Annotated in this window: 57 protein-coding genes and 1 tRNA gene (1 of these 58 cut by a window edge); 24 read left to right on the top strand and 34 right to left on the bottom strand. The window is 68.9% G+C overall.

The window, feature by feature from the left end; genetic code table 11:
• The 5 genes in view from O9344_RS08210 to O9344_RS08190 are tightly spaced (at most 42 nt apart) and all read right to left on the bottom strand, a layout consistent with a single transcriptional unit that may run on beyond the window.
• Positions 1-443: the 5' portion of a glutathione S-transferase family protein gene (locus tag O9344_RS08210; RefSeq protein ID WP_298475057.1), read on the bottom strand. It extends 196 nt beyond the left edge of the window; only the first 443 of its 639 coding nucleotides appear in the window; its start codon is at positions 441-443; its stop codon lies off the left edge, out of view.
• On the bottom strand, positions 440-883 hold the full coding sequence (locus O9344_RS08205) for an SRPBCC domain-containing protein (protein WP_298475172.1): 444 nt from the start codon (positions 881-883) through the stop codon (positions 440-442). The genes O9344_RS08210 and O9344_RS08205 overlap by 4 nt, the downstream gene beginning before the upstream one ends.
• Entirely contained in the window at positions 793-1,257 is a 465-nt protein-coding gene (locus O9344_RS08200) for a metalloregulator ArsR/SmtB family transcription factor (RefSeq protein ID WP_298475055.1), read from the bottom strand. The genes O9344_RS08205 and O9344_RS08200 overlap by 91 nt, the downstream gene beginning before the upstream one ends.
• Positions 1,258-1,299: 42 nt before the next feature.
• Positions 1,300-1,902: a hypothetical protein gene (locus tag O9344_RS08195; RefSeq protein ID WP_298475053.1), complete on the bottom strand. Its 603-nt coding sequence runs from the start codon at positions 1,900-1,902 to the stop codon at positions 1,300-1,302.
• A gap of 3 nt (positions 1,903-1,905) precedes the next feature.
• The gene (locus O9344_RS08190) at positions 1,906-2,196 is read right to left on the bottom strand and encodes a DUF2917 domain-containing protein (protein ID WP_298475051.1); all 291 of its coding nucleotides are present in this window, start codon (positions 2,194-2,196) and stop codon (positions 1,906-1,908) included.
• A 139-nt stretch (positions 2,197-2,335) separates the two neighbouring features.
• Here O9344_RS08190 and gcvA point away from each other — a divergent pair, with 139 nt between their 5' ends.
• Together gcvA and O9344_RS08180 are read left to right on the top strand one after the other, a co-directional pair.
• Entirely contained in the window at positions 2,336-3,304 is a 969-nt protein-coding gene (gene gcvA, locus O9344_RS08185) for a transcriptional regulator GcvA (protein ID WP_298475048.1), read from the top strand.
• A gap of 58 nt (positions 3,305-3,362) precedes the next feature.
• Positions 3,363-3,453 (top strand) — tRNA-Ser (locus tag O9344_RS08180).
• Between the two features lie 25 nt (positions 3,454-3,478).
• On the opposite strand, the gene O9344_RS08175 is transcribed toward O9344_RS08180, so the two are convergent.
• On the bottom strand, positions 3,479-4,348 hold the full coding sequence (locus tag O9344_RS08175) for a CPBP family intramembrane glutamic endopeptidase (protein ID WP_298475046.1): 870 nt from the start codon (positions 4,346-4,348) through the stop codon (positions 3,479-3,481).
• A 322-nt stretch (positions 4,349-4,670) separates the two neighbouring features.
• On the opposite strand from O9344_RS08175, the gene O9344_RS08170 reads away from it, so the two are divergent.
• Complete coding sequence (locus tag O9344_RS08170; RefSeq protein WP_298475044.1) at positions 4,671-4,925, top strand: hypothetical protein; 255 nt, start codon at positions 4,671-4,673, stop codon at positions 4,923-4,925.
• 26 nt (positions 4,926-4,951) lie between these two features.
• On the opposite strand, the gene O9344_RS08165 is transcribed toward O9344_RS08170, so the two are convergent.
• Positions 4,952-6,472 carry an ATP-binding protein gene (locus O9344_RS08165; RefSeq protein WP_298475041.1) on the bottom strand — a complete coding sequence of 507 codons (1,521 nt, stop codon included), beginning with the start codon at positions 6,470-6,472 and terminating at the stop codon, positions 4,952-4,954.
• Between the two features lie 159 nt (positions 6,473-6,631).
• Between O9344_RS08165 and O9344_RS08160 the strand changes: the two genes are divergently transcribed.
• From O9344_RS08160 to O9344_RS08125, 8 genes are all read left to right on the top strand, one after another.
• Positions 6,632-7,936 (top strand): Hsp70 family protein, encoded by a 1,305-nt coding sequence (locus O9344_RS08160; protein ID WP_298475039.1) that lies wholly within the window; start codon positions 6,632-6,634, stop codon positions 7,934-7,936.
• 92 nt (positions 7,937-8,028) lie between these two features.
• Positions 8,029-8,994: an NAD(P)-dependent oxidoreductase gene (locus O9344_RS08155; protein ID WP_298475037.1), complete on the top strand. Its 966-nt coding sequence runs from the start codon at positions 8,029-8,031 to the stop codon at positions 8,992-8,994.
• Positions 8,995-9,088: 94 nt separating this feature from the next.
• Entirely contained in the window at positions 9,089-10,444 is a 1,356-nt protein-coding gene (locus O9344_RS08150) for an aspartate aminotransferase family protein (RefSeq protein ID WP_298475035.1), read from the top strand.
• Positions 10,444-11,205 (top strand): SDR family oxidoreductase, encoded by a 762-nt coding sequence (locus O9344_RS08145; protein WP_298475033.1) that lies wholly within the window; start codon positions 10,444-10,446, stop codon positions 11,203-11,205. The genes O9344_RS08150 and O9344_RS08145 overlap by 1 nt, the downstream gene beginning before the upstream one ends.
• A 199-nt stretch (positions 11,206-11,404) precedes the next feature.
• A complete protein-coding gene (locus O9344_RS08140; protein WP_298475031.1) occupies positions 11,405-13,018 on the top strand; it encodes an ABC transporter substrate-binding protein in 1,614 nt (537 codons plus the stop codon).
• A 6-nt stretch (positions 13,019-13,024) separates the two neighbouring features.
• Complete coding sequence (locus O9344_RS08135) at positions 13,025-14,056, top strand: ABC transporter permease (protein ID WP_298475029.1); 1,032 nt, start codon at positions 13,025-13,027, stop codon at positions 14,054-14,056.
• Positions 14,053-14,898 (top strand): ABC transporter permease, encoded by an 846-nt coding sequence (locus O9344_RS08130; protein WP_298475027.1) that lies wholly within the window; start codon positions 14,053-14,055, stop codon positions 14,896-14,898. Before O9344_RS08135 ends, O9344_RS08130 begins: the two co-directional genes overlap by 4 nt.
• Positions 14,895-16,571 carry an ABC transporter ATP-binding protein gene (locus O9344_RS08125; protein ID WP_298475025.1) on the top strand — a complete coding sequence of 559 codons (1,677 nt, stop codon included), beginning with the start codon at positions 14,895-14,897 and terminating at the stop codon, positions 16,569-16,571. The genes O9344_RS08130 and O9344_RS08125 overlap by 4 nt, the downstream gene beginning before the upstream one ends.
• 45 nt (positions 16,572-16,616) lie before the next feature.
• Here the strand turns inward: O9344_RS08125 and O9344_RS08120 are convergent, their stop codons facing one another.
• The 3 genes from O9344_RS08120 to O9344_RS08110 form a co-directional block, all read right to left on the bottom strand.
• Positions 16,617-18,053, bottom strand: coding sequence for an NAD(P)/FAD-dependent oxidoreductase (locus tag O9344_RS08120; protein WP_298475023.1), 1,437 nt, complete (start codon positions 18,051-18,053; stop codon positions 16,617-16,619).
• Between the two features lie 80 nt (positions 18,054-18,133).
• Positions 18,134-19,720 carry a hydantoinase B/oxoprolinase family protein gene (locus O9344_RS08115; protein WP_298475020.1) on the bottom strand — a complete coding sequence of 529 codons (1,587 nt, stop codon included), beginning with the start codon at positions 19,718-19,720 and terminating at the stop codon, positions 18,134-18,136.
• Positions 19,717-21,726: a hydantoinase/oxoprolinase family protein gene (locus O9344_RS08110; protein ID WP_298475018.1), complete on the bottom strand. Its 2,010-nt coding sequence runs from the start codon at positions 21,724-21,726 to the stop codon at positions 19,717-19,719. Before O9344_RS08110 ends, O9344_RS08115 begins: the two co-directional genes overlap by 4 nt.
• 225 nt (positions 21,727-21,951) lie before the next feature.
• Between O9344_RS08110 and ilvD the strand changes: the two genes are divergently transcribed.
• Both ilvD and O9344_RS08100 read left to right on the top strand, forming a co-directional pair.
• On the top strand, positions 21,952-23,793 hold the full coding sequence (ilvD, locus tag O9344_RS08105; RefSeq protein WP_298475016.1) for a dihydroxy-acid dehydratase: 1,842 nt from the start codon (positions 21,952-21,954) through the stop codon (positions 23,791-23,793).
• A 138-nt stretch (positions 23,794-23,931) separates the two neighbouring features.
• Entirely contained in the window at positions 23,932-25,155 is a 1,224-nt protein-coding gene (locus O9344_RS08100; protein ID WP_298475014.1) for an MFS transporter, read from the top strand.
• Here O9344_RS08100 and O9344_RS08095 read toward each other — a convergent pair whose 3' ends face one another.
• Complete coding sequence (locus tag O9344_RS08095; protein WP_298475012.1) at positions 25,156-25,440, bottom strand: SEL1-like repeat protein; 285 nt, start codon at positions 25,438-25,440, stop codon at positions 25,156-25,158.
• A 206-nt stretch (positions 25,441-25,646) separates the two neighbouring features.
• On the opposite strand from O9344_RS08095, the gene O9344_RS08090 reads away from it, so the two are divergent.
• Positions 25,647-26,048 carry a DUF2147 domain-containing protein gene (locus O9344_RS08090; protein ID WP_298475010.1) on the top strand — a complete coding sequence of 134 codons (402 nt, stop codon included), beginning with the start codon at positions 25,647-25,649 and terminating at the stop codon, positions 26,046-26,048.
• A gap of 21 nt (positions 26,049-26,069) precedes the next feature.
• Here O9344_RS08090 and O9344_RS08085 read toward each other — a convergent pair whose 3' ends face one another.
• Entirely contained in the window at positions 26,070-26,768 is a 699-nt protein-coding gene (locus tag O9344_RS08085) for a glutathione S-transferase N-terminal domain-containing protein (RefSeq protein WP_298475008.1), read from the bottom strand.
• Between the two features lie 209 nt (positions 26,769-26,977).
• On the opposite strand from O9344_RS08085, the gene O9344_RS08080 reads away from it, so the two are divergent.
• Positions 26,978-27,271, top strand: coding sequence for a hypothetical protein (locus O9344_RS08080; protein ID WP_298475007.1), 294 nt, complete (start codon positions 26,978-26,980; stop codon positions 27,269-27,271).
• Positions 27,272-27,277: 6 nt separating this feature from the next.
• Here the strand turns inward: O9344_RS08080 and O9344_RS08075 are convergent, their stop codons facing one another.
• From O9344_RS08075 to gatB, 4 genes are all read right to left on the bottom strand, one after another.
• Positions 27,278-27,769, bottom strand: a complete 492-nt coding sequence (locus O9344_RS08075; RefSeq protein ID WP_298475006.1) for a GNAT family N-acetyltransferase — start codon at positions 27,767-27,769, stop codon at positions 27,278-27,280.
• Positions 27,766-28,398: a glutathione S-transferase family protein gene (locus O9344_RS08070; RefSeq protein ID WP_298475005.1), complete on the bottom strand. Its 633-nt coding sequence runs from the start codon at positions 28,396-28,398 to the stop codon at positions 27,766-27,768. The genes O9344_RS08075 and O9344_RS08070 overlap by 4 nt, the downstream gene beginning before the upstream one ends.
• A gap of 99 nt (positions 28,399-28,497) precedes the next feature.
• On the bottom strand, positions 28,498-29,079 hold the full coding sequence (locus O9344_RS08065; protein ID WP_298475002.1) for a hypothetical protein: 582 nt from the start codon (positions 29,077-29,079) through the stop codon (positions 28,498-28,500).
• A gap of 46 nt (positions 29,080-29,125) precedes the next feature.
• Complete coding sequence (gene gatB, locus O9344_RS08060; RefSeq protein ID WP_298475000.1) at positions 29,126-30,598, bottom strand: Asp-tRNA(Asn)/Glu-tRNA(Gln) amidotransferase subunit GatB; 1,473 nt, start codon at positions 30,596-30,598, stop codon at positions 29,126-29,128.
• A 269-nt stretch (positions 30,599-30,867) separates the two neighbouring features.
• Here gatB and O9344_RS08055 point away from each other — a divergent pair, with 269 nt between their 5' ends.
• Complete coding sequence (locus O9344_RS08055) at positions 30,868-31,620, top strand: outer membrane beta-barrel protein (protein WP_298474999.1); 753 nt, start codon at positions 30,868-30,870, stop codon at positions 31,618-31,620.
• 24 nt (positions 31,621-31,644) lie between these two features.
• Here O9344_RS08055 and O9344_RS08050 read toward each other — a convergent pair whose 3' ends face one another.
• From O9344_RS08050 to O9344_RS08020, 7 genes are all read right to left on the bottom strand, one after another.
• Entirely contained in the window at positions 31,645-32,349 is a 705-nt protein-coding gene (locus O9344_RS08050) for an anti-sigma factor (protein WP_298474997.1), read from the bottom strand.
• The gene (locus tag O9344_RS08045) at positions 32,346-32,912 is read right to left on the bottom strand and encodes a sigma-70 family RNA polymerase sigma factor (RefSeq protein ID WP_298474995.1); all 567 of its coding nucleotides are present in this window, start codon (positions 32,910-32,912) and stop codon (positions 32,346-32,348) included. Before O9344_RS08045 ends, O9344_RS08050 begins: the two co-directional genes overlap by 4 nt.
• 228 nt (positions 32,913-33,140) lie before the next feature.
• Complete coding sequence (locus O9344_RS08040; protein ID WP_298474993.1) at positions 33,141-35,414, bottom strand: fused MFS/spermidine synthase; 2,274 nt, start codon at positions 35,412-35,414, stop codon at positions 33,141-33,143.
• 105 nt (positions 35,415-35,519) lie between these two features.
• A complete protein-coding gene (locus O9344_RS08035; RefSeq protein WP_298474991.1) occupies positions 35,520-35,729 on the bottom strand; it encodes a hypothetical protein in 210 nt (69 codons plus the stop codon).
• Between the two features lie 4 nt (positions 35,730-35,733).
• On the bottom strand, positions 35,734-37,221 hold the full coding sequence (gatA, locus tag O9344_RS08030; protein WP_298474989.1) for an Asp-tRNA(Asn)/Glu-tRNA(Gln) amidotransferase subunit GatA: 1,488 nt from the start codon (positions 37,219-37,221) through the stop codon (positions 35,734-35,736).
• A gap of 3 nt (positions 37,222-37,224) precedes the next feature.
• Positions 37,225-37,512: an Asp-tRNA(Asn)/Glu-tRNA(Gln) amidotransferase subunit GatC gene (gatC, locus tag O9344_RS08025; protein ID WP_298474987.1), complete on the bottom strand. Its 288-nt coding sequence runs from the start codon at positions 37,510-37,512 to the stop codon at positions 37,225-37,227.
• Between the two features lie 90 nt (positions 37,513-37,602).
• A complete protein-coding gene (locus O9344_RS08020; protein ID WP_298474985.1) occupies positions 37,603-37,944 on the bottom strand; it encodes a hypothetical protein in 342 nt (113 codons plus the stop codon).
• A 182-nt stretch (positions 37,945-38,126) separates the two neighbouring features.
• Here O9344_RS08020 and hisI point away from each other — a divergent pair, with 182 nt between their 5' ends.
• Positions 38,127-38,576, top strand: a complete 450-nt coding sequence (hisI, locus tag O9344_RS08015) for a phosphoribosyl-AMP cyclohydrolase (protein ID WP_298474983.1) — start codon at positions 38,127-38,129, stop codon at positions 38,574-38,576.
• 3 nt (positions 38,577-38,579) lie between these two features.
• Positions 38,580-39,650, top strand: a complete 1,071-nt coding sequence (locus tag O9344_RS08010) for a patatin-like phospholipase family protein (RefSeq protein WP_298474981.1) — start codon at positions 38,580-38,582, stop codon at positions 39,648-39,650.
• 9 nt (positions 39,651-39,659) lie between these two features.
• Here O9344_RS08010 and O9344_RS08005 read toward each other — a convergent pair whose 3' ends face one another.
• Together O9344_RS08005 and O9344_RS08000 are read right to left on the bottom strand one after the other, a co-directional pair.
• The gene (locus O9344_RS08005; RefSeq protein ID WP_298474979.1) at positions 39,660-40,091 is read right to left on the bottom strand and encodes a CBS domain-containing protein; all 432 of its coding nucleotides are present in this window, start codon (positions 40,089-40,091) and stop codon (positions 39,660-39,662) included.
• A gap of 142 nt (positions 40,092-40,233) precedes the next feature.
• Entirely contained in the window at positions 40,234-40,962 is a 729-nt protein-coding gene (locus O9344_RS08000) for a rhomboid family intramembrane serine protease (protein WP_298474977.1), read from the bottom strand.
• Between the two features lie 426 nt (positions 40,963-41,388).
• On the opposite strand from O9344_RS08000, the gene O9344_RS07995 reads away from it, so the two are divergent.
• The 3 genes from O9344_RS07995 (at position 41,389) to O9344_RS07985 (ending at position 43,860) form a co-directional block, all read left to right on the top strand.
• Positions 41,389-41,988 (top strand): PAS domain-containing protein, encoded by a 600-nt coding sequence (locus O9344_RS07995; protein WP_298474975.1) that lies wholly within the window; start codon positions 41,389-41,391, stop codon positions 41,986-41,988.
• A 74-nt stretch (positions 41,989-42,062) separates the two neighbouring features.
• Entirely contained in the window at positions 42,063-42,722 is a 660-nt protein-coding gene (locus O9344_RS07990) for a PilZ domain-containing protein (RefSeq protein WP_298474974.1), read from the top strand.
• 577 nt (positions 42,723-43,299) lie between these two features.
• Positions 43,300-43,860 carry a transglutaminase-like cysteine peptidase gene (locus O9344_RS07985; protein ID WP_298475171.1) on the top strand — a complete coding sequence of 187 codons (561 nt, stop codon included), beginning with the start codon at positions 43,300-43,302 and terminating at the stop codon, positions 43,858-43,860.
• Positions 43,861-44,004: 144 nt separating this feature from the next.
• Here the strand turns inward: O9344_RS07985 and O9344_RS07980 are convergent, their stop codons facing one another.
• The 7 genes from O9344_RS07980 to O9344_RS07950 form a co-directional block, all read right to left on the bottom strand.
• Complete coding sequence (locus O9344_RS07980; protein ID WP_298474972.1) at positions 44,005-44,607, bottom strand: 2-hydroxychromene-2-carboxylate isomerase; 603 nt, start codon at positions 44,605-44,607, stop codon at positions 44,005-44,007.
• Positions 44,608-44,615: 8 nt separating this feature from the next.
• Positions 44,616-45,146 carry a gamma carbonic anhydrase family protein gene (locus tag O9344_RS07975; protein WP_298474971.1) on the bottom strand — a complete coding sequence of 177 codons (531 nt, stop codon included), beginning with the start codon at positions 45,144-45,146 and terminating at the stop codon, positions 44,616-44,618.
• A gap of 88 nt (positions 45,147-45,234) precedes the next feature.
• On the bottom strand, positions 45,235-45,555 hold the full coding sequence (locus tag O9344_RS07970) for a hypothetical protein (protein ID WP_298474969.1): 321 nt from the start codon (positions 45,553-45,555) through the stop codon (positions 45,235-45,237).
• Between the two features lie 122 nt (positions 45,556-45,677).
• On the bottom strand, positions 45,678-45,893 hold the full coding sequence (locus tag O9344_RS07965; protein WP_298474967.1) for a DUF3126 family protein: 216 nt from the start codon (positions 45,891-45,893) through the stop codon (positions 45,678-45,680).
• Positions 45,894-45,988: 95 nt separating this feature from the next.
• On the bottom strand, positions 45,989-46,798 hold the full coding sequence (locus O9344_RS07960) for a hypothetical protein (protein WP_298474966.1): 810 nt from the start codon (positions 46,796-46,798) through the stop codon (positions 45,989-45,991).
• A gap of 265 nt (positions 46,799-47,063) precedes the next feature.
• The gene (locus tag O9344_RS07955) at positions 47,064-47,918 is read right to left on the bottom strand and encodes an alpha/beta hydrolase (protein WP_298474965.1); all 855 of its coding nucleotides are present in this window, start codon (positions 47,916-47,918) and stop codon (positions 47,064-47,066) included.
• A 31-nt stretch (positions 47,919-47,949) separates the two neighbouring features.
• Entirely contained in the window at positions 47,950-48,705 is a 756-nt protein-coding gene (locus O9344_RS07950; RefSeq protein ID WP_298475169.1) for an alpha/beta hydrolase, read from the bottom strand.
• A gap of 198 nt (positions 48,706-48,903) precedes the next feature.
• On the opposite strand from O9344_RS07950, the gene O9344_RS07945 reads away from it, so the two are divergent.
• The 3 genes from O9344_RS07945 to O9344_RS07935 all read left to right on the top strand — a co-directional run bounded on the left by O9344_RS07945 (position 48,904) and on the right by O9344_RS07935 (position 53,532).
• Complete coding sequence (locus O9344_RS07945; protein WP_298474964.1) at positions 48,904-51,138, top strand: glycoside hydrolase family 3 N-terminal domain-containing protein; 2,235 nt, start codon at positions 48,904-48,906, stop codon at positions 51,136-51,138.
• 69 nt (positions 51,139-51,207) lie between these two features.
• Complete coding sequence (locus O9344_RS07940) at positions 51,208-52,350, top strand: DUF1176 domain-containing protein (RefSeq protein ID WP_298474963.1); 1,143 nt, start codon at positions 51,208-51,210, stop codon at positions 52,348-52,350.
• A 57-nt stretch (positions 52,351-52,407) separates the two neighbouring features.
• Positions 52,408-53,532, top strand: a complete 1,125-nt coding sequence (locus O9344_RS07935) for a DUF1176 domain-containing protein (RefSeq protein ID WP_298474962.1) — start codon at positions 52,408-52,410, stop codon at positions 53,530-53,532.
• Between the two features lie 6 nt (positions 53,533-53,538).
• On the opposite strand, the gene O9344_RS07930 is transcribed toward O9344_RS07935, so the two are convergent.
• Entirely contained in the window at positions 53,539-54,294 is a 756-nt protein-coding gene (locus O9344_RS07930; RefSeq protein WP_298474961.1) for a proteasome-type protease, read from the bottom strand.
• Between the two features lie 169 nt (positions 54,295-54,463).
• Positions 54,464-54,859: a CPBP family intramembrane glutamic endopeptidase gene (locus tag O9344_RS07925; RefSeq protein ID WP_298474960.1), complete on the bottom strand. Its 396-nt coding sequence runs from the start codon at positions 54,857-54,859 to the stop codon at positions 54,464-54,466.
• Between the last annotated feature and the right edge of the window lie 249 nt (positions 54,860-55,108).

The raw sequence follows: 55,108 nt of genomic DNA, 5'->3' as shown, positions 1-55,108 counted from the left end.
CGTTCGAGCACGGCGAGCCCTGCCCGCGTCCGCTTGCGGGCCGCCGCATCGGCGGCAGCATCCACCTCGCCCATGCCGAAATGCGGCCGGATGACGTGCTCGAAATAGAGCGTGCCGGCCTGCGGATTGAACTCATGCGCCGCCCAGCTCAGCCAGCGCTGCACCTCGACGGCGCCGCGCCCATCGGCCGGCCAGAGATCAGACCCGGCGGCGAGCGCGAGATGCATCATGATCGCGTCGGATTCCCACAGGACGCGGTCACCATCGACCAGCACCGGCACCTTGCCGTTGGGATTGAGCCCGCGGAATGCCGGTGCCTTGTGTTCGCCACGGCCAAGATCGACCGCGCGATAGTCCACGGGCGAGCGGAGATGCCGCGCGACGAAGCAGGCCTTCCGCGGCATCAGCGTCTCGGCATAGTGCAGCACCATACGGTCGGTCATGCCCGTTCCTCCCGCGCGAACAGCGCTTCAAGGCGGTTGAGGGACGCGGTCCAGCCGCGGGTGTGGCCGAGGCGCGCGGCCTCGTCGAAGAACTGCTCGTGGATGAGGGTCAGCATGCAGCCCTCCCCGTCCGACCGGCAGCGCACCGTCACCAGCGAGACGCGCTCCGGCGTCGAGCCCCAGTGCCAGGAAAAGACCAGCCGCTCGCCCGGCACCACCTCCTGATAGACGCCGTAGACGTCATGGCGTTCGCCGGCATAGCTGAAACCGACATGGAAGCGGCCACCGACGCGCACGTCGAGATCGACCACATGCATGTCCTCCGGCGTGCCGGGGCCCCACCAGCGCGCTAGCTGCCGCGGGTCCGTCCACGCCGCGTAGACGCGGGTGGGGGCGGCGTTGAGCCATCGCCGGAGCGTGAGGCTGGGCCTGGCGTCGATGCGGCGGCCGGGATCGGCGTCGAGGGGGCGGGCTTGGGCGGACATGTTTCGTCCTCGAGGAAGGCCTGCAGGCGGTCGAGCTGGCGCGTCCAGAAGACCTGGTAGCGGGTGAGCCAGGTCATCGCGTCCTCCATCGGGCCGGCGTTCAACTGGCAGAAGACGGTGCGCCCGGTCTTGGTCCGGGTGACCAGGCCAGCCTCGCTCAGGACGTCGAGATGCTTCATGACCGCGGGCAGCGACATGGAGAAAGGGCGCGCCAGATCGCTGATCGACAGCGCATCGGCCTCGCCGAGACGGGCGAGCAACGCCCGCCGCGTCGGGTCGGCAAGGGCCTGGAAGGTGCGGTCGAGAGGAACGGTCTGTTGCTTAACCATATTGTTTAGTTATGGCCAGAGAACCGCCCGTGTCAAGCGGCCTCACGCCGCAAGGCCCAGCGCCTCCCAGCCGGGGCAAAGGCTCAGCGGCCGCGCGATGGCGATGAGCCGGGCATCCCCGGGATGCGTCGCGACCGAGAAGCCGGCGGCGCGGGCGAGCCCCTGCATGCGATGGTTGCTGCGGAGTACCTCGCCGGTGAGCTGCGCGGCACCGGCCGCGGCGGCACGCAGTCCGATGCTCGCAAGGATGCTGCGGCCGATCCCCCTGCCCTGCCAGGGATCGGCGACTGACAAGGCGAGCTCGGCCGTCATGGTACTGGCATCGAGCGCGAGCACGCCTTCGCCGACCAGAAGGGGCGCGCCTTCACCGAGGCGTTCCACCGCAAGGCCGGTGACCGGCCCGCCCGGCTCACCGATAAGACGCCGCGCCGCAGCGGGCGTCAGCTGGACGAGGCCGCCGAGGAAGCGGTCGCGCCGGGACGCGGGCGAAAGGGCCGCCACATGGCCGCCGAGCCGATCTGCTTCCTCGGGCGCGAAGGGCCGGATGCGGAGAAGGTCGCCGGCGAGGCTGCGGAAATGCTGCACCGGCGCCGCCGCGATCGCCGGCAGCCGCGGACGGGCGGGCTCCAGGGGAGCGGCTGCCATCGCTCAGGCCGCCCGGCGGTCGGTGGCGGAGGCTGGCTCCGCCACGGGCGCCTCGGCCGCCACCTCCGGCCAGTCGATCTCCACCGCAGCGGGTCCGGCGATGGCGCAGACGAGGGTGAGGCCCTCGCGGTCGACGACGAAGGCCTCGCCGACCTCCAGCAGCACGTCGCGCGGATCGTCGGCGAAGGTCAGCCACAGCACGCCGCTGTGGCAGGTGACGCGCGTCCCGACCTGCTCCAGGCGGACGATGCCGCCCCGCTGCAGATAGACGCGATCGGTCATGCGGTCGGCCATGGCCGCCCCCTTTGCAATGAGGTGTGGGAATGTCAGACTATGGGTGGCAGGCGCTGCGCCATGCCGTATGTCGCAAGATTGCCGGCCTCTTCGCACCTGCACAAACGATCAATTCTCAGGCCATGCATGAGATGAGGGAATGGCAAGGAAACGCTACGATCTGCCGCCGCTCGGCTTTGTCCAGGGCTTCGAGGCGGCCGCCCGCACCCTCTCCTTCACCCGCGCGGCCGATGAGCTGGCGCTGACCCAGTCCGCGGTGAGCCGCCAGATCAAGACGCTGGAGGACCATCTCGGCGTGACGCTCTTCGAGCGCCGCCACCGGGCCCTCGCCCTCACCGAGGACGGCCGCGCCTTCCAGCGCATCGCCATCGACGTGCTCGATCGCCTCCAGGGCGGCATCAACCAGATGCGCGCCCGCCATGCCGACAACCAGCTGGCGGTGACCACCGTCTCCGGCTTCGCCTCGCTCTGGCTCATCCCGCGGCTGAAGCGCTTCACGCGGCTCCATCCCCATGTCGATGTGCGCATCGTCGCCAATGACCGCATCCTCGACCTCGAGCGCAGCCAGATCGATCTCGCCATCCGCTACACCAAGACGGTGCGTGCGCCGCTTGGGGCCGAGCGGCTCTTCGCCGAGGACATCCTCCCCGTCTGCCACCCCTCGCTGGTGGCGGATGCGGCAGCGCCGCTGCGCCAGCCGCAGGACCTCGCCCGCCATACGCTGCTGCACCTCGACTACCACGGCGCCAGCCGCACCTGGTTCGACTGGGACACCTGGATGACGGCGCTGGGCATCGAGGACCTGAAGCCCGCGGGCACGCTGCGCTTCTCGCGCTACGACCAGATGATCCAGGCGGCGATGGATGGGCAGGGCGTGGCGCTGGGCGTCTCGCCGCTGATCAACGAGGCCATCCGCTCCGGGACCCTCGTCGCGCCCTTCGACCGGCAGGTCGACGGCCCGCACGGCTATTATCTCATCCGCTCCATGGCGGGCGCCGCCAAGCCCCAGGTGGCCGCCTTCGTCGCCTGGCTGCACGAGGAAGCCGCCGATGACCTCATCGCCGAGCCCCTTGCCGAGCTCGCGATCCTGCAGGGCGCGATGGTGTGAGCAGCGCTTGCGCCCGCCTTGCAAATCAGCGACGGGACGGGCATAGAAGCGCCCCAACGGAGACGTGGCCGAGCGGCTGAAGGCACTCGTTTGCTAAATGAGCATACCCCAAAAGGGTATCGAGGGTTCGAATCCCTCCGTCTCCGCCATTCATCAGAACCCGACGATCCTTTCTCACCCGCCCCGCGCCCATGGCGGCGGGACGATCTTGCCCCGGCGAACCGCCATCACCAGCAGGACGATGCCGGTGGCGGTGCAGAGCGCAAAGGCGATGACCGAGGATTCCAGGCCGAAATTGCCGCCGGTCAGCAGGTCCGGCCCACGAATGATGGGCCGGATCAGGCCCGGATCCGAGACGCCGCCTGACACGATGCCGGAAAAGACCGCCGACTGGGTGTAGTTCCAGGCCATGTGGAAGCCGATGCTCAGCCAGAGCCGCCGCGTCAGAATATAGGCCGCGGCCAGCAGCAGGCCGGCCTCGATGCTGATGAAGATGGCGCCCGTCAGGGTCGCGGTGGGGTTGATGAGGTGCATCAGGCCGAACACCGCCGACGAGACGACCAGCGAAATCCAGCTCCCGAACATGTCCTCGACCGACCGGAACAGCACGCCGCGGAACAGCAGTTCCTCGAAGAAACCGGAATGCAGGGCGAGGACGAGGGCCGGGATCAGGAAGGTCCAGGGATTGAACCCCTCGATCCGATAGATCCCGAGGGTCATCAGGATCAGGACAGAGGCGGTGTAGAGCCCGGCCCCGACGAGCAGTCCGAGCGCCAACTCCCTGCCCGCACCGGACAGGGACAACTCGTCGGCGGACCGCCCTTCGACCAGGCGCGCATAGGCCACATAGACCGCGATGGCGGCCGCCACCATGCCCGTCACGACCGCAATCGAGGTGAGCGTGTTCCCCTTGAACCGCTCCATGAACCCGCCGCTGATCGCCATCATGAAGAACAGAGCCGCCCCCAGCACGACGAGGCGGGTGAGCGGATGGCGCAGGATGCGCAGCCACAGCGCCGGGGTCGGGGTCGCATGCGCCGTCATGGCCTGCCCGCCCTCGCCGCATGTCTGCTGCACAGCGAAGATGAAGGCCGACTGCGGCGGCGCAGCGCGCCAACTGAGCTAGGTCTCGCGGCCAAAAGGCTGAACGGTGATCGCCTTGCTGGGTCGGTCACGGCCGGGTCTCCGATGGACAAGCGCGCGCTTATCCGACCCGCTACCTCGGTACCTGTCAACCGCGATGGCCGGCCCGCCATGCAACGTGCACCACACCGCACAGTCGCAACCTGCCCAACAGCGTTAACCACCCCTTAGCCAGGACGAATTTACGCTCCGCCCTGTCTATCCGACATGACAGGACTCCCCCATGGCGACCCTCCAGCCCGACAACGTGGTCGCCTTGCGCCGCGTCGCCGCCACCACCGCCGAAACAGCCCCGCTCCTCGTCGCCACCGCGGCCATGACCCAGGCGCTCGAACGCTTCGCCGCCGTCGCCCAGGCCATCGGCGCGACCACCATCGACGAGGATGCCCGCGCCAGGCTGATGGTCAAGCTCGGCCAGGTCGCCAGCCAGGCGGCCGAGCTGCAGATCGCCATGGTGAGCCTGCATTTCGGTCCCTGACGCGGCCCCTGCCGCCTCGACCGAACCTATTCCGCTGCCGACGGCATCTCCTGGCTGAGATCGGCCGGCCCTGCCGGATCGCCCGGCGCGGTCTCGCAATTGAGGTCCGGCGCCGCCACGACCCGCCGCCCGCGGAAATCGGTGCGGGTCACGAACAGCCCGCGCTCCTCGAAATAGGCGAGCAGCCGCCGCGCCCGGCTCGGCGAATGGCTGCCATAGACCCGCGCGATGGTGGCGTCCGACGGGCATGGCGCGCCTGACAGCGCCGCCCTCGCGATGACGAGGAACACGCCCTGGAGGTCATCGGGCAACCCCGCCGACAGCGTCACCGCCTGCGACCAGCCCTCCTCGCCCTCGCGGCTCATGTCGACGCCGGCGCGCGCCACGGCGAAGCGGCGGCGGAAATCGGCGAGCGTCAGCGGCTCGCCCGGCACGCGGCGGATGCGGCAACGCACGAGGAAGTCCTGGTAGAGCACCGCCACGGTGCGGAAGGCAGCGTCCGGGTCGGCAAGGATCTCGCGCAGCACCTCGTCGATCATCGCGGCATGCTCGGCCTCGGCGATGACGGGGAGCATGGGCTCGGCCGGCTCCTCCGCCTTCGGCCGGGCATTGGCGAGCTGGGTGAGGATGTCGGCGGTGGAGACCGGGGGGGGCGGCGGCGGCCGGCGGACCGCCATGGGCCGCGCCTCCTCCGGCGAGGGCGTGAAGATGAGGTCGCGCGCATCCTCCGGCGTCGGCGCATCGGGCAGCGGCGTCAGCTTCGGGCTGGTCGAGCGGGCGGAGGTCTCCACCGGGCCGATGGTGACCGGCAGCGGCCTTCGCGACAGGGCCGGGCCCAGCGCGACGAAATGGCCACGGGCAAGGTCGCGGAAGGCCTCGGACTGGCGGCGATCCATGCCGAGAAGGTCGGCGGCACGCGCCATGTCGATGTCGAGGAAGGTACGGCCCATCAGGAAGTTGGAGGCTTCCGCGGCGACGTTCTTGGCAAGCTTGGCGAGACGCTGCGTGGCGATGACGCCGGCAAGGCCGCGCTTGCGGCCGCGGCACATCAGGTTGGTCATGGCGCCAAGCGAGAGCTTGCGCGCCTCGTCCGAAACCTCGCCGGCGACGGCGGGGGCGAAGAGCTGCGCCTCGTCCACCACGACGAGGACCGGATACCAGTGGTCGCGGTCGGCATCGAAGAGCCCGCCAAGGAAGGCCGCGGCGCAGCGCATCTGCTGCTCGACATCAAGCCCTTCGAGATTGAGCACGACGGAGACGCGGTGCTGGCGGATGCGCCCAGCGATGCGGGTGAGTTCAGCCTCGGTGCGCTCGGCATCGACGACCACATGGCCGTATTTGTCGGCCAGCGTGACGAAATCGCCCTCCGGATCGATGACGCATTGCTGCACCCAGGGCGCGCTCTGCTCCAGCAACCGGCGCAACAGATGCGATTTGCCGGAGCCGGAATTGCCCTGCACGAGCAGGCGCGTGGCCAGAAGCTCCTCGAGATCGAGCGTGGCCGCCTTGCCCCCGGGCTGCGACCCCATGTCGATATCGACCTTCATCGGGACTCAAGCATCCTCATCCACGGAACGGGCCTTCCTAGCACCGCCCGAGCGCCCGCGTCTCCCCGTGTCCGAGAAACCCACAGGCAAGCGCCGGGCTGGCCTCCGGCGCCCGGATGGTCTATCCCCCGCCGCTTTCCCGCGAAGGATCCCAAGCCCGTGGCCGAGCCTGCCCCGCTGTCGATCGGCATCGATTTCGGCACGACCAACACCGTCATCGCGGTAGCGGGCGATGACGGCCGCGCCGAGGCGGTCACATTCCGCCATGGCGAGGCCGAGCTGAAGGGCTTCGTCACCGCGCTCTGCTACTGGCAGGAGCGGGCCGGCGGCCGGGTCACCACCCGTGTCGAGGGCGGCCCCTTCGCCATGGACCAGTTGATGGCCGGCGGCGGGCCGCAGCGCTTCATCCAGTCGTTCAAGACCTTCGCGGCCAGCGCCAGCTTTCAGGAAACGCGCATCTTCGGCCGCACCACCCGGTTCGAGGACCTGGTCGTGGACTTCATCGGCACCGCCTCGCGCCGCGCCGGCCGCCCGCTCGACCTTTCCGCGGCGCGGGTGCAGATCGGCCGCCCTGTCCGCTTCGCCGGCACCCATCCGGACGAAGCTCTGGCGATGACACGCTACCGCGCAGCCTTCGGCCGGCTCGGCCTCCCTGACGCCCACTATGTCTATGAGCCCGTCGGCGCCGCCTTCTTCTACGCCCGCGCCCTCGACCACGACGCGACGGTGCTGGTCGCCGATTTCGGCGGCGGCACCTCCGACTTCTCGGTCATGCGCTTCGAGCGGAAGGACGGCCGCCTCGCCGCGACGCCGCTCTCCCATGCCGGCATCGGCATTGCCGGCGACAGTTTCGACTACCGCATCGTCGACGCCATGGTCTCGCCGGCCCTCGGCAAGGGCTCGTCCTATCGCTCGCTCGACAAGGTTCTGACCGTCCCGAACCGCTACTACGCCAATCTCGCCCGCTGGCATCAGCTCGCCATGATGAAGTCGAACGGCGACCTCGCCGGCCTCCGCGACCTGGAGAAAGTCGCACTGGAGCCAGAGGCACTGCGCCGCTTCATCGACGTGGTGGACTACGATCTTGGCCTCGCGCTCTACCGCGCGGTGTCGGAGGCGAAGGTGGCGCTGTCATCGGCCGACGAAGCGCAATTCCGCTTCGTCGCCGACGACGTGTCCATCACCGGCACCATCGCCCGCGCCGATTTCGAGGGCTGGATCGCCGAGGACGTGGCACGGATCGGTGCGACCGTGGACGAGGCGCTCGCCCGCGCCGGCGTCAGCGAGAAGGCCATCGACCGCGTCTTCCTCACCGGCGGCACGTCCTTCGTCCCCGCCATCCGCCGCCTCTTCACCGACCGCTTCGACGCCGAGCGCCTCACCCAGGCCGACCAGTTCGAATCGATCGCCTATGGCCTCGCCCTGATCGGCCGCGAACCGGACGCGGCGCGTTGGGCGGCCTGAGGCCCGCCTCCCGCGAATGCCCGCCCCGCCTTGCGGTCCGTGGTGACCGACGCCACGCCAACCCATGATGGTGGGGTAACGGGGGGTGCGACGTGACCATTCTCATCACCGGGGGAACCGGCTTCGTCGGCGCGGCGACTGTCGATCATTGCGCCCGGGCGGGCGAGAAGGTCGTGGTGCTCGCCGCCCATGCGGCGGAGCCAGGCTGGCTGCCGAAGGGCGCGGAGGTGCGCATCGCCGATATCCGCGACGCCGAAGCCCTCGCCGCCGTCATGCGCGAGCGCCGGCCGCGCGCCGTGATCCATGGCGCAGCCATCACTGCCGGCCCCGAGATGGAGCGGGCAAACCCTGAGCGCATCGTCTCGGTCAATGTCGGCGGCACCGCAGCGGTGCTGAAAGCCGCCGCCGAGGCCGGCTGCGGTCGGGTGGTCATCTGCTCCTCGGCGAGCGTCTATCCCCTCGCCAAGGGCGACGCCGAGCGCTTCCGCGTCGACCGCGACCCGCCCGCCCCCGCCGCCCTCTACGGCCTCACCAAGAAGATGGCCGAGGAGGTCGCGACACGGCTCGGCGCGGTCTATGGCATCACCACCCCCATCCTTCGCATCGCGGGCGTCTATGGCCCCTTCGAGCGCGACACCGGCGTGCGCGAGATCCTCTCCGCCCCGGCACAGGTCGTGGCGGACGCACTCGCCGGCCGGCCGACACGGCTGACCCGGCCCGGCTTCGGCGCCTGGCTCCATTCACGCGACGCGGCGGCGGCGCTTTCGACGCTGGCCGTGGCCGGTTTCGCCGAGGCCGCGCCGATCTTCGATCTCGGCGGCCCGGAGGTGTTTTCCATCGAGGCCTTCTGCCGGGAGATCGCGCCGGCCTTCCCCGGCTGGAGCCATGCCATCGATCCGGACCATGCGACGGTGCGCTACCAGATCCCGGCGGACCGGCCGGGCAGCGATTTCGCCCGCCTGGCGGCGGCCACCGGCTTCACGCCGCGCTTTGGCCTTGCCAATGGCGCCGCCGACTACCTCGCATGGCTCAAGCGGACATCGGCTACCGCCGGTTGACGCTTGGGCATGGCTGCCAGGGCAGCCATGCGCCGGGCGGGGTTTGACCCCGGTCGAACCTCTCCCCTAGCCTCCATGCCGTGGGGAGCGTCACATGGACGATGTCGGCCACCGCTGGCTCAACCAGCATCGTGCGGGTCAAAGACTGCCGCGGGCGGTCGGCGGCGAAGGCATCTTCGTCCATGATGAGCATGGTCGCCGCTTCCTCGACGGTTCCTCGGGCCCTGCCCTCTTCTGCCTCGGTCACGGCCATCGCGAGGTGATCGAGGCGATCAAGGCGCAATACGACCGCCTCTCCTTCGGCTACACCGCCGACTTCACCTCCGATCCCATCGACGCGCTCGCCGAGACCATCGTCGAGCAGGCGGGCGGCGGCCTCTCCCGCGTCTCCTTCGTCTCCGGCGGCTCCGAGGCGACCGAGACCGCCATCAAGATCGCGCTCCAGTATCACCTCGCCCGCGGCCATGCGGGGCGCACCCATTTCTTCGCCCGCCGCCAGTCCTGGCACGGCTACACGATGGGCGCCCTGTCGCTCTCGGGCCATCCCGCCCGCCGCAGGCCCTATGTCGGCGCCCTCATGCCGGTGACGCATCTGTCGCCCGCCAATGACTACCGACCGCCGGCAGGTGTTAGCCGCGAGGGCCTCGTCGACCACCTCGCCGCCGAATTCGAGCGCGAGATCCACCGCGTCGGCGCCGAACGCATCGCCGCCTTCTTCTTCGAGCCGGTGGTGGGCGCCGCGGGCGGCGCCGTGCCCGCGCCCGAGGGCTATGCCCGGCGGATGCGCGAGATCTGCAGCCGCTACGGCATTCTCATGGTCGCCGACGAGGTCATGTGCGGTGTTGGCCGCTGCGGCACCTGGCGCACCCTCGCCCATGACGGCGTTGCGCCGGACATCATGGTCACCGCCAAGGGCCTTGCCGGCGGCTATGCCCCGCTCGGCGCGGCGCTGATGACGGAAGAGGTCTATCGCACCATCGCCGACACGTTCGGCACCATCGCGTCGGTGCACACCTATTCGGGCCATACCGCGGCCTGCGCCGCCGGCCTTGCCGTCCAGAAGGTCATCATCCGCGACAGCCTCGTCGAGAAATGCCGCACCGACGGCACCTATCTCATGCAGGCGCTCGGCCAGGCCTTCGGCCAAAACCCGCATGTCGGCGATATCCGCGGCCGCGGCTTCTTCGTCGCCGTCGAACTGGTCAAGGACCGCGACGGCAAGGTGCCCTTCGCCCCCGAACACGGGCTGCACAAGCGCATCAAGGACGAAGCCTTCGCCCGTGGCCTGCTCTGCTATCCCTCGCCGGGGACAGCCGACGGCCATGCCGGCGACCACGTCATTCTCGCCCCGCCCTACATCATCACCCGGCCGGAGATCGACCGGATGGTCGAGCTCCTGAAGGACGCCGTGGATGCGGCTCTCCTGAGCCTGCCGAAGGACGCCGCCTGATGCGCCTCGCCAACAAGGTCGCGGTCGTCACCGGAGGCGGCTCGGGGATCGGGCGGGCGGTGGCGCTCACCTTCGCGCGCGAGGGCGCCCGCCTCGCCCTCGTCGACCGCGATGGTCCCGGCGCCGAGGAAACGGCCCGTCTGGTGGCGGAAGCCGGCGGCGAGGCCATGGTCCGCATTTCCGATGTCGGCGAGCCTGGCAGCGCCGATGCCGATGCCGCGGCGGTGCTCGCCCGCTTTGGCCGCATCGACATCCTCTATGCCGGCGCCGGCTTCTCGGTCGGCGGCACGGTGCTGACCACAAGCCCGGAGGACTGGGATCGCGTCTTCCGCGCCAATGTCGGCGGCACCTGGCTCTGGGCGCGCGCCGTCGTGCCCGCCATGAAGGCCCAAGGGGGCGGCGCCATCGTCACCACCGCCTCACAGCTGGCGCTTGCCGGCGGATCGGGCAATGCCGCCTATATCGCCGCCAAGGGCGCCATCCTCAGCCTCACCCGCACCATGGCGCTGGACTTCGCGCCCGACCGCATCCGCGTCAACGCGGTCGCGCCGGGCGCCATCGACACGCCGATGCTGCGCCGCTCCTTCGCCCGCAACGCCGATCCCGCCGCCGCCGAGGCCCGCTCCGTCGGCCGCCATCCGCTGCGCCGCCTCGGCCGCCCCGAGGAGATCGCCGAGGCCGTACTCTATCTTGCCAGCGACGCCGCTGCCTTCACCACGGGGACCACCTTGGCCGTGGATGGCGGCTGGCTTGCCGGCTGAGGCTGCCCAGCCTTTGGGCAGAGACTGATGGCGCGCCTGACAGGCGCACAGGAAGGATGAGCGTTTCGCCGGGCCTGCCGGCGGAAGAACGGGCATGTCGTCGGCCGACCGTTTCGCTGGGCGATACGATCGTGCTGGTACGGAGATTGCAAACATCGTCACGAAGGGCTTGGGCCCGCTGGTCAACGGAGACTGCGTCATGAAACTCGACCGTCGTAACCTCCTGGCGGGCGGCGCCGCCCTTGCCACGGTGCCGCATCTTGGCCGCGAGGCCTTCGCCCAGACCCGCGCCGAAACCTTGCGCCAGGTCACCGGCAACGCGGTCAACACGCTTGACCCGACCATGCCCGGTTCGACCCGCGAAGCCTTCGGCATCAGCGTCAACATCTATGACCGTCTGGTTTCCTTCGGCAAGAAACAGACCCCGGCCGGCTGGGTCTTCGATCCCGACAACATCCGTGGCGAGCTCGCCGAGAAGGTGGTCACCTCCGCCGACGGCATGACATTCACCTTCCACCTGCGCCGCGACGCCAAGTTCCACGACGGCACGCCTGTCACCGCCGAGGACGTGAAATGGTCGCTTGACCGCGCCGTCTCGGCCAGGTCGCTCGCCGCCGCCCAGATCCAGACCGGATCGTGGACAAAGCCCGAGCAGTTCAAGATCATCGACCAGTACACGGTCGAGGCGAAGGTCGATAAGCCCGACCGCCTGGCGCTGCCGAACCTCTGCACGCTCTACTGCATCATCTTCAATTCGAAGGTGGTGAAGAGCCATGCCACCGCCGCCGATCCGTGGGGCCAGGAATGGACCAAGACCAATACGGCCGGCTCGGGCGCCTACATCCTCGAGTCCTTCCGTCCCGGTGAGCAGGTGATCCTGCGCCGCAACGACGCCTGGAACCGCTCCATCGACGGCAAGCCGGCCGGCTTCCGCCGTGTCATCTGCCAGACCATTCCGGAGGCCGCCACGCGCGCCAGCCTGATCGAGAAGGGCGACGCCGACCTCTCCATCGACCTCGCGGCCTCGGACGTCGCGACGCTTGCCAGCCGCGGCACCGTCAAGGTGATCTCGACGCCCCAGTTCAACGCCTTCTCGATGATAGCGTTCAACACTCAGGCCGCCCCCTTCAACAACAAGAAGCTGCGTCAGGCCGTGGCAGCCGCCCTGCCCTATGGCAACATCTTCAAGGCCGCCCTGTTCGAGCGCGGCGCGCCTCTGTTCGGCGCCAACTGGACCGACACCCCGCCGAGCGGCATTTTCCCGCAGCCGATGCCGCTGAAGCAGGACGTTGCCCTCGCCAGGAAGCTGCTCGCCGAGGCCGGCTTCCCGAACGGCCTTGACACGCCCTTCGCGTTCAATGTTGGCGCGGCCGCGATCGCCGAGCCCATGGCAGCCCTGATCAAGGAATCACTCGCCGCGATCAACATCCGCGTCGACATCCAGAAGCTGCCCGACGCCCAGATCTCTACGATGGTCACCGAGAAGAAGCTGCCCTTCTTCACCGAGACCTCGATCGCCTGGCTGCCCTCGACCGACTACTTCTTCCGCAACTTCTTCACAGGAAACCAGCGCTGGAACTATTCGTCCTGGGACAATGCCGAGATCGTGGCGCTCGCCGAAAAGGCGCGTTTTGAGATCAATGCCGCGGAGTATGAGAAGCTCTGCAAGAAGATGATCTCCATCCTCGCCGAAGAGGTTCCGGTCCTGCTGCTGTGGCAGCCGAACCAGGATGCCGTGATGCCGAAGAATGTCGAGGGCTACGTCTACGGCTATCACCGCCAGGTCGACTATCGCGACATGAAGCGAGCCTGATCAGCCATGGGTCTTGCGGTCTCCATCGCGCGGCGCGCCGGGAAACGGGTCGTCTCGTCCCTCCCGGCGCTGTTCGGAGTGGTGATCTTCACCTTCCTCCTGATGCGCGTGCTGCCGGGCGATCCCGCGATCTTCTTCGCCTCCGGCCCCAATGCGGGTCAGGCCGAGATCGAGCAGATCCGCCAGCAGATGGGGCTCGACAAGCCCGTGCCTCAGCAATTGCTGCTCTATCTGCGCGATATCGGCACCGGCAATCTCGGCCGATCCATGACCACCGGCCAGCCGGTGGTCACTGACCTCGTGTCGCGTCTGCCGGCGTCGCTGGAACTGACCTTCGTGGCGCTCATGCTGGCGCTGATACTGGCACTGCCGCTCGGCATTCTGGCGGCGCTGCGCCCGAACTCGCTGATCGACAACATCGTCCGGATGATCTGCACGCTCGGCGTCTGCGTGCCGACCTTCGTGTCCGGCCTGCTGTTCATCTTCGCCTTCTATTACATTCTGGGCATCGCCCCTGATCCGACCGGCCGCATCGACATTTTTGCGGGTCAGCCGCCGACCATCACCGGCTTCCTCCTGATCGACGCGGCCGTCGCCGGGGATTGGGACGCCTGGCGCTCGGCAGCGCGCCAACTCATCCTGCCAGCCTGCACGATGGCGCTGTTCGTGCTGGCCCCGCTCGCCCGCATGACGCGCGCCTCCATGCTCGCGGTGCTCACCAGCGACTTCGTGCGCACCGGTGAGGCCCTCGGCCTGTCACGCCGCCGCGTCGTGCTGGTCTATGCTCTGCGCAACGCGCTGCTGCCGGTGCTCACCATCATGGGCATCGTCTTTTCCACGATGCTTGGCGCCAACGTGCTGGTGGAAAAGGTCTTCTCCTGGCCGGGCGTCGCCTCCTACGCGCTCGACGCCCTGCTCTCCTCCGACTACGCGCCCGTCCAGGGCTTCGTTCTCCTGATGGCGACCATCTTCGTGATGGTGAACCTGACCGTCGACGTGCTCTACGGTCTCGCTGACCCCCGGATATCCATCGAATGATCGCCGTCCTGCGCCATACCGGCTGGGTCCTGCGCGGCAATCCCGTGACCATGGTCGCCAGCTTCGGGGCCTTGGTCCTGATCACGCTGGCGATTGTCGGTCCGTGGATCGTGCCCTACGACCCGACCGCTTCCAACGTGCCGAACGCCCTGATGCCGCCCTCGGCCGCCCACTGGTTCGGCACCGACCAGCTCGGCCGCGATGTGTTCTCGCGCGTCATCGCCGCCACCCGCCTCGACCTTGCGATCGCCGCCTCCGCCGTCTCCCTCTCCTTCGCACTCGGCGCGATGATCGGCGCCTTCTGCGGCTATACCGGCGGACGGCTCGACCGCTGGGTCGGCCGCTTCGTCGACGTGCTGATGGCCTTCCCGCTCTTCGTGCTCGCCATGGCCATGGTTGCGGCACTCGGCAACCGCGTCGAGAACATCATCTACGCCACCGCCATCATCAACCTGCCATTCTACATCCGCTTCGCCCGCGCCGAGGTGAATGTCCGGCGCAATTCCGGCTGGGTGGAAGCGGCGCGCGCCTCCGGCAACAGCCACGTGCGCGTGGTCATGCTGTTCCTGCTGCCCAACGTGCTGCCGGCCATGGCGGTGCAGATCTCGCTCAACCTCGGCTGGGCCATCCTCAATGCCGCCGGCCTGTCTTTCCTCGGCCTTGGCGTGAAGCCACCGACCCCGGAATGGGGCATCATGGTCGCCGAGGGCGCGCGCTTCATCACGACAGGCAAATGGTGGCTCGTCGTCTTCCCCGGCGCGGCGCTGATGACCGCCGTGCTCTGCTTCAACCTGCTGGGAGACGGGTTGCGCGACATTCTCGACCCGCGGATGCGCACATGACCGCCCCGCTCCTCACCATCGAGGACCTCAAGGTCACCTTCTCCACCCGGAATGGACCAGTGGAGGCGATCAAGGGCGTGTCGCTGTCGCTCTCCGCCGGCGAAAGGCTGGGCATCGTCGGGGAGAGCGGGTCTGGCAAGTCCGTCACCGCCTTCTCGGTGATGCAGCTCCTCGACCGCGCGGGGAAGATCACCGGTGGGCGCATCACCTTCCGCGGCCAGGACATCACCAACGCCTCGCGGGGGATGCTCCAGCCGCTGCGCGGCGCCGCCATGTCGATGATCTTCCAGAACCCGCGGGCGGCGCTGAACCCGATCCGCACGGTTGGCCTGCAGATCGCCGACGTGCTGCGCGCCCACGAATCCCTCTCGGCCAAGGAAGCCCGCGCCCGCGCGCTGAAGCTGCTCGAGGCGGTGATGATCCGCGATCCGGAGGCGCGGCTCGACGCCTATCCGCACGAGCTCTCCGGCGGCATGTGCCAGCGCGTCATGATCGCCATGGCGATCGCCTGCGAGCCGACCCTGCTCATCGCCGACGAGCCGACCACCGGCCTCGACGTGACGACGCAAAAGACGGTGATGGACCTGCTCGCCGAGATCACAGCGCGGCGCGGCATGGCGATGATCCTCATCACCCACGATCTCGGCCTCGCGGCGCAATACTGCCAGCGCGTCGCGGTGATGGAAAAGGGTCTGGTGGTCGAAGAGGCGGTGCCCGCCACGCTCTTCGGCGCACCGACCCATCCCTATACCCGCCGGCTGGTGGCGGCCTCCCCCACCCGCCATTCCACGGTCGAGAGCCTCGTCGTCGACCGCGAGGCGGCCCCGCCCGCACCCGCCCGCATCGCACCGCGTCCGGGCTCCGAGCCGCTGCTCGCGGTGCGCAACTGCGTGAAGGTCTTCGACAACGGCTTCCGCGGCGTCGACGACGTCTCCTTCAGCCTTGCGCCCGGGGAGAGCCTCGGCCTCGTCGGGGAATCCGGCTCGGGAAAAAGCACGCTGTCGCGCATCGTCTGCCGGCTGATCGACGCCTCGGAAGGCACGATCACCTTCGACGGCGAGGATATCGGCGGCATTCCCTCGCGCGATTTCTACCGCTCGCGCTTTCGCCGGGACATCCAGATCGTCTTCCAGGACCATGGCGACAGCCTCAATCCGCGCTTCTCCGCCTTCGACGCCATCGCCGACCCGCTGCGCCTGCTCGGCGGCGTGCAGGATGGCCGCGAGCTGCGCCGGCAGGTCGAGGATTGCGCCCGCCGCGTCGGCCTGCCGGAGGAGTTCCTCGACCGCTTCCCCCACCAGCTCTCGGGCGGCCAGAAGGCGCGCGTCGGCATTGCCCGCGCGATTGCCGCGAAACCCCGGCTACTCGTTCTCGACGAGCCGACGGCAGCGCTCGACGTGTCGGTCCAGGCGGTGATCCTCCACCTGCTCGACCGCCTCAGGCGCGAGACGGGCCTCGCCTATCTCTTCGTCAGCCACGACCTCAACGTCGTGCGCATGATGTGCGAGCGCACCATCGTGCTGCAGAAGGGCCGGATCGTCGAGGAAGGCCCGAGCGGGCCGCTCTTCACAGCGCCGTCTTCGGACTATGCGCGCGAGCTCATCGCCGCCATCCCGCATTTTGATCCGGAAGCGGCGCTGGCCCGTCAGAAGGCCCTGGCGACGGCGGTGTGAGGGACGGCGCCATCGCAACCGTCAGTCCGGCCGACCCGATACCCTCTACTCCGCCGCCTGCCCCAGCCCCTGCACCGTCTCGCGCACATTCGCCTGGACCACGTCATAGGCGAGGAAGGCCTGCCAGTTCGCCTCCACGTCCGCTGCAAACAGCCCCTTGGTGATACCATCGACCAGCCGCGGCACGGCCGTCGTCATGGCGTTGATGGACGAGCCGGACGGCCCGAAGCTCATCGTCGAGGCGATGGAGAACAGGTGCACATGGGCGATCCAGGGCGTCTTGCCCGGCACTTTCTCCATGAACTGGTAGTCCGGCGACAGATAGGGGAAGGCGCCGAGCCGGTCGTTGCGCTCATCCTCCGGCGGCGCATAGCGATCGGCCCAGGTGAGGATGTTGTCGTGGAAGGCGGAAAGCTCCGGCTTCGCCGAGAAATCCATGGCGATGCCGGTGCCGGAAATGAGGAAATCGGCGGCGAACTCGCCCTGCGGCGTCGTCACCACGGCACGGCCGCCCTCCGCCCGCGCATGGGTCCAGGGCGCGCCGGTATGCAGCACGAAATTCCGATGCGACGCGCAGCGGTCATAGGTCGCCTGCGGGAACCCCTCGCGGAGCCCGAGAACGCGGGCCATGAAGCGCCAGCGCCATTCATCGTCGAGATCAGCGAGATGTTTCATGAAGCCGCGGAAGGTGATCCAGCGATAAGGCTGGATGACCTGCGGCTCCAGCCGCCGGCAGAACAGATGCACGGACGCTGCCCCCGCCTCCAATGCGGTGGCGGCATTGTCGAGGGCCGAGGCGCCGGCGCCGAGCACGGCCACGACCTTGCCCTTCAGCGCCGCGAAGTCGATGGCATCGGCCGTGTGGGCGCGCAGCGGCTGCGGCAGGGCTTCGATGAAATCCGGCATCCACCAGCGCCCCGTGGATTCCTGCCCCGTCGCCAGCACGACCTTGCGGGCATGGATGACCCGCTCGCCTCCAGGTCCCCGCACCCGCGCGGCGATCAGGCCGCCGGCATCCTCCAGCGACAGGAGCTCGGTGTCGTTGTCCACCGTGACGCCCGTCACAGCGCGCACGAACAGCAGATAGGCGTTCCAGTCCTCGCGGGTGATGAGGTCGAGGGCGCGCCAGTGGTCGGCGCCATAGCGCGCCTCGTGCCAGGACTGGTAGGTGAGGCTCGGAATGTCGAGGTCCGGCCCGGTGAAATCCTTCGGACTGCGCAGCGTTTTCATCCGCGCATAGGTGACCCAGGGTCCTTCCTCGCCGCGCGGCGCCTTGTCGATCACCAGCACATTGTCGACCTTGGCACGCTTCAGGCCGAAGGCGGTGACGACGCCGGACTGCCCTGCCCCGACGACGAGCACGTCGAGCGCCGCAGAGCCATCCGGTGCCCGCCGCGGCGTCAGCCAGCTGGCGCGGGGATGGGCGATCCGGTCGAGATCGTCGCGGATGCGGGTGGCGAGGGCGGCTGTGGCGTCTGTCATCAGGGTCTCGGGTCGCAACGCGAGGGAACGGCCGGTTCAAGGCAAGATGCGGGCCCGACAGTGCGACGCCCGCGCATGGCTCACAAGCCCGTCGCGGGCACGCCAAAGCCACCGCCGCCGCAGCCCTCCAGCGTCACGAGGTCGCCGGCGCGCAGCAGCAGGTTGGCCTTGCCGGGAAGCACCTCGCTCGCGCCGTCCCGCGTCAGCGTGATGCGATAGGGCGCGCCGGGCTCGCCGCCCATCAGTCCATAGGGCGGCATGACCGTGCGCTCGACGCAGGTGGTGAGCCAGAGGCTCGGGGCGAGCACCCGATAGGCGCGAATGACGCCATCCCCGCCGCGATGGCGGCCGGCCCCGCCGGAGCCGCGGCGGATCGCCTGCCGCTCGACGCGGATGGCATAGTTCGCCTCGATCATCTCGGCCGGCGTGTTGGAGGTGTTGGCGAGGTGGACGCGCGTCGCCGGGCAGCCGTCGCGGTCGTGGCGCGCCCCCTCCCCGCCGCCATGGACCTCGTAGAGCATCCGCCAGCCGCCATCGGCGAGCGGCTCGGCGAAGGCGAGGAGGCCGGAGGTCGCAGGTCCCCCGGCGGTGAGCCGATCGGGGATGACGCCTTCCATGGCGCGGATGACGGCATCGACCACGCGCATGGAGGTCTCGTGGTTGCCGGCCGCCACCGCCGCGTTCCAGCCCGGCTCCAGGATCGAGCCGGGACGGGTGATGATGGTCAGCGGGCGCAGCGCCCCGGCATTCTGCTGCATGTCGCGTCCGCTCATGATGCGCGCGGCATAGGCGACCGCCGAGCGAGCGATGAAGGGCGTGGTGTTGCAGAAATTGGCTACGCGGTCGGCCGAGCCCGAGAGGTCGAAGGTCGCCTCGTCGCCTGAAATGGTGATGCGCACATGGATGCGGGCGGGCGCGCCGTCCGGCCCGCCATCGTCGAGGAAATCCTCGCCCTCATAGGTGCCGTCCGGCAGGTCGGCGATGGCCGCCCGCATCTCCGCTTCCGACAGGTCGTGGAGCCGCCCCATGGCGGCGATGAAGACATCCGTGCCATGGGCCGCGCAGAGGTCGCGGATGCGCCGCTCGGCCGCCTGCGTCGCGGCAAGCTGGGCCATCAGGTCGCCCTCGCAGGAGACGGGATCGCGCACATTGGCGAGGATGAGGTCGAGCACCCCTCGCTCGATGCCCTTGGCCGTCGCGATGGTCAGCGGCGGAATGCGCATCGCCTCCTGGAACGTGTCGAAGGCATCGGCGAGATAGCTGCCCGGCCAGGTGCCGCCGACATCGGGCCAATGGGCGAGGCTCAGCGCGAAGGCAACGAGGCGCCCATCGACGAAGACCGGCCGGGCGATCTTGACGTCGTTGAGGTGGTTACCCCCGAGCGCCCCGACATTGTAGATGATGGCGTCGCCGTCCCTCAGGCCCGCCGCAGACCGCACCTTCAGCAGCTCGCGCACGGTGTAGGCCATGGCGCCCAAATGGATCGGGATGTCCTTGCCCTGGCCGACAAGGCCGCCCTCGGCATCGGTGATGGCGGAGGAGAGGTCGCCGGCCTCGCGCAGCAGCGGCGAGCGCGCCGAGCGCGTCATGACAAGGCTCATTTCCTCCGCCGCGGCGGAGAGCCCATGGCGGATGACCTCGACGACGAAGGGATCGAGCGGGGTCATGCTGCGGCGCTCCGGGTGAGGACGAGATTGCCGCCGGCATCGGGACGCACACGCCAGCCTGGCGGCACGACCACCGTGGACCAGGCGTCCTCGATGATCGCGGGGCCATCGACCTCCAGGACCAGCGTCTCGCGCGGCAGGATGCGCGTCGCGACCGGGCCATCTGCACCAAAAATGCAGTCCCGGCTCCGCGCCGCCACAGCCGGCCGGCCGACATCAGGGCTGAGCACGGCGAGGGACGAGGGCCGCGTCGCCTTGATCCGCAGCGCCTCGATCACCACCGGCTCGCCCGTTGCATAGCCGAAGAGCTCGCGGTGGCGGGCGTGGAAGGCGGCCTCCAGCCGGGCCGGATCAAGCGGCATGGCGAAGCCGAGGGGGATGGCCTCGCTCTGCGCCGCATAGCGCATCAGCGCGACATGCTCGACGGCGATGTCATCAGGGGCGACGCCGCCGGCAAGGAGCGGCGCCTCGGCCTCTGCCACCATCTCGGCAACGCGCGCGCCAAAAGCCTCGGCGGTGAGGTCATTCAACGCCAGTCGCAGGGTGCGCTGCTGGAGGAAGGACAGGTCGGCGGTGAGGCAGCCGAGCGCCGAGAAGGCGCTGGAAGCAGCCGGCACGACGATCTCTTTCAGGCCGTAGAGATCGGCAAGGCCCGTCGCGTGCATCGGACCGCCGCCGCCGAAGGCTAGCAGCGTGCAGTCGCGCCCATCGATGCCACGCTCCACCGTGACCCGGTTGAGCGCCCGCGCCATGGTGGCGTTGGCGACCTTGACGATGCCGAGGGCCGTCGCCTCGATGGAGAGGCGAAGGGCGGTGGCGACGGGCGCGAGCGCGGCGCGGGCCGCCTCCACATCGATGCGGATCGTATCGCCAAGCACGGCCTCGGGATCGAGATAACCGAGGACCGCATTGGCGTCGGTGATGGTGGCGCGGGTGCCGCTCCGGCCGTAGCAGGCAGGCCCCGGCACCGCACCGGCGCTCTTCGGCCCCACGGCGAGGCCACCGGGCCCGAGGTCCACCAGAGATCCGCCGCCTGCACCAATGGAATGGACGGCGAGCATGGGCTGGCGCAGCGGCCGGCCGCCCATCATCCGTGTGTCCGTCATCTCGGCGGCACCATCGACGATGAGGCAGACATCGGTGGTCGTGCCGCCCATGTCGAAGGTCAGCACCCGCGGCAGGCCGAGGTCGCGGGCGATCCGCACAGAGGCGGCGACACCCGCGGCCGGGCCCGACATGGCCATGACTAGCGGCCGCCGCTTCACCGCCGGCACCGGGACCATGGCCCCCGCCGAGTGGAAGACCTGCAGGCCCGCGCCGATGGGCAGCCTCAGCTCGAGTTCGGTCAGGTAGGTGACCGCGATGGGCATGGCCGCCGCATTGAAGGCCGTGGTCGAGGCGCGCTCATATTCCCGCGCCTCCGGATTGATCTCATGGGACAGGCACAGATGCGGCACGACGCCGGCGAGGCGCTCGGCGAGCCGCTTCTCATGGGCCGGATTGGCATAGGAATGGAGCAGGCAGACCGCGACGCTCTCCACGCTATTGGCGGTCAGCCAAGCGATCAGCCGGTCGATCTCGGAATCGGCGAGCGGTTCCAGCACCTCGCCCTTGGCGTCCATCCGCTCGGCGATGCCGAAGCACAAGTCCGGCGGCACCAGCGGCGGCGCTTTCGGGCGCACATCCAGCCGGTAGAGGTCCTGCCGTCGGTAGCGGGCGATCTCCAGCACGTCCTCGAAGCCGGCGGTGGCCACCAGCGCCACTTTCGGCAGGCGCTCCTCGACCAGGGCGTTGGTGACCCGCGTCGTGCCGTGGACGAAGCGGCGCACGTCGCCCGGCCCGAGCCCGACCGCTGCCAGCGCCTCCATCATGGCGGTGACGGGAGCATCGGGCCGCGAGGGCACCTTGGCGATGCGGGTGTCCGCGCCTCCCGCATGAACGGCGATGATGTCGGTAAACGTGCCGCCGATGTCGGTGCCGATGTCCCAGGTCCTGGTGCCGTCCATGCTCACGCACTCATCCGTCGCGCCGGTGGCGATGCCACAGGCTGCGCTTCCGTAAGCGAGCGGCGAACCACCGCCGCCGGATGGCTGCCATGCCCACCGGAGCTACCGGCTGGCGGGATGACGGCCGCGACCTCCCGCCCCTTCTCCTCGCTTCCTGGAACGGCTAAAGGCTGGCCAACGGACCCATGCGGCCCGGCCAGAAGACGCCCCAACCCGGAAACGACCATGCCCGCCTATCGCTCGCGTACCTCCACCCATGGCCGCAACATGGCCGGCGCCCGCGGCCTCTGGCGCGCCACGGGCATGAAGGACGACGATTTCGGCAAGCCGATCATCGCGGTGGCCAATTCCTTCACCCAGTTCGTGCCGGGCCACGTGCACCTGAAGGACCTCGGCCAGCTCGTCGCCCGCGAGATCGAGAAGGCCGGCGGCGTCGCCAAGGAATTCAACACCATCGCCGTCGATGACGGCATCGCCATGGGCCATGACGGGATGCTCTATTCCCTGCCCTCGCGCGAGATCATCGCCGACAGCGTCGAGTACATGGCGAACGCCCATTGCGCCGACGCCCTCGTCTGCATCTCCAATTGCGACAAGATCACGCCCGGCATGCTGATGGCCTCGATGCGCCTCAACATCCCAACCGTCTTCGTCTCGGGCGGCCCGATGGAAGCCGGCAAGTTCATCGCCGAGGGCGTGCTGAAGAAGGTCGACCTCGTCGATGCCATGGTCGCCGCCGCCGACGAGAACGTCTCCGACGAGGAGGTCGCGGTCATCGAGCGCTCGGCCTGCCCGACCTGCGGCTCCTGCTCCGGCATGTTCACCGCCAATTCCATGAACTGCCTCACCGAGGCGCTCGGCCTGGCGCTGCCCGGCAACGGCTCGGTGCTCGCCACCCATGCCAACCGCGAGCGCCTCTTCGTCGAGGCCGGCCATCTCATCGTCGATCTCGCCCGCCGCTATTACGAGCAGGAGGATGCCAGCGTCCTGCCGCGTTCCATCGCCTCGTTCACCGCCTTTGAAAACGCCATGACCCTCGACATCGCCATGGGCGGGTCGACCAACACCGTGCTGCACCTGCTGGCGGCGGCTCATGAGGGCGAGATCGGCTTCACCATGGCCGATATCGACCGCCTGTCGCGCAAGGTCCCTGTGCTCTGCAAGGTCGCGCCCTCGGTCGCCAACGTCCACATGGAGGACGTTCATCGCGCCGGCGGCATCATGGCGATCCTCGGCGAGCTCGACCGCGCCGGCCTCATCAACACCGCCGTGCCGACGGTCCATTCGCAGAGCCTCGCGACGGCGCTGACGCGCTGGGACGTGACGGTGTCCGATGCCGAGAGCGTCCACACCTTCTATTCAGCCGCGCCCGGCGGCGTTCCGACCCAAACCGCCTTCAGCCAGAACCGCCGCTTCGCCGAGCTCGACCTCGACCGCGAGAAGGGCGTCATTCGCTCCGCCGAGCATGCCTATTCGAAGGACGGCGGCCTCGCCGTGCTCTTCGGCAACATCGCGCTGGACGGCTGCATCGTGAAGACGGCGGGCGTCGATGCCTCGATCCTCACCTTCTCCGGCCCGGCACGGATCTTCGAGAGCCAGGACGCGGCGGTGGACGCGATCCTCACCAACAAGATCAAGGCCGGCGACGTGGTGGTCATCCGCTACGAGGGCCCGCGCGGCGGCCCCGGCATGCAGGAAATGCTCTATCCGACCAGCTATCTGAAGTCGAAGGGCCTCGGGAAGGCCTGCGCCCTCGTCACCGACGGCCGCTTCTCCGGCGGCACATCGGGCCTCTCCATCGGCCATGCCTCGCCGGAGGCGGCGGAGGGCGGCGCCATCGGCCTGGTCGAGGAGGGCGACATGATCGACATCGACATTCCGAACCGGTCGATCAATGTCCGCGTCTCCGACGAGGAACTGACCCGCCGCCGTGTTGCCATGGAGGCCCGCGGCAAGGCGGCCTGGCTGCCCGAGGCGCCGCGCAAGCGCAAGGTGACGACCGCCCTGAAGGCCTATGCGGCGCTGACCACCAGCGCCGCCAAGGGCGCGGTGCGACAGGTCAACTGAGGCCCGAGGGCAACCCGCAGCCCTCCACCTCGCGCAGGGCGGCCAAGCCGGCCGCCCATTGACCACGCCGGGCTTCTGCCGCCCAATCGGGCATGACGCCGTGCATCGCGAACACGGCGCGTGGCCCGAGGAGCCCCCGTGACAAGCCCCCCCGTCGCTGCGGCGGCTTCGCCCGCCGTCGACCGCACATCCTTCGGCGTCCTGGCGGCCCTCAGCCTCTGCCACCTGCTCAACGACGTCATGCAGTCGCTGGTGGCGGCGCTCTATCCGGTGCTCAAGGCCAATTACGACCTCGATTTCGGCCAGATCGGCCTCATTGCCTTCGTGTTCTCGGGCACCGCGTCGATCTTCCAGCCGCTCGTCGGCCTCTACACCGACCGGCACCCGCTGCCCTACTCGCTAGCCGCCGGCATGGCCTTCTCCTTCTGCGGTCTGCTGCTGCTCGCCTATGCGACCAGCTTTCCGTTCCTGCTGCTCGCGGCCGGCCTCGTCGGCTTCGGCTCGGCGGTCTTCCACCCTGAATCCTCGCGCATGGCGCGCCTCGCCTCGGGCGGCCGGCACGGCCTCGCCCAGTCACTGTTCCAGGTCGGCGGCAATGCCGGCACGGCACTGGGGCCGATCGCCGCCGCCTTCATCATCCTGCCGCGTGGCCAGGAGAGCGTTGCCTGGTTCGGCGTCCTGGCGCTCACGGGAATGCTGATCCTGGTGCGGGTCGGCGGCTGGTACGCCCGCCATCGCGCCGCACAGGCGAAGAGGCCGGCGCCGGTGAAGCCCATCGCCCTGCCCCGCCGCACTGTCGTCGGCGCGCTGGTCGTGCTCGGCTGCCTCGTCTTCTCGAAATACGTCTATATGGCGAGCCTATCGAGCTACTACACCTTCTACGTCATCGAGAAGTTCGGCGTTTCGGTGCGCGACGCGCAGCTTCTGCTGTTCATTTTCCTCGGCGCGCTGGCCGCCGGCATCGTGCTCGGCGGCCCCATCGGCGACCGCTTCGGCCGCAAGCCGGTCATCTGGGCCTCGATCCTCGGCACCCTGCCCTTCACCCTCGCCCTGCCCTACGCCAACCTTCTCGGGACGGCCATCCTCACGGGCATTATCGGCCTGGTCATGGCCTCGGCCTTCACCGCGATCCTGGTTTTCGCGCAGGAGTTGGTCCCGGGGAAGGTCGGGATGATCGCCGGGCTGTTCTTCGGCTTCGCCTTCGGCATGGGCGGGCTCGGTGCGGCGGTGCTCGGCCAGATCGCCGACCTGCGCGGCATCGAGTTCGTCTACTGGATCTGTTCGTTCCTGCCGGCCATCGGCCTGCTCACGATCTTCCTGCCCGACGTGGAGAAGGAACGCGCCCGGCTGGCCGCCGCCTGATCAGGCGGTCACCGGGCCCTTGGAATCGAGCCAGGCCCGCGCCCAGCTGAGCGCCTGGGCGATCTCGTCCCGGCTCATCTCGGCGGCCACCTCCTGGCGCTGCACCGCGGCCTCGCGATCGCCGCGCATCGCCGCGATGTTGAACCACATATGGGCGGCGACGAGGTCGCGCGGCACGACACGGCCGGCGGCATAGAGCGTGCCGAGTTCGCGCGGCGGACGGTTCTCAAGCTCTTCAGGCGCAATCGACGGGGCATCCGCCTCGGCGAGGAACATCACGGTCATCGCATGATCTCCCATGACTGCACGGCCCGGGGGGCGGCCGCGGTTGACCCAATGGCGGCGAGTTTGCTTCCCATAGGTCAATGATGAATTAACGCTACGAGATCCTGAATGGCCGTCCCATCGACGGACGGCGGAGTGGACGCCCGCCCGGGCTGGCGTCACTGTTCCCGCGCCCGCCCCGCAGAGGGCGGCACGGGAGCAACAGCATGAAGACAAGCCTTATCCTGGCGGCGCTCGCCAGCCTGATCGCCCTGCCGGCCGCCGCCCAGAGCCCCACAGGCACTTTCGTCAGCCAGTCCGGCGACACCCGCGTGCGCTTCGCCGATTGCGGCGGCCAGATCTGCGGCACCATTGTCGCCGCGCGCGGCCAGACCACCGACGAGAAGAACGAGAACGCCAGCCTGCGCAGCCTCGCCCTCGTTGGCGTCCGCATGATCACCATGCGCCCTGCCGGCGCCAACGCCTGGGAAGGCTCGCTCTACAATTTCCAGGACGGCAAGACCTATAGCGGCCGCATGACCATGCCGAACGCCGACAGCATGAGCCTGTCCGGCTGCGTGCTCGGCGGCCTCGTGTGCCGCAGCCAGACCTGGACGCGGGTCAACTAAGGGCCAAACGGGCGGCGCGCGTCAGCGCGCCGTCTGGCCGAACAGCACCGCCCGGGCGTTGGGATCGGTCACAGCGGCGTTGGTGCGGTCTTCCTTGTTGACCGCAAGGCCCCTCTGCACGGCGGGACGCGCCAACATCCGGTCGATCCAGGCCTTCACGTTCGGGAACTGCGCGATGTCCTGGCCCTGGCGCTCCCAGAGCTTGGCCCAGCCGATGCAGGCCATATCGGCGATGGTGTAGCTGCCGCAAATATAGTCGCGCCCCTCGAGGCGGCGGTTCAGCACCCCGTAAAGGCGGTTCGCTTCCTTGGTGTAGCGCTCGATGGCGTAGTCGATCTTCTCCGGCGCATAGATGCGGAAATGGTGGGTCTGGCCGAGCATCGGCCCGAAGCCTGCCATCTGCCACATCAGCCATTCCTCGACGGCGACGCGGCCGCGCTCGTCCTGCGGATAGAACTTGCCGGTCTTGCGGCCGAGATACATGAGGATGGCGCCCGACTCGAAGACCGAGATCGGGGCACCGCCCGGCCCGTCCGGATCGACGATGGCCGGCATGCGGTTGTTCGGCGCGATGGCGAGGAATTCCGGCTTGAACTGGTCGCCCTTGCCGATGTTCACGGGGATCACCCGGTACGGCAACCCGCATTCTTCCAGCATGATGGTGATCTTCCAGCCGTTTGGCGTCGGCCAGAAATGCAGGTCGATGGGGCGCTCGCTCATGGATCTCTCCGGGGCAACCGGCCGCCTCGGCGACCGCGGCGGCACGCTAGCACGACGGCGACCGGCGAACAGGCCTGCCGTTCCGCCTTATCCGTGCAATGCCGCATTGGACAGGTTGCAATTTAGCAGAACAATACAACCGGAAGGACGTTCACGCCGGGTTTGGGTTGAGCGGCTGAAGCTCGCGTCCATTCCCAGGGAGGATCCCGATGCGCCTTGCTATCCTCGCGGCTCTCGCCGCTCTCGTGCTCACCGTCGACCTCGCCGCCGCGCAGGAGAGCCGCGCCAGCCGCAACCGCGCCTCCTCCACCGAGGCCTCCACCACGACCTCCGGCTCGTCGAGCCAGACGACGCGCCGGCCCCGTTCGGCAGCGCAGCTGCGCAACGACCAGATCATGCGTACCTGTGGCACCGAATGGCGGCGCGACAAGGCCCGCCTTCAGGCCGCGGGCAAGACCTGGCGCAGCTTCCTCCCCGAGTGCCGGGCCCGCCAGCGCGGCTGATGGCGCTCAGTCGAGCGCCATCTTGAAGCCCTCATGGCTTTTGGCGAAGCCGAGCCGCTCATAGAAGCGGTGGGCGTCGGTGCGGCTCTTGTTGGAGGAGAGTTCGACCAGGCCGATGCCCTTCTCCCGCGCCGTGGCGATGGCGTGGCGCATCATCGCCGCGCCGACGCCGGTGCCGCGCAGCGTCGGATCGACATGGACGCTTTCGATCTTGCCGCGGGTCCGGCCGCGCTCGGCAATGCCGGGCAGGACCGTCAGCTGGTAGGTGCCGACGATGCGCCCCCCCTGCTCGGCGACGAAGAGGTGGTTGGCCTCCGAGGCCGCCACCCGCCGAAAGGCCGCGGCATAGGCGGGGTGATGCCCCTCCGCCTCGGCCGTCGGGGCATCCATGGGCTTCTTCGCGTCTCCCATGGCGATGAGCGCGGCGATCCGCGGCACGTCGGCCGCGGTCGCCTCGCGCAAGGAGACCTCAGCGGTCACGCCTGCGTCGGTGGTCACGCCTGAGTCGCCTTGGGCAGGTCGTTGATGCCGATGAAGCCCGGCAGGGCCTCCATGCGCTTGGTCCAGGCGGAAATCGCCGGATAGGCGGCAAGATCGAAGCCCGCCTGCGGCGCATAGGCGACGACGCCATAGACGTCGATATCGGCGATGCTCGGCTGCGAGCCGCAGAGCCAGGCCGTCTTTCCGAGCGCCTCCTCCAGGACCTTGAGGGCCGCGCCCGCCTCGGCGAAATACATCTCGACGATGGGCTGGCTGAAGGTGCGGAAGCCGGCGCGCTGCGCCCTCAGGCGATAGATCGGGGCGGCGAGACGATCGAAGTCCCAGAACATCCACTCGCGTGCCTGGCCGGCGCCGCAGGCACCCTCGCCGCCGAACTTGCCGAGCTCGGCCGCGAGATATTCGAGGATCGCCGCCGACTGGCAGAGCGCCATGCCGGACTTGGCATCCTCCAGCGCCGGCACCTGGCCGAAGCGGTTCTTGGCGATGAAGGCGGGGCTCTTGTGCTCGCCGGCGCGCAGATTGACCGAATGATAGGCGAAGCCCTCGCCGCACAGGCTGAGCATGAGCCCAACCTTGTAGGTCGGCCCGGACAGCCAGAAGCCGCTGAGCGTGAAGCGTTTCGACATGATTTTTCCTCCCTCGGGGACGGGGATGGAACAGTGCGGCCTGCCCTAACGCAAGGGGTAGAGGATCACTGCTGCCATTCGGCGGACCGAGGCCACGGATCAGGAGCGGCTGGCGCGCTCGATCTCCTCGATATGGGCCCAGATCGTCTTGAACACCTCGGTGCGCACCAGACGCTCGATCCCGTCGGCGCGGACATTGTCCGGATGGAATTCCCGCGCGATGAACTTCTTCAGGGCGCGGTACTTCTCGTCACTGCCGGAGGGCTCCGCCGCTGCGGCCGTTTCACGGATCTGCGCCCGCGCCTTCCAGGCATCGCGCTCGATGACGAGCGCCTGGCACAGCGCCTTCAGCTTGGCGAGGTCGAGCTCGGGCTCTTTCTCGGCAGGCGGGGGATCACTGTCCCGCGCCTCGGGGCGCGGCTGACGCCCGCCGAATCCCTGCCCGTTGCGGATCGGCGCACTCCGCTTCACCGGCTGGGGCTGTTCGCCGGAGGCGATGGCGCTCGCGAAGGCCAGCAGCTCCTTGCGGGCACGGAAGCGCTGGCGATCGCCGCTCTCCTCGTTCTCGACCTCGATGAGCCCATCGCTGATGGCGATGGCATAGCCGGCAGCCTCGAGGGCCTCGGCGGCCCCGCGATAGCGCGGATCGCGCTCGATGTTGGACGTCCACAAGCCCGCCATCTGCTGTCGCCCTACCGGCCTTGCCTCACCAAGGCCGGCCGCCCTCTCACTCTATGCCGAGCTTGGCCTTCAGGATATCGTTGACGGTCGCCGGGTTGGCCTTGCCGCCCGAGGCTTTCATCACCTGGCCGACGAACCAGCCGAGCAGCGTCGGCTTCGCTTTCGCCTGCTCGACCTTGTCGGGATTGGCGGCGATGACCTCGTCGATCACCTTCTCGATGGCGCCGGTATCGGTAACCTGCTTCATGCCGCGCGCCTCGACGACGGCCGCGGGGTCGCCGCCCTCGGTGAAGACGATCTCGAACAGGTCCTTGGCAATCTTGCCGGAGATGGTGCCGGCCTGGATGAGGTCGATGATCCCGCCGATCTGGTCAGGCGTGACGGGCGAGGCGGTGACGTCCTTGCCCTCCTTGTTGAGGCGGCCGAACAGCTCGTTGATGACCCAGTTGGCCGCCGTCTTGCCGTCGCGACCCTTCGCGACCGCCTCGAAGAAGTCGGCACTCTCCTTCTCCAGGATCAGGATGGAGGCGTCATAGGGGGTCAGGCCGTACTGGGCGATGAGCCGCGCCTTCTTGGCGTCCGGCAGTTCGGGGAGGTGGGTGGCGAGCTCGTCCACATAGGCCTGGCTGAATTCGAGCGGCAGCAGGTCCGGATCGGGGAAGTAGCGGTAGTCATGCGCCTCTTCCTTGGAGCGCATGGAGCGCGTCTCGCCCTTCGCCGCATCGTAGAGGCGCGTCTCCTGGTCGATCGAACCACCATCCTCGAGAATGCCGATCTGCCGGCGCGCTTCGTAATCGATGGCCTGGCCGATGAAGCGGATCGAGTTGACGTTCTTGATCTCGCAGCGCGTGCCGAAGGGATCGCCGGGCTTGCGCACCGAGACGTTCACGTCGGCGCGCAGATTGCCCTTCTCCATGTCGCCGTCGCAGGTGCCGAGATAGCGAAGGATGGTGCGCAGCTTCGTCACATAGGCCTTGGCCTCGTCGGCCGAGCGCAGGTCGGGCTTGGAGACGATCTCCATCAGCGCCGTGCCGGAGCGGTTGAGGTCGATATAGGACAGGGTCGGGTGCTGGTCGTGGATCGACTTGCCGGCATCCTGTTCGAGATGCAGCCGCTCGATGCCGACCTTGATGCTCTCGGTGGGCGTGAGGTCGACGGTGACCTCGCCCTCGCCGACGATCGGGCTCTTGTACTGGCTGATCTGGTAGCCCTGCGGCAGGTCCGGATAGAAATAGTTCTTCCGGTCGAAGACCGAGCGGTGGTTGATCTTCGCCTTGAGGCCGAGGCCGGTGCGGATCGCCTGGCGCACGCATTCCTCGTTGATGACGGGGAGCATGCCGGGCATGGCCGCATCGACGAGGCTGACATTGGCATTCGGCGCATCGCCGAAGCCCACAGCCGCGCCCGAGAACAGCTTGGAATTGGAGGCCACCTGCGCGTGGATCTCGAGGCCGATCACCACCTCCCAGTCGCCGGTGGCGCCGGGGATGAGGTTCTTCGGATTGGCATGGGCGGTCATGGCAGGGGCGATCCCGACGGTATCCGTGAAGCGGACTGGGTAGCCAATAGGGCGGCGGACGGCAATAGCCGAGGTCGCTGATGGCCGGATCACCGCGCTGGCGCAAGCCGCGGTCGCCGTCCGATCACGGAACGATCACGGATTTGTTGCCACCCGTCCGGTGAACCGGCCACCCGTCCCTCCAGCGTAGGTGGTTCCCGACGACGGCCGCAACCGCGGCCATCGATGACGGGCCGACAGGCCCATGACCCCCACCGCCGGAGACCTTCATGATCAAATCCCTTGCCCTCGGTGCCGCCCTCGGCCTTGGCGCTGGCCTTTCGATGGCGAATGCCGCGGACATGACGGGCCCGGTCCGTTCCGGCATCGCGCCGCTGTCGGTCCCTGCGAGCCTGTCGGGCTTCTATTTCGGCACCCGCAACGGCTTTGGCGCGGCGCGGGACACGCGCTTCGACATCGGCGGCGGCGGCGTCAATGTCACCAACCAGTATGAGCTGGGCGTCTACAACGGCCTGATGGCCGGCTACAATTTCGGCCCGGTTCTCGGCGGCGTCGGCCTGCGCGGCGAACTGGAATTCGGCCGCTCCCAGTTCTCCATCAAGACCCACACGGTGAACGGCGCACGCGTCGCGGGCATCGATTCCTTCGGTGACCTGCGCAGCTTTGGCGGCTTCGCCAATGTCTTCCTCGACTTCAACCTCGCAACTCTCGCCGGCCTACCGGCCGACAGCCTGCTCGCCCGCATCACGCCCTATGTGGGCGGCGGCGTCGGCTATTCGCAGGTCGAGCTTCGCCGCATGGGTGTCTCTGCCACCGGCGTCATCATGGACGACAGCGACGGCCGGTTCGCCTACAACCTCGCCGCCGGCGTCGGAATCTCGGTCTTCGACCGCACCACGCTCGAGATCGGCTATCGCTACCTCGCCGTGCCGGACCTTCAGTTCGTTGCCCGCGACGGAACGCGAACCCGCACCAGCGCCGGCGCCAACATGGTCACACTTGGCATGCGCCGCCAGTTCTGAGACCTGCCCGGCCGCGGCACGGCCTCACAGCGGCCGGGAGCCGCGGCCGACATAGAGGATCGGCCCGGTGGGCCGTCCCGTCGGCGAGCCGCCCGCCGGTTCCAGCGTGATCTCGTAGAGCTGCTGGTCGGCCGGGCGCGGCATGCCGCTCGTTGCATAATCCTGCTGGCGCGCCGCCGGCATCAGGCCGACCGAGCGCGGACCGACCTGCCGGTCCCAGAGGGTCCAGACTTGGAGGGTGCGGCCCTCCGGAACCGGAATGGCGCGCAGCGGCACCACCCTCACCCGCCCGTCGGCAAAAGCCTCGACGATGGCGCCGGCCTCGCGGGTGTCGGGCGCCGTGAGCACCGCGACGACGACCGGCTTCGCGCCGCCTGAGAAGGGCTGCGCAACCAGCAGAACGGCCAGCACCGCCGCGGCAGCGGCCGCCGCGAGCGAAGCCCAGCGCAGGGTCGCGACATCGTTCCAGATGCGCGCGAAAAGGCCGGGCGCGGCGGGGGCGTTGGCCGGCACCGTGCCGATCGCCGCCTCGATCCGCGGCCACAGCCCTTCGGAGGGGGTGATCTGCGTCGCTGTCTCGTCCAGCGCGAGGAGGCGCGCCCGCCAGTCGCCGACGGCGCGCCGCGCCTCCGCATCGGCCGCAAGCCGCCGCTCGAAGGCCTCGGCCTCCTCGGGGCTCATCAGACCCGCGACATATTCGCCGGCATCGGCGAGAAGGTCGTCGGTCATCCCATGCACTCCCGCAGCTGGATCAGCGAGCGCCGGATCCAGGCCTTGACCGTGCCAAGCGGCAGGCCGAGGCGTCCCGCAATCTCGCCATGGGAGAAACCGTCGACATAGGCCATCAGCAGGCTGGTGCGGCGGCGCACCTCCAGGCCTTCGAGGCAGCGGCGCAGAGCCTGGCCTTCGGGGAGCCGCTCGGCGGCGGCATGGGCCTCGACGGCCGAGGCGACGTCCTCCGGCACCTCGTCGACGAGATCCTCGCGCCGGCCGCTCCTGAGGATGTTGATCGCCTGGTTGCGCACGATCGCATAGAGCCAGGCCCTCGGCGGGCCGAGCTCGGGATTGTAGCGATGGGCGTTGCGCCAGATCCGCACGAAGGCCTCCTGGACGACCTCTTCAGCGAGTTCTCGCCGTTTCACGATCCGCGTAGCGACACCGATCATCGCCGCGCATTCCCGTTCATAGATCGCCCGCAGGGCGGCCCTGTCGCCGGCCGCACAGGCCGCGAGCGCCTCCTTCAGATCGATCGTCGTCGCCGCCATCGTCGCCCCCGAGGCCTCCCCGACCATGCCGTCTCAGGTTTTACACCACAGGTCAGCGATCGGATGCGACCGGCCGTCGCGGGTGCCAAACTTTTTTCGTCGGCGACACATCCGGCCGGAACCACGTCGCGTAATTGTTGACAGGCGGTCCCCCTCCGCCAGGGCGGCTCCCCCCGCTGCCCGACTAGGGTCCGTGCGGCGCATCCCGTTGCGCCCGGACCGCGGCGATATCCGCGCGAATGCGGGTGTCGCCGCCTAGGGGGCTCCGATACGCCTGAGGATCGGCCCGACGATGTTCGAATAATCGTCCGTCCAGGCGCGGAAGCCCGCTGGGACGGCGAGCGGCTGCCAGCGCGGATCCGCGGCAACCTTGCCGAGATGCTCCGGCTGGCGGGCGACCATCGTCACCCGCGCCGTTCCCGCGAGCGTCTCGCGCACAGACCCCTCGACCACCGCCTCCCGCACGCCACCGACGAGGCCATGCGCTGCGGCGGACGCCGCGACGACCGGCTGGAGGTCCATGTTGCGATTGGTGATGTGGAGCACGAGGGCGCCGTCCGGCGCGAGCTTGCCGAGATAGGTGGCGAAGGCCTGCTCGGTGAGGAGATGCACCGGGATCGCGTCGGAGGAGAAGGCGTCGACGACGATGAGGTCGAAGCGACCGGGCTGGTCGGCGAGGGTCAGGCGGCCGTCGCCGATGACCACCGGCGCGTCCGGCGCACAGCGGCCGAGCGAGGCGAAAAGCCGGGCGTCGCGCGCCATGCGCACGACGACGGGATCGATTTCCAGGAAGGTCCAGGCGTCGCCCTCCTGCCGATAGCAGGCGAGCGAACCGACACCGAGCCCGATCACCGCCACCTTGAGCGGCCCGCCACCGCGCGTGGCGCGCAGCGCCGAGATGGCGTCGGCAAAGGCGCCGGCACGGTGATAATAGCTCGCCGGCTCCGGCCGCCCCGTCACCGGCGTGCCGTCGGGATGGCGCACGCGCTCCGCGCCGTGGACGGTGATGCCGTGGACGAGCAGATGGCCCTGGCCGTTCTCAGTGACCTTGACCTCGTGCACGGCGAAGAAGGAGCGCTCGCGGGCGAGCGTGCCCGCCGGCATGACCGGCGCCTGGGTCAACGCGAAGAACAGCGCGATGCCGAGGAGCATCAGGGCGGGCGTCTCGCGCCCCAGCACGATCAGCGCGGCGATACCGGCAACGATCAGCAGATAGGTGAGGACCGGCAAGGTCGAGGCGGTCATGCCGGTTGCGGCCTGCAGGACCACCAGGCCGCCAAGAGCAACGATGCCCATGGCGACACGCACCGCGCCGAGGCGTGCGAGCGCCGCGCCGATGCCGGGACGGCAGGCGACCGCGGCAACCAACAGGATCGGATATTCGAGGATCGAGTTGAACAGCACCGGCGCCGCGAGACTGGCGAAGAGGCCGCCGAGCACGCCGCCCGCCGAGAGCATCACATAGAACTCGGTGAGATGGCCGGCGGCCGGGCGGCGGCGGTAGAGCTCACCGTGGCACACCATCGTGGCGACGAAGAAGAAGCCGAGGTGGAGCGCGGCGGCGACCGGCCACGGCACCTTGGCCGAAAGAGCCATGGCGAAGACGAGGGCAGCCAGCAGCAGCGGCTGCACGGCGAGCATCACCCGGTGGAGCCCACCACCGCCCTCGCGGAAGGCGAGGACGAAGGTGAGGAGGAAGAGGGCGAGCGGCACCACCCAGAGCAGCGGCACGGCCGCGACATCGGTGGACAGGTGCGCCGTGAGCGCCACGAGCAGGCCGGAGGGCACGGCCGAGAGGCCGATCCAGGCGAGACGGTCGCGCCAGGCCGGAGCGGGCCCTGCCGCCACCGCAGACGCGCTGACGGCCGGACGCTCGCCGCGCGCCAGCACGACGCCGCTGGCGGCGATCAGCACGGCGAGCAGCGCGAAACCGCCGCTCCACAGGATCGACTGGGTCTTCAGCACCAGCAGCGGCTCGACCACGAAGGGATAGGAGAGCAGCGCCAGGAAGGAGCCGAGATTGGACGCGCCGTAGAGGAAATAGGGATCGGCCGCATCGCGATGGCCGCTGCGCGCGAACCAGGCCTGGAGCAGCGGGCCGTTGCCGGCAATGGCGAAGAAGGGCAGTCCGACCGAGGCTGCGAAGAGCCCGATGAGCCACAGCGCCTCGCCATCGGCGGGCGGGCGCCCCCAGCCCGGCGCCAGCGCGATCGGCAGCGCGATCGCGAAGACGGCGGCCATCAGCGCGAGGTGAACAAGGACGGCCCGGCCGGGTCCGAGGTAGCGGTTGAGGAGATGGGCGTAGAGATAGCCAGCGAGCAGCACGCCCTGGAAGAAGACCATCGCCACCGACCAGACCGCCGGGGTGCCGCCGAGGACCGGCAGCACCATCTTGGTGAACAGCGGCTGGACCGAGAACAGCAGGAATGCCGACAAGAAAATGGCTGCGGCGAAGACCGGCAGCGTCAGGGCGCGGGCCGCAGCGCCGCGGGCAACGGGCGCGTCGAGAGAGGGATGGATGGAGGACAAGCGACGCTCCGCATGGACAACCGGTCCGCGCGACTATCCCCTTTGTCCCTTAAGTTACTGTTCAAACGCCGCCCGCAAGGCGATGCAGCCCCATGGCGCCACGGCTTAGCGGCCGATGCGCCGTGCCATGTGCCGGCAGCCAAAGGCCGCGCCGAGGGCGAGCAGCAGGAACAGCCCGAGATAGGCGATCTTGAAGCGCGGGTCGCCGGCCCAGACCGCCAGCCCGACATAGATGGCCATGAGACCGGCGAGCACGAGGAAAACCCACCCGAAAACCGTCAGCGCAGCGATCGCGACGGCCCGGGCGGGGATCATCGGCTCAGCCCCACCAGCGGTCGCTGACGGGGAAACGGCCCTTGGCCTTTTCGATGACGCTCGCCACCGAGAACAGGGTCTCCTCGTCGAAGGCCCGGCCGATGAGCTGGAGGCCGAGCGGCAGGCCCTGGTTGTCGAGGCCGGCGGGGACGGCGATGCCCGGCAGGCCCGCCATGTTCACCGTGACGGTGAAGACGTCCTGCAGGTACATCTCGACCGGATCGGCCGAACCCTTCTCGCCGATGCCGAAGGCGGCTGACGGCGTCGAGGGCGTCAGGATGGCGTCGACGCCGGAGGCATAGGCCTGCTCGAAGTCCTGCTTGATCAGCGTGCGCAGCTGCTGCGCCCGGACGTAATAGGCGTCGTAATAGCCAGCCGAGAGCACGTAGGTGCCGATCATGATGCGCCGGCGGACCTCCTTGCCGAAGCCCGCGGCACGGGTCTTCTCGTAGAGATCGACGATGTCCTTGCCCGGTTCGCGCAGGCCGTAGCGCACGCCGTCATAGCGCGCGAGGTTCGAGGAGGCCTCGGCCGGCGCGACGATGTAATAGGCCGGCAGGGCGTATTTGGTGTGCGGCAGCGAGATTTCGACGATGTTCGCGCCGGCCTCTTTCAGGATCTGTGCGCCGTCGTCCCACAGCTTCTGGATCTCGGCCGGCATGCCGTCGATCCGGTACTCCCTGGGGATGCCGATGGTCATGTCCTTGATCGACTTGCCGACGGCGGCCGCATAGTCCGGCACGGCGCGGTCGACGCAGGTCGTGTCCTTTGCGTCAGGTCCGGCGAAGGAGCGCAGCATCAGCGCCGCATCCATGACGTCGCGGGCGATCGGGCCGGCCTGGTCGAGGGACGAGGCGAAGGCGACGATGCCCCAGCGCGACACGCGGCCATAGGTCGGCTTGATGCCGACGGTGCCGGTGAGCGCCGCCGGCTGGCGGATCGAGCCGCCGGTATCGGTGGCGGTGGCACCGGCGCAGAGCATGGCGGCAACCGCAGCCGAGGAGCCGCCCGAGGAGCCGCCGGGAACCAGCGGCGTGGTGTCGTTGGCGCCCTGCCGCCGCCACGGATTGACGGGACCGGGGAAACAGCTCGTCTCGTTCGACGAGCCCATGGCGAACTCGTCATTGTTGAGCTTGCCAAGCATGACCGCGCCGTCGCGCCAGAGATTGCTGGTGACGGTCGATTCGTAGGTCGGCACGAAGTTGCGCAGGATGTTCGAGCAGGCCGTGGTGCGCGTGCCGGCGGTGCAGAACAGGTCCTTCACGCCGAGCGGAATGCCTTCGAGCGGGCCGAACTCGCCGCGGGCGATGCGGGCATCGGAGGCCCCGGCCATGGCGAGCGCCTTGTCCGGCGTCTCCAGCACATAGGCGTTGAGGCCGCGGCCCTTCTCCATGGCGGCGAGATAGGCGCGGGTGAGGTCGGTGGCCGAGAAGGACTTCTGCTTCAGGCCGTCGAGGGCCTCGGCGATGGTCAGCTGGGTCAGGTCGGTCATGGCTTACTCCACGACCTTCGGCACGGCGAAGAAATGGCCCTCGCGCTCCGGCGCATTGGCGATGATCTGCTCAGGGATGCCGCCATCGGTGACGACGTCCTGGCGCTTTTTCATCGCCATGGGCGTGACCGAGGTCATCGGCTCGACGCCGGAGACGTCAACCTCGTTCAGCTGCTCGACGAAGGCGAGGATGGCGTTGAGCTCGCCCTGGAGATGGGGAACCTCCTCTTCGGTCACGGCGATGCGCGCGAGATGCGCGATGCGCCGGACGGTCGCCTGGTCGACGGACATGCGGACTTCACCCGGTGGGACAGGAAACGGACCCGGCCTCTTAGCATCAGGGCCTTTCGCGCCGCAATGGTAAGTCGGGACGCAGCCACGTCAGTCGCGGGCCGGCGGGTCGCGATCCGGTCGGATCAGGCGCGGCAGGTCCGACAGCCGGAAGCGCAGGATGGATCGGGCGGGGATGCCGCCGTCCTTGCCGCCGAAACGCTCGGCCGCCTGCACGACGACGGCACGATGCTCCTCGACCAGCCGCTCCCGCAGCGCCCGCGCGGCAGCCGCCCCGCCCTGCCGGATGACGCGCGGGGGCGCTGTGATGATGGCCGGCTGTTCCGGCGGGATGCCGGCGGCCTCGCGCGCCTCGTAGAGCGCCGCATGGGCCTTCAGTTCGCTCTGGTCCGCAAGGACGGACGTCGAGAAAAGGTCTCTCTGCTCGCTCATGGGGGCCTCCGGGGATGAGGTCGACAAGGTAATGAGCCGGGACGGCCGGGACGAGCGGAACCATTGGTTAACCTTGACGCGGTGGCCGGTCGGTACCGCCGAGATGCCCTGCGCTTGGGTTTGTCCACAGGGCCGCGCTAGAAGGGGTGCCGACTTCAGCCTTTTGCGCAGGACCACCGCCCATGTGCGCCGAACCCGCCCGAGCATCCGACGCCGCCCCGACCAAAGCGGAGCGCGAGGAAGGCGACCGCCTGCTTCCCCGCTTCGGCGCGGACGGGCTCATCACCGCCGTGACGACGGATGCCGCGACCGGCGACCTCCTCATGGTCGCCCATATGAACGAGGACGCCCTTCGGCTGACGGTTGAAACCGGCGAGGCGCATTACTGGTCCCGCTCGCGCGGCGCGATCTGGCACAAGGGCGACACGTCCGGGCAGATCCAGACCATCGTCGAGATGCGCATCGACTGCGACCAGGACGCGGTCTGGCTGAAGGTGAATGTCGGCGGCGACGGCGGTTCTTGCCACACCGGCCGGCGCACCTGCTTCTATCGCGCCATCCCCACCGGCGGGCCTCTGGAGACGGTGCGGCTCGTACCGCGCGACGCCGAACGCCTGCGCGCGGCGTTCTGAGCCATGCTGCGCCTGCGCCGCCGTCGGGCCGCGACCGAGCCCACCGACTTTGCCGAGAGCAGGACGACGCCGCCGCCGCGGCCGACCATCGGCCTGGCTCTGGGTGGTGGCGCGGCCCGCGGGCTCGCCCATGTCGGCGTCATCCGCGCCCTCGTCCGGGCGGGCTACGAACCCGATGTCATCGCCGGCACCTCCATCGGCGCCGCCGTGGGCGGGCTTTATGCGGCTGGCAAGCTCGACGCCTTCACCGACTGGGCGCTGTCGCTGAAGCGACGCGACGTGATTTCGCTCGTCGACATCGCCATTTCGGGCGGCAGCCTCATGGGCGGGACCCGCGTCGCCCAGCTCATGGAGCGGGAGATCGGCGAGACGCGAATCGAGGACCTGCCCATCGGCTTCACGGCGGTCGCCACCGAGATCGGCACGGGACACGAGATCTGGCTCACCCGCGGCCGGCTGATGACGGCCTTGCGCGCTTCCTACGCCCTCCCCGGCATCCTGCCGCCGGTCCGGATCGGCGGGCGCTGGCTGATGGACGGCGCGCTGTCCAACCCGGTCCCCGTCTCGGTGGCCCGCGCGCTCGGCGCCCGCCTCGTCGTCGCGGTGAGCCTTAATGCCGATGCGCTCGGCCGCGCGACGGTCATCCAGGACCACGGCACCAGCCCAGAGGACGAAGCCCTGCCGCTGGTCGAACGCCGCCCGCGCGTCAAGGCCATGGTCAATCTCGGCCGCGGCATCGGCCGGGGGCTGGGACGGGGTCTTGGCCGCGCCCTGACACGGCCGCTGCGCGCCGGTCTGTCGCTCGACGCGCCGGCGACGGGGCTCGATCCGCGCATTGCCATGGCGCGGGCGCCGGGCATTCCAACGGTCATGGCCAAGGCCTTCAACGCCACGCAGGAACGCATCGCCCGCCAACGCCTGGCCGGAGACCCACCGAACGTCCTGATCGGCCCGCGCCTGTCAAAGATCGGGCTCTTCGAGTTCCACCGCGCGGCCGAAGCCATCGCGCTCGGCGAGGAGGCGGCCGAGCGCATCCTTCCCGATCTCGCCGAGGCGCTCAAAGCGGTGGCCTGACCCCGAAGGTCAGGCGTTCATCACGTACTCCTTCAGGGCCGCGTGCTCGCTCTCGATCTGCGCGAGCCGCCACTTCACCACGTCACCGATGGACATGATGCCGACGAGACGGCCGCTCTCCGTCACCGGCAGGTGGCGGAATTTGCCCTCGGTCATGATCTCCATCAGCCGGTCGAGCGTCTCGCTTTCCGAACAGGTGACGACGTTGCGCGTCATGGTCTCGCCCACCGTAAGGTCCAGCACCGCCGCGCCCCGCTCCGACAGGCCACGAACGATGTCTCGCTCCGAGAGGATGCCCGCGACCGTATCACCGGGCCCGGTCACCACGACGGCGCCGATGCGCTTCGATGCGAGGAGATGGGCGGCGTCCGCCAGCGTGGCGCCGGGGGCGATGGTCGCCACCGCGCGGCCCTTGGCGTCGAGAATGCTCTTGACGTTCATCTGCGCCTCCGGTTGCGGAGGGGCGCGCCCCTGCGGGACGCCCCGCCTGTCATGTCCCGGTCACCCGGAGGGCGATCATCCGATGGCACAGGCGGCAAGACAAGACGGCAGGAGTGCGCCGCACAATAGCGAGAGGCACGGTTCAGGCCGGTGAGACCTCGTCGCGGACAGGGTCGAAGAAGCGGAACAGCAGCAGTCCCGCCGCAAAGCCCGCCAGATGCGCCTGCCACGCGATCTGCCCCTCGAAGCCGGGCATGGGCAGGCTCATCGCGCCGAAGGCGACATTGACGATGACCCAAACCACCACCATGCCCATGACCGGGCCGTTTCGGGCCATGTCGACGAGCCGCAGCGCCGGCATCCGGTAGGCCTCCTCGCCGTTCGCCCGCATGGCTCCGAGCGGGCCGCCCATCTCGAAGACGAAGCGCAGCGCCGCGGCCGTGAAGCCGGAGACGGCCCCGGAGGCGCCGATCACCGGCACGAAGGCCGTGCCGACAGCCGCCAGATGGCCAAGCGCGCCAGCCGCGGCCGTGGCGATGAAGAACAACAGCGTCCGTCCCGGGCCGAAGCGGCGCGCCACAGCAGACCCGAAGACCAGGAACCACAGGACGTTGAGGCCGAGATGGGTCCAGTCGGCATGCAGGAAGGCATAGGTGACGAAGGTCCACGCATCCCCCGCCACGCCGCCGGGGAAGAAAGTGCCGGCAATCGAGCCCTCGAACCGGGCAGGGATGAACGCGAAGGTCAGCAACAGCTCGCGATCGGCATCCTCGTCGAGGATGTACTGCCGGACCGCGTGAATGACGATCATGACGCCGCAGAGCAGCGAGACGATGCCGGGAACGTTGAGGATCGGTTCGCGCTGGGACAAGGACGAGGATGCCGGAAGATGCGGGAGGTCTCACTAGAGCCTCCGCGGGCCCGGAGTCGAGAGCGCGGCCTGCCGTTGCACCGGGCAAAAAAAGAGGGGGAGACCTTTCGGCCTCCCCCGGCAGGAGCGTGGGGACCGGCGAACCGGCCCCGATGGTCACGTCTCCATCTCCTCATGTCCCCAGGAGAAGCCTGAAAGTGTCGCGGTCAGCGGGGGAGTCAGCGCCCGCCTTCCGAAATCGTGGAACGCCCCGACCGAACCACGCCCCGCCGACGGCTGCAACGCAAACGCTTGGTTAACCTTACCCGCTTCACCGATCGTTAACCCTGCCCTTCCCATCGCCGCTGGCACGGCCTCTGCGACCCCTGCCCCGAGAACGCCGCGACGGATCCGATCCGTCCCGGAACGGCACAGGAGAGGCCCATCATGACCCACGCCGCGGGGACCACGCTTTTCGCCTACTGGGATTCGCTGCGTGGCGGACGCCCGGCACCGGAGCGTTCCGACATCGACCCGCGCGCGATCGGCTCGATCCTCGGCGACACCTTCGTCCTCGAAGGGGACCTGACGGGCACCCTGCCCTATCGCCTCGCCGGTTCGCGCATCTGCAGCCTCTTCGCCCGCGAGATGAAGGGCGAGGGCTTCACCGAGCACTTCACCGGCACAGGTCGCGAGGCCTTCCTTCGCGGCCTGTCCGACGCGCTCGCCGCCCAGGCCGGGCTCAGCCTCGCCGTCACCGGCACCAGCTCCGCCGGCCGCAACGTCGATCTCGAGATGACGCTCCTGCCGCTCGTCCATCGCGGCCGCCTCGGCGCCCGCATGATCGGCACCATCGCGGGCACCGACCTCCCCTGGTGGGTCGGCCGGGACGGCCTGACGCGGCTCGAGATCGGCGCCGTGTCGCTGCTCTGGCCGACCGCCCGGGGCGCAACGACGCTCGCCGCCGACGCGACGATCCAGCCGCGCTCCCACGCCTTTGCCGCGAAGCCTGCCCTGCGTCTCATCCAGGGTGGCGTTGCGTCCTAAAACTTTGCGTTGCAACACTGCGTTAACGCTCCGCCGATACTCTCCGGCAGGCTCGTCCTCGAACCCCGCCGATCATGTCAGCGCTCGCGAAAGTCCTATCCGCACCATCGTCGGAAGAGAACCGTCGCTTTCAGCGCGTGCGGGTGGACGTGCTCGGCCGCTTCATGCTCTCGGACCGGCGTGAATTCCCCTGCCAGGTCATAGACATGTCGCCCGGTGGCGCCGCCATCGTCGCGCCCGTGGTCGGGCGCCTCGGCGAGCGGGTCATCGCCTATCTCGACCATGTCGGCCGCATCGAGGGCATGATCGTCCGCGTCACCGAGACCGGCTTCTCGATGACCATCGAGGCGTCGCTGCGCAAACGCGACAAGCTCGCCGACCAGCTCACCTGGCTCGCCAACCGCCAGATCCTCGGCCTGCCCGAGGATCGCCGGCACGAACGCGTCATCCCGCGCAACCCCTTCACCACCATCACCACACCGCTCGGCGAGAAAGTGCCGGTTCGCGTCCTCGACATTTCCATGTCGGGCGCGGCCATCGGCGGTGCGGACGGCCTCAAGCCCGGTGACATCGTCCAGATCTCGCGGACCATGGCGCGGGTCGTGCGCCTGCTGGAGCGCGGCGTGGCCGTGGAATTCTCCGGCCAGCAGCCGATCGAGACCATCATGGCGCTCGCCCAGGAGCTCGGCGCCGATCTCAGCCCCAGCGCCGAACCGGTGGCCATTCCGCGGTAAGGCGGGTTCACGTCCGATCTGGATCTGAGACAGCCGCGCCGGTTTCGCCGGGCCGGCGTGTCGTCAATTGACCCACCTGACTGCCGCGCGCGTACTGGCACCCGCGAACCGCCTCCAAACCCGGCGTCCACATCGCTCCCGCAGGGTCAGCCCGCACCGTTCCTTTGCCGTTGCGGAAGCGCACCTGCCAACGTGCTGAAGCCGGCGTAAACGTCCGTCCGCGTCGCCGCCCCGGGCCGTTAAGGGATCGCGTGCCCTCGCGGCGTCCCGTATGGGGCCACAAGCCCAAAGGCTCGGTCGCCAACCCGGCAATCCGGCTGTTTATCAACGACTTGCAGGCGCGACCGGAATCACCCTGCGAAACACGAAACGTGAATCCACGCCCTGTTAGCCTGAACGAACCCTCACCCCGATCCCGCGGATTTCGGCTTTTCATTTCAGCGCGCCGCAAATCCGGCCTGCCACTGTCTGCCCAACGACGGAGGGACACGTCATGTGGGGATCGGACACCCGGCGACGGGGCGCAGGTTCAGGGGTCGCAGCCTGCCTCGCCCTGGCGCTGGTGACGGCGACGGGGATGAGCGGCCAGGCGACCGCCAGCCCCGAGCGCCTCGCCTATCTGAGCGAACAGGGCACGACCAGCGCGCCGCTCGGCTGGCGCCAGTTCTGCCGCGACCTGCCGACCGAATGCCGGACCCGGCCGCGCGCGATCGAAGTGGTCCGCACCGGCGGCACGGCCTGGGCAACCATCATCCGCATCAATGCCCATGTGAACATCGCCATCGAGCCGGTCACCGACATCGACCAGTACGGTCGCGAGGAGGTCTGGACCTACCCGACCTCCGGCCGCGGCGATTGCGAGGATTATGTCCTGCTCAAGAAGAAGCTGCTGGTCGAGGCCGGCCTTCCCGAGAGCGCGCTGCTGGTGACGGTCGTTCGCGACCGCCAGGGCGACGGCCACGCCGTCCTCACCGTGCGCACCGACCGCGGCGACTATGTCCTCGACAACGAGACCAGTGACATCCGCCTCTGGCACCAGACGGGCTACCGCTTCGTCAAGCGCCAGTCCTCTGTCGACCCCAACCTGTGGGTGACCGTCGGCCCCGGCTCCGCGCCGGCCTCCGTCGCCACCCGCTGATCCGCAACCCCGTTCTTAGAGTTTCGCGTCCTCGGTCACGTCCCACCCCTCCCCGTCCCCAAGACCGGGTTCGCGAACAGACGGCCGGCACCTCAGAATGAGGGCCGGCCGTCACCTTTTTCTCCAGGGTGGTGCGGGTGAGGGTCAGCCGTTATGCGCGGCCCATTCGACCGCCTGATCGAGACGGTCATTGCCCCAGAACAGCTCGCCGTCCGAGGTGATGAAGCTCGGTGCGCCGAAGACGTCCTTGGCCATGGCCTCTTCCGTCGTTGCCCGGAGCGCCAGCTTCACCTGTTCGCCGCCCGCCATGGCGATGGCCGGCGCCGCCGGGATCCCTGCCGTCTCCAGAGCCTTGCCCAGCACCTCGGGGTCGCTGATCGACAGGCCTTGGCCGAATTCCAGCGTGTAGAGGGCCCGCGAGAAGGCCGCCCGCTTGCCGTCATCGGGAAGCGCGGTGGCGATGCGGGCGGCGGTGAGGCTGTTCTGCGGGAACGGATCCGGTTTTCTGAACGGTAGCCCGAGCCTCTCGCTGGTGCGTTCGAGGTCGCGCCACATGTTGCGACCCTTGGCGGGCATCAGGTCAAAGGGCGAGGTCGTCCAGCCCGCAGCGGCGAAGATCGGTCCGAGCAGGAACGGCCGCCAGCGCACGGTCACGCCGGCGCGGGTTGCAACCTCCTCGATCCGCATCGCCGCGGGATAGGAATAGGTCGAGGCGAATTCGTAGAAGAAGTCGACGGTAGCGGCCATGGCGCGCCTCAGCCGATCGGCTTCAGGCCGGCCTTGAAGCGCTGGGCGTTCTTCACATAGCTCGCCGCCGACAGCTTCAGCCGCGCAATGGCCTGGTCGTCGAGGGTGCGCACGGCGCGGGCCGGCGATCCGACGATCAGCGAATTGTCGGGAAACTCCTTGCCCTCCGTAACCAACGAATTGGCGCCGACGAGGCAGTTGTTGCCGATCCGGGCGTGGTTGAGGATGGTCGCGCCCATGCCGATCAGCGTGTTGGTGCCGATGGTGCAGCCATGCAGGATCACCTTGTGGCCGATGGTGCAGCCCGCGCCGATGGTCATGGGCGCGCCCGGATCGGTGTGCAGCATGCACATTTCCTGGATATTCGTGCCCTCGCCGATGTCGATGAGTTCGTTATCGCCGCGGATCACCGCGCCGAACCAGATGCCGACATCGGCGGCGATCCGCACCTTGCCGATGACATGGGCGTCGGGGGCGACGAAGAAACGGCCATCCGCCGGAAGGCTGGGTTCGATCCCGTCCAGGGCATAGAGCGGCATGGCATCCTCCGGTCGTTGTCGTTGACCGGAGCTATGGCACGCGGTGCCCGGGATTGAGAAGGGGGGCGAAGGACGGGCAGTCGCGCCGTCAGAAGCCGAGACCGTGCAGGACCATGGTCAGGACGCGGCCTGACATCAGGCTCCAGATGAGCGCGATGAACGTCGCGAGGAAGACGAACTCGAACCGGCGGTTTTCGATACGGCGGCCGCGGATCGTGTTGCGGACGATGATGACCGGTGCGGCGAACGCGAGGAAGGGCACCGCCAGGACCGCGGCGACACCGCCTCCCTGCAGGAGCCGGAAGCTCGCAGGCTTGTCGGCAAGCGCCCGATAGACGCTGACGAGGAGGCCCGAGATCGCGAAACCGAGCGCGAGCGAGTGGAAAAGCTGCAGGCTGCCCTGGGACATGACGCGGAACCCGACCTGACGCGAGGACCGACCGCCCTCGTGCCAATCGGTATCGCGTCGTTAGGATTCTGTTAAGAGGTGGCGGCGGATTCCTTAAGGAAAGGTTAACCGGCCGGGCCGCCTCACTCCTCCTCGAGGTCGATGTCGAGGATGGAGATGGTGACCGTGTAGGAGGTCTCGCCCTCGTCCACGTCCTTATAGAGCGTGCCAACCTGCTCGTCGCCGATCAGAACCTCGACCATCTCCTTGCGGCGCATGTTCGGCTGCAGCTTGATGTTCTGGGTGCCGAATTTGCGGCGCAGATAGTCCTGAAGCTTGGTGATCTCGGTACGGTCCACGGCGTGACCTCCATTCGGGCTGATGGGGCCGTGTGCCATGCGTCGGGGCCCGAAGTCAAAGCCGGCTGGCGTCACGTTGTGGAGGGAGCGAGGCCTCAGCCGCCCGCGGCGCGGCGGGCCGGCACCACCACCTCCGGCGTCTCGCACAGGTTCTGGCGAGCCAGCGTCACGGACTGCGTGTCCTCGGGATCGAAGCCGACGCGCACGTCATAGAGGCAGTTGCCGCCGCGAGCGACACGGCCCGTATAGGTGTCGCCGTGCTCCATCATCCAGATGCCGAGGAGGTCCGGCTGCGGGCGAGCAGCCCCGACCGGCGTGACGCGCAGCACAGCGATCTTCTCGTTGGAGCGATTGACGACCCGGAACAGGGCAACGCCCGAGCGGGCCGGCAGGGGCGCAGCGCTCGGCTCCGGACTGGTGACCTCGATCCTGTCCTGGGCACAGAAGTCGTGGTCGAGGCGCACGAACTCGTTGCCCAGAGCGAAAGTGATGCGCACGTCGAAGCGGCACTCGCTGCTGTTGATCGGCCAAGACATGATGGCACGCGGATTGAGCGTCTCGCGCCGCAGGCGGTTCTCGCCCCAGGCGCCAGACCCCACCGGTGCAAACTGGATGACCAGAGCCTTGTAGGGCGTCTTGTTCTCGAAGCCGATCGACACACGCCGCGAGGCGTTGGCGCCGGCCGAGCGGATGAAGCTGTCGACGTCCGGCGTGCCGGCCTGGGGCTGGCCAGCGGCGGGGCGCCCCGGCATGGCCGGCCGATGCGCCTCCGGGACCCGCGACAGCGCGCGGTCGATCTCCTGCTGCACGGAGGGCGGCACGCCCTGCTGGGCCTGCGCGGCGAAGGCGCCGAGGACGCCCGTGGCGAGGACAAAGGCGGCGGCGATGCGAGGGGTGCGGGCCATGTGGCGTCTCCTTGGTATGGCGTCTCGATACCCCGCCAAGGCTGCGCCGCCGCTCCGCCGCGCCGACCGTATTGTTTCCAGTGCTTCCGCGACACGGCAGGCACCGGCCCGCAGCAGGTCACCGCCTTGGGCCATGCGGCCGAATCTGAATCTGAAGATGAGGAGCCGGCTTTTGAATCGGAATCGCAGCATGAGCGCGGGGGTGCAGATCGCTGATGCGACTCACGTTTTCGCGCGCAGTTGAATCGGAACGGGAAGCCCGGCCTCAGCCGAGGAAGTCGAGGATCGCCTCGGCGAAGACGTCGTTCTTGTCGCCGGCGACCATGTGACCGGCCCCGCCGACGTCGACGAAACGGGCATGGGGCACGAGGGCAAGGAAGGCCTCGACGCTTGCAGGCGACACGATGTCGGAGGACGCCCCGCGCACCAGCAGCGTCGGTACGGTCAGGCCTCGGGCATCGTCCTCGAGCCGCTGGACGATGGTGGCGCGCTCACCGTCCACGGGTCGGCCGCCATCGAGGAAGGCGGGATCCCAGTGCCAGTACCAGCGCCCGTCGGGCTTGAGCCGGAGGTTCTTCTTCAGGCCCTCGACCGAAGGCGGCCGCCGGCGATGCGGCAGATAGGCCGCGACCGATTCCGCCGCCTCCTCGATCGTGGCAAAGCCGGTGCGCGCATGGGCGCGCATGAAGCCCTGGACATGCCGCACCCCCTGCTCCTCCATGCGCGGAACGATGTCGACGAGGACGAGCGAGGAGAAACAGGGCGCCTGGCCCAGCGCGTGGAGCGAGGCGATGCCGCCGAGCGAGGCACCGATGGCAGTTGCCCTGGCGCCGAAGCGCTCCTCCACCTGCCGGCCGAGCGCGACGGCGTCGCGGCCGAAATCGGCGAAGCCGTAATGGCCGCCCGCCACCCATTCGCTGTCGCCATGGCCGCGCTGGTCGACGCAGATGGCGGTGAAACCACGTTCGGCGAGCTTGCGGGCCGTGGCGCGCCAGGCGTGGCGCGTCTGGCCGCCGCCATGGAGCAGCAGCGCCACGCGCGGGCCCTGGCCGTAAAGATCCGCCGCGAGGCGGTTCCCGCCATGGCCGAGGAAGGACGCGTGGCGGGGCTGCAGAGACATGCGGTGCGGGTCCGTGGGGAGCGCGAGGGGCTCAGGCGCCGATGCGGGCGAGGAAGTCCAGCGCCCCGGCCTTGAAGACCTTGTCGCCGACCGCCGGCATATGATCGCGATCGGGGATGGAAAGCGCCTCCCCCTTTGGGATGATCGCGGCGAGCGGCTCCGGCGGGCCGGCAATGGCGTCCTTGGTGCCGACGGCGATGAGCACCGGGCAGCGGATGGAGGCAGCCTCCTCAGCGGTCATCAGGTTGCGCGAGCCGCGGATGCAGGCCGCGAGCGCCTTGCGGTCGGACTGGGTCTGCATGGCGAAGGCGCGGAACATCCGGCCCTGCGGATCGGTGACCTCCTCCAGCGTCGGCGCCTCCAGCGCCTCGGCGATGGTCTCCGGCAGGCCGACGCCGTCGATCAGCTTGATGCCGAGGCCGCCCATGATGGCCGCCGAGACGCGGTCGGGGTGGCGCTGGGTGAGGAACGCCGTGATGCGCGAGCCCATGGAATAGCCGAGCACGACAGTCCGGGCGATGCCGAGATGGTCGAGCAGAGCACGGGCATCCTCGGCCATCAGCGTCGTGTGATAGGCGGCGGGGTCATAGAGCTTTTGCGAGGCGCCGTGCCCGCGATTGTCGAGCGCGATGACGCGGCGACCGGCTTTGGTCAGGGTCTCGACCCAGCCCGGATAGGTCCAGTTGATGTGCGCGGTGGAAGCAAAGCCGTGGATGCAGAGCACGGGCTCGCCGGCACCGGTGTCGAAATAGGCGATCTCGACGCCATTGGCGTCGAAGGTCTGCATGGGAAGGCGGGATGGAACGCTGGGCATGGCTCCTTCTAGCCGCACGGCGGCGGCGGAGGGAAGGCCCGCCGCCGGAGCCCTACTTGTCCGCGCGCGGCGGAGCGCCGCGCCCGGCCTCCGATGCGGAAAGGCCCGTTGCGGAACGGGTCTGGGGCCGGCTAGGTAGCGCCGACCAGTCCCGGGAGCCAGAACCGCCCGATGCCCATAGCCGTCCGTTGGCTCCTCGCCGCAGCCCTGCTCCTCGCCGTTACCCCGGCTTCCGCCCAGACCCCGGCGCCTCCGGTGCCCGCCGCCCCGCCGGTTCCGCGCGCCTGGAAGACCGGTGACGAAGCTGCCGCCATCGAGCGCCGCATCGACGACCTCATCGCCCGCATGACGCTGGAGGAGAAGGTCGGCCAGCTGAACCTGTGGGGCCGCGGCGACGAGTTCCGGATGGAATGGGTCGAGCAGGGCCGCACCGGAGCAGTGATGAATTTCGTCACGCCTTCGGAGATCGTTGCGGTCCAACAGCACGCTGCCCGATCGCGCCTGCGCATCCCGCCGATCATCGCTCTCGATGCGATCAACGGCTTTGCGACCTACATGCCGCAGCCGCTCGGCCAGGCCGCGACCTTCAATCCCCGCCTCGTCGAGCTCGCCTCCTACTGGTCGGCGCGCGAGGCCCGCGCCGTTGGAATTAACTGGACCTTCGCGCCGATGATCGACATGACGCGCGACGCCCGTTGGGGCCGCGTCATGGAGGGTGCCGGCGAGGATGTTCATCTCGCCTCGATCCTCGCCGCCGTCCGCACCATCGGCTACCACCGTGGCGGCCTCGCCACCTCGGCCAAGCACTATATCGGCTATGGCGAGGCCGAGAGCGGGCGCGACTACAACAGCGTCTGGATCCCGGTCTCGAAGCTCTGGGACTACCATATGCCGCCATTCCAGGCCTCGCTGGCGGCGGGCGTCTTTACCGTCATGACCTCGCTCAGCGCCATGAACGGCATCGCCTCAACGGCCGACCGCCATCTCGTCGCCGACCTGCTCAAGGGCCAGCTCGGCTTCCGCGGCTTCGTCGTCTCCGATTTCGAATCGGTGAAGGAACTCATCGCCCACGGCCAGGCGGCGGATGGATCGGATGCCGTCCGGCGGGCCTTCGGCGCCGGTATCGACATGGACATGATGGCCGGCCTTTACGACGCCCACCTCGCCCGTCTGGTGCGGGACGGCGCCATCCCCGAGGCCGCGGTGAACGACTCCGTGCGCCGGGTCCTGCGGGTCAAGATGCATATGGGCCTCTTCGAGGAGGCGCCCTACGACCCCGCCCTCGCCCGGCGCGACCTCGGCACCGCGGAGGCACGCGCCGCCTCGCTGGAGGTGGCCCGCGAGGCCGTGATCCTATTGCGCAACGAACGCGGAATCCTCCCGTTCAAGCCTTCGGTGCGGTCGGTGGCGGTCATCGGCAGCCTCGCCACCCATCAGGCGGACTGGCAGTACACCGAGAATGCCGGTCTGCCGCGGGTGATCTCGCCGCGCCTCACCGACGCTCTCGCGGCCATCCTGGGAAGCCGGGTTCGCGTCACCTCGGCACCAGCCTTTGCCACCCATTGCAGCCTCGCCGCTGGCGATACGGCCGGCGCCGTCGCCACGGCGCGCGCCGCCGACGTTGCCGTGGTGATGCTCGGAGAGGATTGCGAGCAATATGGCGAGGGCACGTCGCGCGCCCATCTCGACCTTCCCGCCCACCAGCAGGCGCTGCTCGACGCCGTCATCGCCACAGGCAAGCCGGTTGTGGTGATCATGCACACCTCCCGGCCTTTCGTGCTGACGCGCTTCATCGATCGTGTGGCGGCCGTCATCCAGGCCTTCCATCTCGGCACCGAGGGCCGCACGGCCATCGCCGAGGTCCTCACCGGCCGCACCAACCCGTCCGGCAAGTTGCCGATGACCTTCCCGCGGGCCACCGGCCAGGTGCCGATCTACTACGATCGCCTGCCGACCGGCCGGCCCCGCATCAAGAATTTCCGCTACGAAACCGGCTATCTCGACGAGAGCATGGAGCCGCTCTTCCCCTTCGGTTTCGGCCTGTCCTTCTCCCGCTTCAGCTTCGATCAGCTGGCGCTGGCATCGGCCTCCGTACCCCGCTCGGGGACCGTGGCCGGCTCGGTGCGCCTCACCAATGCGGCGGGGCCGGCGGGTCAGGAGGTGGTGCAGGTCTATGTGCGCCAGCGAGTCGGCGAGCGCTCGCGGCCTGTGCGGCAGCTGAAGTTCTTCCAGAAGGTAGCGGTCGCCGCCGGCGGCACGCAGACCGTCAGCTTCAGCATCCCGGTCCAGTCGCTCGGCTATCACGACGATGCCGGGCGCTACGTCGTCGAACCCGGCACCTACGACATCTTCGTCGGCGGCGATTCCAATGCGGCGCTGACGGCCAGCATCACGGTGACGGAATAGGCCTGCGGGCGGCAAGCAGCGGAAACGCGGCAGGAGGACAAGGCGGCGAGCCTCAACGGATCGCCCGCCATGCCCGTCCACCATACCGCCGCCCGCCTGCTGCTCGCCGCCACCCTTGGCCTAGCCACCACGGCCGTCGTCGCGCAGGAGCACGCGGCCGAGCGCGGGCAGATCCGCTCGTTCCGTGACTGGATGGTGGGATGCGACAACACCCGCAGCTGCCGCGCCTTCGCCCTGCCGGCCATCGAGAATACCGGCAAGGCGGCACTGCGGATCGATCGCGGCGGTGAAGCCGCCGAAGAAGCGCGCGTCACCATCATCCTCGGCCAGGACGTGAGCCTTCTCCCCGGCGCGCGTCTGCGCCTCGTGCCTGCCACCGGCGCCGCCATCGAGATCACCGCCGGTCGCGACGCGACCGAGGTCGACGGCGATGTCGAGGTGACGGACGCGACCGCGAGCCGCCGCCTGCTCGCCGCGCTGCGCACCACGGACAAGCTGTCGCTGACGCTGATGCAGAAGGACGGCGCTGCCGTTCCGGCAGGCGTCATCTCGCTCGACGGGGCGAGCGCGGCACTGCTCTGGATGGACGAGCGGCAGAAGCGCATCGGCACGCGAACAGCCCTGGTGCGCCCCGACACGGCGTCGACGCGGGTCGTGCCGCCGCCGCTGGCGCCTCCCGCCGCGCCGCCTCCCGTGAAGCTGGAAGGCGGCCCGCCGCCCACCGAACTCCCCGAGCCCATGCTGCAGGCTGTGCTCGACGCCTACCGTGCCTTGCCGGCGGGGAGTTGCGACGCCAGCCCCGAGGAATCCGCCGAGAGCCTTTCGGCCGACCGGCTCGCCCCCGGCCTGTTGCTCGTGGGGCTCCGCTGCCTCGCAGGCGCCTATAATGAGGCCCAGGCGTTCTACATCGTCACCGAAGGCGACAGACCGACCGCTCGCCCGGCATCGTTCGCTCGCCTGCGGGAACCGGCCCCCGAACCTGACCGGATGCGCAGCGAAACCCAGCCCGACAATATCCTCTGGAACTCCGAACTCGACGACACGACAGGCACAATCTCCCATGTCGCCAAGGGCCGCGGCTTCGCCGATTGCGGTGAAATGGGCTCCTGGCGCTGGGACGGCCGCGCCTTCCGGCCGGTGGACCTGTCGTTCATGCCAGCCTGCCGAGGCCTCCTGCCGCCGAACTGGCTGACGATCTACCGCACCCGCTAACGCCCCTTGTCGCCACCCGCCCTTCATTTCTCGACCGCATCTGACAGGATCACGCGCATGTCCTCCCGTCATCGCTTCCGCCCGCAGGCGCCGCTCCTCTGCGCCATCATGGCCCTCGCCCTCCTCGGCTCGGGCACGACGAACGCCGAGACTTACGGCGAGATCCGCACCTTTCGTGACTGGATCGTCGCCTGCGACAACACCCGCACGTGCCGCACCTTCGGCATGCCGAAGCAGGACACCATGATCGGCGTCGCCCTGCGCATCGATCGTGGTGGGGCCGCCGATGCCCAGCCCGTCATCAGCATCGTCCTCGACCGGGACACCGGCGGCACGACCGGCCTGCGCCTTTCGGCAAGCGTCGATGGCGCTTCCGCCACTGAAATCGCTGTGGGACAGAGCGCCAGCCAGGACGAGGAGACCATCACCGTCACCGACCGCGCCCTCGCCGAGCGCCTGATCGCCGACATCCGGCGCGGCCAGAGCCTCAGTGTCACGGTTCATCCGGCCGGCAACCAGCAAGAGCCGCCCGATCCGATCTCACTCGACGGCGCCATGGCGGCCCTCCTGTGGATGGACGAGCAGCAGGGACGCATCGGATCGCGCGATGCTCTCGCCCGGCCGGGCGATGGCCGGGCGAGGCCGCCGCTGCCGACCGAGCCGCCCCGGGCGTCAGCCGAACGCCGCTTGCCGAACCAGAGGGATGTCGCGCGCCGGCTGGAAGCGGTGCGCGCGCCGGTCCTTGCGGCCTTCCGCGCCCTACCCGCCGACACCTGCGATGAAGAGGACAACCCCGCCATCGCAGCCCACCGCCTCGCCGAAAGGCTTCTGCTCGTGGCCGTGCGCTGCTGGAGCGGCGCCTACCAGTCCAGCGACCTGCATTTCCTGGTCAGGGAGGGCGCGGTGCCGCAGGTTCGCCCTGCATCCTTCCCGAGGCCGAGGAAGCCGTCGCCCGATGCGCGGCCCGAACCCTATGACCACGCGATCCTGACCACTTCGGACGTCGACGCCGCCACGGGTCGCGTTGCCCATTACGCCAAGGGCCGCGGGATCGGCGATTGCGGGGAGGTCGCCGAATGGCAGTGGGACGGCGAACGGTTCAGGCCGGTTCGTCTCGACGTCATGCCGACCTGCCGGGGCCTGACGCCGCCGAACTGGTTCAGCCTCTACCGGACGCGCTGAGGCCGCTCACTTCACCACGTTGGAGCCCGAATAGGGCGGCGGCGGAATGTCCATATGCGCTTTGCGCAGCGCCGCCGACCAGCGCTCGCGCAGGTCGTGGAAATAGGGCTCGCCCGGCTCGATGCGGTAATGCGTCTGCAGGATCGCATCGCCCCGCGGCGTCACCGCGATGTCGATGGGCATGCCCACGCCGAGATTCGAGCGCATGGTCGAATCCATCGAAACGAGGCCGATCTTCAGCGCGTCGTTGAGCGGCGTGTCGAACTTGATGGCGCGGTCGAGGATCGGCTTGCCGTATTTGTGCTCGCCGATCTGCAGGTAGGGCGTGTCCACCGTGCACTCGATGTAGTTGCCAGCGGCATAGACCATGAACAGCCTGAGGGCCCGGCCCTTGATCTGGCCGCCGAACAGGAAAGAGGCCTCGAACTTGACGCCGTCCTCCTCGAGCCCCGGCCCGTAGATGCGCCGCACCTCGCGGATGGCACGGCCGACCCGCTGCGCCGCCTGGAACATGCTCGGCGCGTTCATGATCGACTCGCTCTCGCCCGTTTCCGGGTTGAGCACGCCCTCCTGCAGGAAGCCGATGACCGACTGGGTGATGGAGAGATTGCCCGCCGAGGCGAGGATCATCACCCGCTCGCCCGGCTTCTGGAAGACGTGCAGCTTGCGGAAGGTCGAGATGTTGTCGAGGCCGGCATTGGTGCGCGTGTCGGCGATCATCACGAGGCCGTCGCGCACGAGGATGCCGCAACAATAGGTCATCGGAATCTCCTGGGCCGACCGGCATAACCGCCACGGCCGCGATGGGCAATGCGCCCACCGTTAGATTCAATCCGGTCGTGAGCCTCAGATCGGCTGACGAGCAAAACCAAGGCTGAAAGGGCCGCGTTCCAACAGATCGCCGTCGACGCTGCTGATCGAACCCAACCGGTCAAAAGGATGCGGGAAGATTCGTCGCGACATGAAGAAGCAGAGGCACCCAGATCGTACCGGTGATGAGGCGCAGACGCGCAAAAACAATTCCCATGGGAATGGTGAATATCAGCTGGGCAAGAGCGATCCCATGAAATGGATCAGGATGAAGCTGGATGTGATGCAGGCTGAAGGTCACCGTTGAGAGAAGAACCACCATGCCCGGGTCTACGGGCCACACGGCCTGGGCGCGGTCGAGGATCAAACCTCTGAACAGCAATTCCTCCCCGAGCGGACCAAACAGCAGAAAGGCTGCAAGCTGCGGCCCCCCACGGGCATAGGTGATCCAATGCCCCGCCAGAAAGGCGGCGGCCACGCTTCCGGCAAGCCAGATGCCAAGCCATTTCAAGCCCAATACCGCAACCTGTCGCCATTGCGGGCGATCTAGGGTTGGCCACCGCAGAGCACGTCGGTTTCCCAGAGCCAGGTAGATCGCGGCAATCACCAAGAACGACGGAATGGCTGTGACGTTGCCCCCAGTTTCTATCCAGCCTTGAGTTCGTCCCGGCGGTTGGTTTGGCCCTGTCGGGCGGGTTGAGCGGCGTGGGCAGACGCGTAGCTATTCACGTTGCGTAGCGTCTGATCCCGCCGCGGGTGGAACGTC

Source organism: Phreatobacter sp. (assembly GCF_027532945.1).
In the GTDB taxonomy this organism is placed as follows: domain Bacteria; phylum Pseudomonadota; class Alphaproteobacteria; order Rhizobiales; family Phreatobacteraceae; genus Phreatobacter.
This window is presented reverse-complemented; position numbering and strand designations above follow the sequence as displayed.

Excerpts from the sequence above, each read along its gene's own strand:
- O9344_RS08045 (WP_298474995.1), bottom strand. The coding sequence starts at position 32,912 with ATGGTCGGGGAGGCCTCGGGGGCGACGATGGCGGCGACGACGATCGAT.
- O9344_RS08140 (WP_298475031.1), top strand. The coding sequence starts at position 11,405 with ATGAAACTCGACCGTCGTAACCTCCTGGCGGGCGGCGCCGCCCTTGCC.
- O9344_RS07930 (WP_298474961.1), bottom strand. The coding sequence starts at position 54,294 with ATGACCTATTGTTGCGGCATCCTCGTGCGCGACGGCCTCGTGATGATC.
- O9344_RS08090 (WP_298475010.1), top strand. The coding sequence starts at position 25,647 with ATGAAGACAAGCCTTATCCTGGCGGCGCTCGCCAGCCTGATCGCCCTG.
- O9344_RS08010 (WP_298474981.1), top strand. The coding sequence starts at position 38,580 with ATGCTGCGCCTGCGCCGCCGTCGGGCCGCGACCGAGCCCACCGACTTT.
- O9344_RS08200 (WP_298475055.1), bottom strand. The coding sequence starts at position 1,257 with ATGGTTAAGCAACAGACCGTTCCTCTCGACCGCACCTTCCAGGCCCTT.
- O9344_RS07985 (WP_298475171.1), top strand. The coding sequence starts at position 43,300 with ATGAGCGGCCAGGCGACCGCCAGCCCCGAGCGCCTCGCCTATCTGAGC.
- O9344_RS07960 (WP_298474966.1), bottom strand. The coding sequence starts at position 46,798 with ATGGCCCGCACCCCTCGCATCGCCGCCGCCTTTGTCCTCGCCACGGGC.
- gatC (WP_298474987.1), bottom strand. The coding sequence starts at position 37,512 with ATGTCCGTCGACCAGGCGACCGTCCGGCGCATCGCGCATCTCGCGCGC.
- O9344_RS08035 (WP_298474991.1), bottom strand. The coding sequence starts at position 35,729 with ATGATCCCCGCCCGGGCCGTCGCGATCGCTGCGCTGACGGTTTTCGGG.
- O9344_RS07945 (WP_298474964.1), top strand. The coding sequence starts at position 48,904 with ATGCCCATAGCCGTCCGTTGGCTCCTCGCCGCAGCCCTGCTCCTCGCC.
- O9344_RS08055 (WP_298474999.1), top strand. The coding sequence starts at position 30,868 with ATGATCAAATCCCTTGCCCTCGGTGCCGCCCTCGGCCTTGGCGCTGGC.
- O9344_RS08095 (WP_298475012.1), bottom strand. The coding sequence starts at position 25,440 with ATGACCGTGATGTTCCTCGCCGAGGCGGATGCCCCGTCGATTGCGCCT.
- O9344_RS07980 (WP_298474972.1), bottom strand. The coding sequence starts at position 44,607 with ATGGCCGCTACCGTCGACTTCTTCTACGAATTCGCCTCGACCTATTCC.
- O9344_RS08150 (WP_298475035.1), top strand. The coding sequence starts at position 9,089 with ATGGACGATGTCGGCCACCGCTGGCTCAACCAGCATCGTGCGGGTCAA.
- O9344_RS07940 (WP_298474963.1), top strand. The coding sequence starts at position 51,208 with ATGCCCGTCCACCATACCGCCGCCCGCCTGCTGCTCGCCGCCACCCTT.
- O9344_RS08110 (WP_298475018.1), bottom strand. The coding sequence starts at position 21,726 with ATGGACGGCACCAGGACCTGGGACATCGGCACCGACATCGGCGGCACG.
- gatA (WP_298474989.1), bottom strand. The coding sequence starts at position 37,221 with ATGACCGACCTGACCCAGCTGACCATCGCCGAGGCCCTCGACGGCCTG.
- O9344_RS08115 (WP_298475020.1), bottom strand. The coding sequence starts at position 19,720 with ATGACCCCGCTCGATCCCTTCGTCGTCGAGGTCATCCGCCATGGGCTC.
- O9344_RS08125 (WP_298475025.1), top strand. The coding sequence starts at position 14,895 with ATGACCGCCCCGCTCCTCACCATCGAGGACCTCAAGGTCACCTTCTCC.
- gcvA (WP_298475048.1), top strand. The coding sequence starts at position 2,336 with ATGGCAAGGAAACGCTACGATCTGCCGCCGCTCGGCTTTGTCCAGGGC.
- O9344_RS07975 (WP_298474971.1), bottom strand. The coding sequence starts at position 45,146 with ATGCCGCTCTATGCCCTGGACGGGATCGAACCCAGCCTTCCGGCGGAT.
- O9344_RS07995 (WP_298474975.1), top strand. The coding sequence starts at position 41,389 with ATGACCCACGCCGCGGGGACCACGCTTTTCGCCTACTGGGATTCGCTG.
- ilvD (WP_298475016.1), top strand. The coding sequence starts at position 21,952 with ATGCCCGCCTATCGCTCGCGTACCTCCACCCATGGCCGCAACATGGCC.
- O9344_RS08165 (WP_298475041.1), bottom strand. The coding sequence starts at position 6,472 with ATGAAGGTCGATATCGACATGGGGTCGCAGCCCGGGGGCAAGGCGGCC.
- O9344_RS08120 (WP_298475023.1), bottom strand. The coding sequence starts at position 18,053 with ATGACAGACGCCACAGCCGCCCTCGCCACCCGCATCCGCGACGATCTC.
- O9344_RS08190 (WP_298475051.1), bottom strand. The coding sequence starts at position 2,196 with ATGGCCGACCGCATGACCGATCGCGTCTATCTGCAGCGGGGCGGCATC.
- O9344_RS08195 (WP_298475053.1), bottom strand. The coding sequence starts at position 1,902 with ATGGCAGCCGCTCCCCTGGAGCCCGCCCGTCCGCGGCTGCCGGCGATC.
- O9344_RS08065 (WP_298475002.1), bottom strand. The coding sequence starts at position 29,079 with ATGGCGGGCTTGTGGACGTCCAACATCGAGCGCGATCCGCGCTATCGC.
- O9344_RS07955 (WP_298474965.1), bottom strand. The coding sequence starts at position 47,918 with ATGTCTCTGCAGCCCCGCCACGCGTCCTTCCTCGGCCATGGCGGGAAC.
- O9344_RS08050 (WP_298474997.1), bottom strand. The coding sequence starts at position 32,349 with ATGACCGACGACCTTCTCGCCGATGCCGGCGAATATGTCGCGGGTCTG.
- O9344_RS07970 (WP_298474969.1), bottom strand. The coding sequence starts at position 45,555 with ATGTCCCAGGGCAGCCTGCAGCTTTTCCACTCGCTCGCGCTCGGTTTC.
- O9344_RS08145 (WP_298475033.1), top strand. The coding sequence starts at position 10,444 with ATGCGCCTCGCCAACAAGGTCGCGGTCGTCACCGGAGGCGGCTCGGGG.
- O9344_RS08005 (WP_298474979.1), bottom strand. The coding sequence starts at position 40,091 with ATGAACGTCAAGAGCATTCTCGACGCCAAGGGCCGCGCGGTGGCGACC.
- O9344_RS08175 (WP_298475046.1), bottom strand. The coding sequence starts at position 4,348 with ATGACGGCGCATGCGACCCCGACCCCGGCGCTGTGGCTGCGCATCCTG.
- O9344_RS08170 (WP_298475044.1), top strand. The coding sequence starts at position 4,671 with ATGGCGACCCTCCAGCCCGACAACGTGGTCGCCTTGCGCCGCGTCGCC.
- O9344_RS07935 (WP_298474962.1), top strand. The coding sequence starts at position 52,408 with ATGTCCTCCCGTCATCGCTTCCGCCCGCAGGCGCCGCTCCTCTGCGCC.
- O9344_RS08070 (WP_298475005.1), bottom strand. The coding sequence starts at position 28,398 with ATGTCGAAACGCTTCACGCTCAGCGGCTTCTGGCTGTCCGGGCCGACC.
- O9344_RS07990 (WP_298474974.1), top strand. The coding sequence starts at position 42,063 with ATGTCAGCGCTCGCGAAAGTCCTATCCGCACCATCGTCGGAAGAGAAC.
- gatB (WP_298475000.1), bottom strand. The coding sequence starts at position 30,598 with ATGACCGCCCATGCCAATCCGAAGAACCTCATCCCCGGCGCCACCGGC.
- O9344_RS08135 (WP_298475029.1), top strand. The coding sequence starts at position 13,025 with ATGGGTCTTGCGGTCTCCATCGCGCGGCGCGCCGGGAAACGGGTCGTC.
- hisI (WP_298474983.1), top strand. The coding sequence starts at position 38,127 with ATGTGCGCCGAACCCGCCCGAGCATCCGACGCCGCCCCGACCAAAGCG.
- O9344_RS08020 (WP_298474985.1), bottom strand. The coding sequence starts at position 37,944 with ATGAGCGAGCAGAGAGACCTTTTCTCGACGTCCGTCCTTGCGGACCAG.
- O9344_RS07950 (WP_298475169.1), bottom strand. The coding sequence starts at position 48,705 with ATGCAGACCTTCGACGCCAATGGCGTCGAGATCGCCTATTTCGACACC.
- O9344_RS08130 (WP_298475027.1), top strand. The coding sequence starts at position 14,053 with ATGATCGCCGTCCTGCGCCATACCGGCTGGGTCCTGCGCGGCAATCCC.
- O9344_RS08080 (WP_298475007.1), top strand. The coding sequence starts at position 26,978 with ATGCGCCTTGCTATCCTCGCGGCTCTCGCCGCTCTCGTGCTCACCGTC.
- O9344_RS08085 (WP_298475008.1), bottom strand. The coding sequence starts at position 26,768 with ATGAGCGAGCGCCCCATCGACCTGCATTTCTGGCCGACGCCAAACGGC.